Below are 52,546 nucleotides of genomic sequence, written 5' to 3' on the forward strand. Positions count from 1 at the left end.
GGCCGGTTCGCCGACGAACCGGCCCACCGCCGCATCAGGCCCGCCCGCCGAAACCCCTTGCCGTCAGCCGGGGCCGCGGGTCGGCGGTCATCGTGCGAGCGCTGATCAGGGCAGCATCGCCTCGATCAGATCGGCGGCACGCCGGGTGCCGCCCTCAGCCCGGACCTCCGCGCGCAGCCGGTCCGCGCGGGTCCGCACCGCCCCGTCGGCCACCAGCTCCAGCAGGTTGGTACGCAGCGTCGCCGCGCTCGCCTCCGCGGTGTCCACCCGCCGGGCCACGCCCAGCTCGACCAGCCGGTCGGCGTTGGCGAACTGGTCCACCGCCTGCGGCACGGCGATCATCGGGGTGCCGGTGTGCAGGCCCTCGCTGCTGCCGCCCATGCCGGCGTGGGTGACGAACGCGTCGGCCTGCTCCAGGATCGCCAGCTGCGGCACCCACGGGTGCACCTCGACGTTGCCCGGCACCGGGCCCAGCTCGGCGGGATCGACCTGCCTGCCGATCTGCAGCACCACGTGCCAGCCCGGCAGGTCCCCGAACGCCGCCAGGCACTGCCGGTAGAACTCCGGCCGGCGCGTGTACGCCGACCCGAGCGACACCAGCAGCACCTTGCCCGCCCCGGCGGGCCGCCGCCAGGCGCCCTGCTCGGCGCGGGGGCCGAAGCACGGCCCGACGAACGTCACCGCCTCCGGGTCGACCCGGTCGGCGTTCGGCTGCATGGCGCGGGGGATCAGCGCCAGCGCCCGCGGCGGTCGGCCCGCGAACAGCTCCGGGTCGGTGGTGCGTGCCCCGCACTCTTGCAGCCACCGGCCGAACCGGGCCCAGTACGCGTCCGCGCCGGGCAGCGCGCGCAGCTGCGCCCCGATCTCCTCGTCGTAGCCGTCCCAGGCGACGTACGTGGGGGACAGCTGCAGCAGCGGGCGCCCCTGCGCCTCGGCCAGGGCACGGGCGGCGTAACCGCCGATGTCGTACAGGTACAGGTCGGCCGGGTCGCGGTCGTAGACGTCGCGCAGCTGCGGCAGGGCCTGCATCGCGTCGTCGAGGAACACGCCCATCGCGGCGATCGGGTCGTCGGGCCAGTCGTGGTCGCTGACCGGCAGCGTGGAGGCGTACGGGACCAGCTCCGCTCCGGCCTCGGTGACCCGCTCGGCCACCGAGGCGTCGTTGGCGTACGTCACCCGGTGGCCGCGGGCGGCCAGCTCACGGATGATCTCGATGCTGGGCAGGATGTGGCTGACGGCCGGGATGCCGACCATCGCGATATGGCGCTTGCGCATGGGAGGTCTCTTTCAGGTCTTCGGCGGACGGGGACACGGCACGCCGGTGCGCCGCCCGGGGGGCGCGCACGCGTGCGTCGGAGCCGGGGACGGCGCCCCGGCCGTGTCAGCCGTAGATCTGCTCGAAGTACACACGGCGACGGTACCGCCCGCCCGCCGCGACCGCGAACCGTTTCGCGGTCGGTCCCGCGCGGGCGCCCTACGTCCCGCAGTTCTTCTCCAGCAGCCGCTGCGGCGTGCGCCCGGTGCGACCGTCGGCCGTGGTCAGCACCACCCACCAGGTGACCGGCCGGGTCGTCGGGAAGGTCACCGCGAGCCGGGCGGTCAGCCCGTCGGCCGACACCGCCATCGCCCGGCGGCGCTCGGTGACCAGCTGCTTGCGGTGCCGAAATGGGACGCCGGGCAGGCGACTCGTTCGATCGGCAGCGGCATTGGCGGCAGGGCGTATGGTGTCGCCGTGATCGAGACGGCGGTGGCGGGCGCGAACGCGCTGACGCGGCGATGGGTGGACACGATCGACGCCGAGGCCTCGGTGGCGGTGTCCGGCGCCGGGGTGTGGCCGCTGCTGGCCTACCTGGCCCCGGCCGCCGACGGCGCCGGCCGCGACGAGCTGACGGCGGCGGCCGGAGTGTCCGCCGACGAGGCGGCCGCGGGCGCTGCGGCACTGGTCGGGCTGCTGGGCTCCGCACCCGGACTGCACGCCGCGATAGGCGCGTGGGTGCACCCGCGGCTGGAGCTGAGGGCGCAGTGGCGCGACAGCCTGCCGGCCGGTGCCGTCGGGGTGCTCGAAGAGCAGGCGGTGCTCGACGCCTGGGTGCGCGAGCAGACCGGCGGGCTGCTCGACCGGATGCCGCTCGAGATCGATTCCGAGACGCTGCTGGTGCTGGCCTCCGCGCTGGTCGCGCGGACCCGGTGGGTCGAACCGTTCGACCACGGCATGCTCATCGTCCGGGACGGACCCTGGTCCGGGCGTCGCCTGGCGGGCCTGCACCGGAGCACCGCCGACCGTGACCAGCTCGCCGTGTACGAGACCCCGGTCGGACCGGTGACCCTGCTGACCGTGGAGGGCACCGACGGCATCGACGTCGACCTCGCCATCGGGCTGCCCGACGCCCCGGCCGCGGTGCCGTCGCGGCGTGGTTCCCAGTTCACGGAAGGCGAGACCGCGCCCGGGGTTAGCGTGGAATTCGACTGGTCGCACGACGACACCCCGGAGCTGATGGTCAGCCTGCCGCGGTTCACCGTGACGTCGTCTCACGACCTGCTCGCCCATCCCGACGTGTTCGGGCTGCGTACCGTGTCCGATCTGAGCCGTCAGCGGCTGCCCGGGGTGAGCGACTTCCCGCTGGGGGTCGGCGCGGCGGCGCAGGACCTGACCGCGTCGTTCACCGCCGAAGGGTTCGAGGCGGCGGTGGTGACCGCGTTGGCGCTGCGGGCCGGTGGCGCGCTGCGGTCGGTGCGTCGGCTACAGGTGGAGCTGGTGCTCGACCGGCCGTTCGGGTTCGTGGCCCGGCACCGCCCGTCGGGCCTGGCGCTCGTCGCGGGATGGGTCGCGCAGGGTGAACCGGTGTCGATGTCGAGAAGCGAGTAGCGGTTCAGGGTGAACGCTGCGCGCCAGCCCGGCGGGCCGGCTCACTGTCGCCAGCCCCAGGTCTGCATGGTGCTGTCCGCTGCCGCGTTCAGCAAGCGCCGCGCCCAGCCGTAGGTCATCGGCAGCCAGTTGAAGTCGTGGTCGCGCCCGACGACGTCGGACAGCTCCACCAGCTTGAGGATCTCGACCACGGCCGCGAGCGGTTTGGCGTGCCGCCATGCCTGCCACAGCACGTCCGGCGCCGTCGAGGCGGCCCACGCCCGGATGAACGCCGTGACACGGCCACGTGCCACGGGCTCCGTAAGGTCCAGCAGCCACGACGCGAGGTCGAACATCGGCTGTGACACCGTCGCGAAGCTCCAGTCGTGCACCAGCACGCCTTCGCCACGCAGCACCACGTTGCCCGGGTGGAAGTCGCGATGGACCAGCGTCTCGGGCAGGCCGACGGCGTCCAGCCGCTCACAGCACTCCGTCAGGAACGGCGCCAGGCTGCGCAGCCGCTCGCGCTCCTGCGGTGCGAGCGCCCGCCGGCGATTGCGGGGTGCCTTGCCCGCCTGCCAGATGTCGTCGCGCGCCAGCAGCTCGGGCACTATCGCGGCCAGCTGCGGGAGGCTGAGCCGGGGGCAGCCGACGGTCCGCAGCTCGGCGGTCCGGGTGACCATCGTCAGCTGCAGGTGGCAGAGCTGCTGCAGGGCGCGCGTCAGCGCCGTCTCCGGGAGCGACCAGCCGTCCACCCCGCCGAAGTCCTGGGCGATCCACCACCGGTCCTGCGGCGAGTGCGCGATGACCTGGGCGAAGTCGCCCACCCCCTGGGCGGCGAGGAAGCGCGTGACGACAGGCTCGTGCGCCAGGTGGGGCAGCACGGCCTTCAGGTAGACGGCGCCCGTGTCGGTTTCGGTCCGCAGGACGGACGACATGCTCCACAGCTTGATCTGCCGGGTGGGCGCCACCCGGGACCGCCCCAGCCGCCCCAGCGTCTCGTCGATGTACCGGTCGGCCCGCTCGAACCAGCCCGGCGTGAACCAGGGCAGGCGGGCGTCGCCCGAACGCATGGCCCACTCCGCCACGGCGGTGCTGTTCCGGCGGACCCCATCGAGCGCGTGCCAGCCGTACCCCGCAGGTGGCGCGGGGTCGGGTGACCGCAGCACGAGGACGGCGGTCGTGAAGTCGAGCGGCTCCAGGAGCCTGGCGACCACTCCGGTCGCTGCTCGAAAGGCGTCGGTCAACCGGTCGTCCATCGGCGGGTGCTCGCCGGGGAACTCCAGCCGGGGAAGCCGCGGAGCGCCGTGCCGCTCGTCGGCCAGGACGAGTCCGGTTGCGGTGTCGAGCACGACAAGCTCGACTTCCACGGAGTCGTCGACCAACTGCCTGCTCCAGATGCGCGTTGACGACCGTGGCCGGTGCCGGCGGCGGGTCCACGGACCCCGTCGCCGAGTCTAATGAGGTTACTGCCGGGGGCCAGCGCAGCGGGAGCGCGACCCGTACCGTGCCCGCTGTGAAGACGACGAACTGGCACTGGAGCGGTCTCGTGGGGGCCGCCGGCCTGATCCTGGGCGTTTACATGCTGTTCTACGCCGTGGAGGAGCACGACGCCGAGTACCTGACCATGGGTGGAGTCTTCGTGATCGGTGGTGCGCTGCTCCGGGTCGAGGCCGCGATCAGGCAGCGCGGCTCCGACTGATCCATCGGTTCTGCGCTGACCCTCCGCCGGAGGTGGGGCGGGGCCGGGGCGGCTCGGGCCGGCAGCAACAGCACGGGCCGTCGGGATGGGCAGGCACCCGTGACCAGGCTCGCCTCATCGTCCTGTCGGCCGCGCGCCGGTAGCCGAACGGCCCAACACCCGCCGAGCAGGGTTTGAAACCGGGCGGGATGGACATGCACTTGTCGCCGGTGCGGGACCTGGAGGGGTGGCGATGAGCGAAGAGCTGATGGTGCGGCTGGTGGTGACGGGCTTCGCGATATCGGTCGTCGTTCGCTGCTGGTTCGCGGCGCGACAGCCTGATCCGGACGTCGCCGCGCGGGCGGCCCGCGTTCGCAGCGCGGCCCGGCGCCGGCGCAGGTCCATGTCCCGGATGATCGCCCTGGGGCGGGCGCGCGCTGCGGCGTACCCGGCTGCGCGCCTGCGGCGTTTCCGGCCGGCGAGCCCGTCCATCGAGCACGTCGGCCGTCGCCTGGCGGCAGGTCTGTCGCGGCGGCAGGCGTTCGCGCCGCTGGGCCGGCGGCAGCCCGCGGTGGGCGGGTTCCCCCGGGGCTCGGCCGCGCGCCTGCGTCCGATCCTGTAACCGCGCTGCTCGTGAAGCGGACGCTGCTCGGCAGCGAACAGGCTCGCCGTCGGGATGTCCGGCGCCTGGACTGCGTCCACGGAAAGTGTGCTGCGGCCGGTGAACGTCATCGGGGTGCCGGGCGGAAGCCGGCCCGTTCCCGCGTACGCTGGCGGCGTCCCTGGCCGGTGAGGCGTATATCCGCAGATGAGAGGCGGGCCACAGCATGACGGCGGTATCGGACCGGCGGCCGGCGGCCGCGGATCCGGCGGTTGCCGGGCAGGCGGCGGAGGAGGATCTGCGGTCGTTGTTCGGGCAGTCCACCGCCGTCTACGCGTCGCTGGCGGGGCCGTCACATGTGGTGCACACGGCGAACCCGGCGTTCCTGGCCACCATCGGCGAGGAGCGAGCCCGGACCGGGGTGCCGATCGCGGAGATGATGCCCGAACTGGCCGATCAGGGCTTCCTCGCCCTGCTGGACCAGGTCTACCGCACCGGCGAGCCCTACACCGGCCGGGACGTGCGGATCGTGCTGAGCCCCGGCCCGCACGCCCGGGAGGCGTTCTTCGACTTCACGTACGAGCCGCGCCGGGACGCCGGCGGCGACGTGACCGGCATCCGGGTGATCGGTGTGGAGACCACCCAGGTCAAGCACGCCCAACGGCTGATGACCGAGCATCGCGCGCTGCTGGAGCAGATCGCCCGGCAGGCGCCCCTGACCGAGGTGCTCGACGGGATGGCCCGCTGCATCGAGAATCTGGCACCGCAGGAGGTGCTGGTCTCCGTCCTGCTCGCCGACCCCGACGGCCGGCACCTGCGCCACGGGGCCGCGCCCAGCCTGCCCGACTTCTACAACCAGGCCATCGACGGCATCGCCACCGGCGAAGGCGTCGGCTCCTGCGGCACCGCCGCCCATCGGCGGCAGCCGGTCATCGTCACCGACATCGCCACCGATCCGTTCTGGGCCGACTTCAGGCACCTGGCCGAGCAGGCCGGCCTGGCCGCCTGCTGGTCCACGCCGATCCTGGCCGTCGACGGCGGCCTGCTGGGCACCTTCGCCATGTACCACCGCACGCCGCGCATCCCGCAGGAGACCGACCTGGCCCTCGCCCGGGTCTTCGCCGGCACGGCGGCGCTGGCCATCGAATGCCACCACAGCGAGCAAGCGCGCCAGGCCGCCGAGGCGCGCGCCAGGGCGGCCCATGACGAGCTGGCCAGGGCGGTACGCGCCGAGCGGGAGCTGCGCGCCGAGGCCGAGCAGCGCGCCGCCGCCGCGGCGGAGCTCGCCGCCCGGATGCGCGCCGCCGCGGCCGCGCAGGCCGCCAAGCCGCATCCCGAACGGTGCCAGCTCGGCGGGTCCCCGGGGTGCACCGCACCGGCCGAGGTCAAGATCGCCGATTCGTGGGGCGACTCCGCCTGGGGGTGCCTGGCCCACGCCGAGGAGGCCATCATCAGCGTGCGGTCGGTGTTCATCGCGAGCGAGGAGCTCGGCGGCCTGGCCGCGTACCTCGACCGCTGACCGTCCGGAGGTGACGGTGAGATCGCTGTTTCCGGTCAGGAAGTGCAGCCGCACTCCACATACTGACCGGAAACAGCGATCTTGGGCGACGCCAGGCGGTGCCTGGCGGCGGCGCCGGGGCGGCGTCGGCCGTCAGGCGCCGTCGTGGCGCCAGCCGGCGGTGACCAGGGCACCGCTCGCGAACAGGTTGTTCACCTTGGTGATCTCCTGCGAGTTGGGGAAGGCGCTGGTGCAGGAGGTTCCGGCGCTGCTGCCGGACATCAGCTCGGAGCAGATGCCGGTCCGCCGGTCGGGCAGGCCGAGGATGTGGCCGAGCTCGTGCGCCGCGATGCGGGTGGGGTTGTGGCCCTGCGCGGTGGCCTGGCGGCCCATGTACACGGTGCCGTTGCCCAGGGAGTTGACGTAGGCGCGCGGCCAGTTGTTGTCGGCGTAGACGCGGATGTTGACCGGGCGGCCGGTGGTCCACCGCTCCAGGCGCACGTTGCTGACCCGGGCGTTCCAGTTGGCCGCGCCCTGGTGTACGACGTTGATGAACTCGGCGGCCTGGCTCGCGTCGTAGTAGAGCACCCGGACGGCGGCGGGCGCGGGGGCCGCGGTGGCGGCGCCGGTGCCGAGCAGCTGGCTGGACAGGGTCATCGCGATCGCGGCAAGGGTGGCCACGGCGATGCGCGTGAGGTGAGATCTCATGCACACACAATGGCGTACACGATGAAGTATTTCAATCTATACATGTAGGTGATGAGTCGCCCGGTTCACGGCCCGGCGAGCTGGTCGCGGCGACGGGTGAGGTACGCCGTCTCGGCGGTGTTGCCCGCCAACTCGATGGCCCGGTCGTACGCCGCCCGCGAGTCCTCGCCGCGGCCCAGCCGGCGCAGCAGGTCGGCGCGGGTGGCGTGGAAGGCGTGGTAGCCCTGCAGCGGCAGGCCGTCGATCTCCGCCAGCGCGACCTGCGGGCCGTCCAGCTCGGCGACCGCGATGGCCCGGTTGAGCCGCACGATCGGCGAGGGGTCGACGCGGAGCAGCTGGTCGTACAGCGCGACGACCTGTGACCAGTCGGTGTCGCGCAGGTCGGGGGCGTCGGTGTGGACGGCGTTGATCGCCGCGAGGATCTGGTAGCGGCCCGGTGCCTGGCCCGACGCGAGCCGGGCGCGGACCAGCGCGTGCCCCTCGGCGATCAGGTCGCGGTCCCAGGCGCCGCGGTCCTGCTCGCCGAGGGCGACCAGCTCACCGCCGGCCGATACCCGAGCGGCCCGGCGGGCCTCGGTCAGCAGCATCAGCGCCAGGAGTCCGGCGGCCTCGCCGTCGGCCGGCATCAGGTCGCGGACCAGCCGGGTCAGCCGGATCGCCTCGGCGGTGAGGTCGGCGCGCACCGCCTCCTTGCCGGGGTCCGAGGCCAGGTAGCCCTCGTTGAAGATCAGATAGAGGACGGCGAGGACTCCGGTGACCCGGGCCGGCAGGTCCTCGCGCAGCGGCACGCCGTAGGGGATCCTCGCCGCCTTGATCTTCGCCTTGGCGCGGGTGATCCGCCGGCTCATGGCGGCCTCCTCGACCAGGAACGCGTGGGCGATCTCGGGCACGGTGAGCCCGCCGACCATCCGCAGGGTCAGCGCGACCCGCGCCTCTATGGCCAGCGCGGGGTGGCAGCAGGTGAACACGAGGCGCAGCCGGTCGTCGTCGATGGCGCCGGGCGGCTCGGGGGCGGCGAACAGCATCAGTGCCTCCCGGTGTTTGTCCTCGCGCTTGACCTCGCGCCGGAGCCGGTCGACGGCCCTGCGGTAGGCGGTGGTGGTCAGCCAGGCGCCGGGGTTCGGTGGGACGCCGTCGACCGGCCAGCGCTCGACCGCGGCCGCGAACGCGTCGGCGGCCGTCTCCTCGGCGACGTCGAGGTCCCCGAGGCGCCTGGCCAGGGTTGCGACCAACCGGGCCCACTCCTGCCGGTGGACCCGGGTGATCGCCTCGCCGACCTCGCTCATTCGCCCAGGAACGGCCGCAGCTCGACCCGGCGGTTGCAGCTGCTCGATCCCTGGGCAGCCAGCCGGAGCGCCACGTCGAGGTGGGGCGCCTCGATGATCCAGAAGCCGACGATGTGCTCCTTGGACTCCAGGTAGGGCCCGTCGGTGAAGACCGGCTCCCCGCCTCGGCCGTCGACGACGGTGGCCGAGCCCGGCGCCGCGAGGCCGCCGGCGAACACCCAGTGGCCGTCGGCCTGGAGCCGCTCGTTGAAGGCGTCGATCGCGGCCATCTCCTCCGCGGTGGCCAGGCTGTCCGAGTCGTGGAGCACGGACATCAGGTACTGCGCCATCGGGATCATCTCCTGTCGTCGGGTGGCCGCCCCTTCGGGCCGCCGTTCACCCCTGCTACGAACGCGGCTGCCCCGATCCGACACGCTGCGCCGAGATTCTTCGCGGATTCTCGTGCGCCGTGCGCCGGGCGGGCACGTTCGGCCGTGCTCTAGGGTAATTATTCCGACACGCATGGTGGCGAACCTTGTGAACCCGGCGGCATGCCATCCGCGTCCAACGTGTGCGTACGAGGGCGATCGAGGCGCGAACGCAGGCTACGGACCTGTTCTTAACAGGGCGTGAAAGTGGCCGTGTGATCTCGTTCATCTCCAACGACCTTGCACGCATGTCCATTTATCAATACCCTTCCCGGGGGCTCAAGGCCGAGACATTCCGGGGGGAATTGTGAATTACTCCGCACTATTGATGATGCAGGCAAATAGGGCGGGAGTCGGCGCGCGGCGACCGCGCGTGCCAGCCGTCGCTGAGGCGGGGCGCTCGCCGACCCTCTAGCAACGCGACACCAACCGACAGAGCAGGGGCAGCCCTCGGCCGTCAGCCGGTGGGACTGCCGCCGCCGCCATGCCCGCAGACCGGCGCGCCCGCCGCGCCCGGTCGGTGTGGCCTGCCATGACATCGCCCGCAACATGCCGCCGCCTACCTGGGCGGCCGGCGGTCCGCTGCCGACCCGCGACAACCGCGGGCCGGGGCACCGCAAGGCATGGGGAGTGACCTGTCCACGAGAGACGTCATTCGGAGAGACGACATGAATCTGAGCGGTTGCACCGCCGCCGGTGATCGCGTGGCCGCCGAGCTGCTGCTGGCCGGTGCGGAACACGTGCCGGGCAGGCAGACCGCCTACGGCGACGAGCTGCCCTCGGCGCCTCAGGCCGCGCTGGCGGCCTACGGCACCGGCGGCCTGGCCGAGGCGGTGGCGTTCCTCGACGCCGCCCGCCACGACGGCCTGCCGAGCCGGGAACGGGTGCTGCTGGCCTGCCTGGCTTCGGTCTGGCACCGGGCGTGGGGCGACCTGGCGCACAGCGCGACCTGGCTGGGGCGCGCGCTGGCCGGGGTGGCCGAGGTGGACACGCCGATCCAGGCCGCCTGCCACCGGGCGATGGCGCTGCACGCCTGCCACGCCGGCGACGACACGCTCGGCGAGGAGCACGCCCGTCTGGCGCGGGAGCTGGCCCCGGAGGACCACACCGGGCTGCTGGAGGTGATGACCACCCTGCGCCGGGCCAGGCAGACGATCCGGCGCGAGCGGTTCGCCGAGGCGGCCGGGGAGGCCGAGCGGGCGGCCGCGCTGTGCCGGCGGGGCGGGTTCGCGGGGCTGGAGCCGTTCGCGCTGAGCGTCGCCGCGGAGGCCAAGGCGCGGGTGGGCCGCCTCGACGACGCCCTCATGGACGCCGTGCGGGCCGCGCGGCTGCGCGACACCGCGGACGTTTCCCACGACGAGGCGTACGCCCAGCTGGTGCTCGGCGCGGTCCATCGGCGGCGGCGGGACATGGTGCAGGCCCGGGCGGCTCTGGAGGCGGCCGCCAAGCAGCTGCCGGCCGGTCCGGCGGCGGTCGCGCTGGACGCGGCGATCCACGCCGAGCTGGCCCGGGTGATCGTCGCCGACGATCCGGCGCTGGCCAAGGAGCACGCACAGCGGGCGGTGACCGGGGCACCGGGGCACGGGCGGGCGGCGGCGCTGCTCAGCCGGGCGTGGGTCTCGCTGATCTGCGGCGACGCCGCAACCGCGCTGGCCGACGGGGAGGAGGCGCGGATCATCGCGGTGCGCGACGAGCAGCCCGCGACCGGTGCGGAGGCCCTGGAGCTGCTGGGTCTGGTCGCCGTCGACCCGAGGGTGGCGGCCGCGCTGTTCCAGAAGTCCCGGCAGGGCTACGGCGCGGTCGGCGACTGGCCGGGTGAGGCGCGGGTGCGGGCGGTGGCGGCCGCGGTGCGCGGCGCGACCGGCGGCAGGTCCGCCCGGTGGGAGGTGGAGACGCTGCGCCAGGGGGTGTCGCTGGCGCCGGGGGTCGCCGACGCGCTGACCGTCGTGGCGCGGCGTACGCCGCCGATCACGGTGCTGTGCCTGGGCGGGTTCCGGGTGCTGCGGGCCGGGTCGGGGATCGCGCCGAACGAGTGGCAGTCCAAGAAGGCCCGTGACCTGCTGAAGATCCTGGTGTCGGCGCGCGGGCGGCCGGTGCCGCGGGCACGGCTGATGGAGCTGCTGTGGCCGGGCCAGTCCCCGGCGGCCGGGGGCAGCCGGCTGTCGGTGCAGCTGTCCACGCTGCGGCGGGTGCTGGACCCGGACCGGCGGATCCGGCACGCGAACGTGATCGAGGCGGACCGTTCCGCCGTCGGGCTGAACCTCGATCTGGTCAATGTGGACGTGGAGCGGTTCCTGATCGCGGCGTCGGACGCGTGCGCGGCGCATCGGCACGGTGATCCGGCCGCCGCCGAGCTGCTGGCCGCGGCCGGGGCGATGTACGTGGGCGAGTTCATGCCCGACGACCCCTACGCGGACTGGACGCAGGAGCTGCGCGACGAGGCGCAGGCGGCGTACGTCAGCGTGCTGCGGGCGCGGGTGGTGCGGTCGAGCGATGTGGACGAGCAGGTGGCGTGCCTGCTGCGGATCCTGCGCTGCGACTCCTACGACGAGGAGGCGCACGTCGAGCTGGTCCGCGTGCTGCAGCGGGTGGGCAGGCACGGTGAGGCGCGCCGCCGCTACCGCAGCTACGCCCGCTGCATGCAGGAGATCGGGGTGGCGCCCGCCGCCCCGCACGAGCTGTCCGACCCGGTGCACGACCCGGTGAGCAGGGGCGGGCACCCGCGCTGATCCGGTAGACGACCGCAGGCCCCGGGGCCGTCGCGGGCAGGTGCAGCACGCACCCGCCCGCGGCGGCCCCGCCGCGTTTGCGGCGTCCGATCGCGACGTCGGAAACCGCGGCGCATCGGCTCGACGAGGCCCTCCCGCCCGTGTGTCGTGTGTCGGACCTCACCTTCCGCACCACCGCTGACCTGGGCCGCTCGCCTGCGCGGGCCGCCGCGCGAAGGGTCTTTGAAGCTCGCCCGAAGGAAACCGGAAAACCCCTCACGAGACTGGCCTTCACATCAGGGGAGGGACGACGGTGAGCATCACGGCAGATGAGCGGCAGCTCGGGCGGGACACGGCGAGCGTGTCGCCGTTCCCGGGCGAGCGCACCGTGCACGGGATCGTGGAGGACTGGGCCGACCGCACGCCGGACGCGCCGGCGCTGCGCTTCGGGCAGGCGGCGCTGACGTACCGGGAGCTGGACGAGCGGGCCAACCGCCTGGCGCACCACCTGCTGGCCCAGGGCGTGGAAGCCGAGGCCCGGGTCGGGCTGTGCACCCGGGACGAGAACTGGATCGTGGGGGCGCTGGCGGCGCTGAAGGCCGGTGCCTGCTTCGTGCCGCTGGACCCGTCGTACCCGGCCGAGCGGCTGGCGTACATGTGCCGCGACGCCGGGGTCGAGCTGGTGCTGCGGGCCGGCGGCCACGGCGCCGAGGTGCCGGGCCGGCACGTGGACCTCGACGCGCTGGACCTGGCCGGGCGGCCGGCCACCCGCCCGGCGGTGCGGGTCGGGCCGCAGTCGCTGGCGTACGTCATGTACACCTCGGGCTCGACCGGCGGGCCGAAGGGCGTCGCGGTCACCCACCGCAACATCGTGCGGCTGGCGTGCAGCGCCGACTCGATCGAGGTGCGCCCATCGGACACCGCCGTGCAGGCGGCCAACATCTCCTTCGACGCGGCGACGCTGGAGACCTGGGGCGCGCTGCTCAACGGCGCCCGCCTGGTCGGGCTGGGCAAGGACGAGGTGCTGGTCGCCGAGCGGCTGCGCGGCGCGCTGACCGCCCACGGCGTGGACGTGCTGTTCCTGCCGACGTCGCTGCTGCGCCAGGTGGCCGCCGAGGACCCGGCGGTGTTCCGCACCGTGCGCAACCTGTCCTTCGGCGGGGAGCAGGCCGACGCGCGTACGGTCGCGAGCCTGGCGGCGCACTGCCCCGACACCGAGCTGGTCAACCTCTACGGCCCGACCGAGATCACCGTGTACGCCACCGCGCACCGGTGCACCGCCGAGACCGGCGCGGACCGGATCGTGCCGATCGGCCGGCCGGCCGCCAACAGCGCCGTGTACCTGCTCGACGAGCAGCTGCGTCCCGTGCCGGACGGCACCGCGGGCGAGATGTTCCTCGGCGGGGCCGGGGTGGCCCGCGGCTACCTGGGCCGGGCCGCGCTGACGGCGCAGAAGTTCGTGCCGGACCCGTTCGCCGCCGAGCCGGGCGCGCGCCTGTACCGCACCGGGGACCTGGCCCGGCGCCGCACCGACGGCGCCCTGGAGTTCCTGGGCCGGGTGGACCGGCAGGTCAAGGTGCGCGGCCACCGGGTCGAACCGGCCGAGATCGAGGACGCCCTGCGGGCGCTGCCCGGCGTGGTCGAGGTCGCGGTGGTGGCCGACCGGGCCGCGCACGGCGACACCCGCCTGCTGGCGTACGTGGTGCTGGACGGCGTCGACACCGCCGCCGTGCGCGCCGGGCTGGCCGGGCGCCTGCCCGCCTACCTGGTGCCCGCGGTGTTCATGGACCTGCCCCGGCTGCCGCTGAACCCCAACGGCAAGGTCGACCTGGCCGCGCTGCCGCTGCCGCCCGCCGAGCACGCGGCGCCGGCGCCCGAGCTGACCGCCGCCGAGCGCACCGTGCTCGACATCTGGCAGGAGTCGCTGGGCCGGGCCGTCGACGGCGCCGACGCGAACTTCTTCGAGCTGGGCGGCAACTCGATCGACGCCGCCCGGGTGCGGTCGCGGCTGTCTGCCGCCTACGGCGTCGACGTCCCGCTGCAGACCCTGTTCGACCACCCGACGGTCGCCGCGCTCGCGGCGGCGGTGGCGGAGCTGACGGCGGCACCGGCCGTCGCGGTCGCGGCGGTGCCGGCCGCCGTGGGCGGCGGACGTGACGTGGCCGATCTGCTGGCCGAGTTCGAGCGCTGAGGAGACCCCCGATGACCGCGCCTGACCTGCTCGACCGCCTGCACGCGCTGCCCGCCGACCGTCGGCGTGCGTTCCTGCGCAGCCTGCGCGCCGCCGCCGACCAGTACGACCTGCACCCGCTCACCGCCGCGCAGCGGCGCATGTGGCTGCACGACCGGCTGTGGCCGGGCAGCCCGATGTGCCACGTGCACTTCCGGTTCACGCTGGCCGGGACGCTGGACGTGGCCGCGCTGGCCGCCGCGTTCGACCGGGTGCTGGCCCGGCACCAGGCGCTGCGCACCGTGTTCGTGGAGATCGACGGCGAGCCGTGGCAGTGGGTGCTGCCGCACGCCCCGGCGGGCAGCCGGCTGCGCGTCGCCGACACCTTCTCCGGCGGCCTGTTCGACCTGGCCGCCGCGCCGCCGGTGCGGGCGACGCTGGTCGCCGACGGCGCCGAGCGGTGGACGCTGCACCTGGAGCTGCACCACATCGTGTGCGACGGCTGGAGCATGGGTCTGCTGTTCGACGACCTGTCGCAGGCCTATGCCGGCGGGGAGCTTCCGGCGGCGCCGCGGCACGTCGACGTCGCCGTCGAGTCCGACGCCGACGAGCTGGTCGACTACTGGCGTGCCCACCTCGACGGCGCCCCGGCGACCGTCGACCTGCCCGCCGACCTGCCCCGGCCGCTGGTGCTGGACGAGTCCGGAGCCGAGCTGACGTTCGCCTGGCCGGCGGCGCTGGCCGAGCAGGTGTCGGCGCTGGCGGCGTCGATCGCGGGCACGCCGTACATGGTGCTGCTGGCGGCCTGGCAGGCGGTGCTGTCGCGCTACGGCGGCCCGGACTTCGTGGTGGCCACGCCCGTGTCGGGCCGCACCACCCTCGCGGCCGAGCAGGCCATGGGCCTGTTCGCGAACACCGTCGCGGTACGCGCGCACGTGCCGGGCGGCACCACGTTCCGGCAGCTGCTGCACCGGGTCCGGGAGACGAGCCTGGCGGCCCTGTCACACCAGCAGCTGCCGTTCGACACGCTGGTGGACCGGCTGCACGCCGCCCGGGATCCCGGCAGCACGCCGGTCGCGCAGGTGATGTTCGCGATGGAGAGCGGCTGGGCCGCCCGGCTGCGGCTGCCCGGCGTCGACGTGCACGGGGCCGAGCTGCCCACCGGCACCGCGATGTTCGACCTGACCCTGACCCTGACGCCCGGCCCGGACGGGATCGCGGGCAAGCTGGAATACCGCACCTCGCTGTTCACTCCCGACACCGCGGCCCGGATCGCCGGCCACGTCCGCGACCTGCTCACGGCCGCGCTGGCCGAGCCGGACCGGGCGGTCGCCGACCTGCCGCTGCTGGACGAGCGGGAGCGGCGGGCGATCGAGAGCTGGTCGGCGACCAGGCCGCCCGCGCCGTGGCGCCCCGTGCTCGACCGGATCGCCGCCATCGACCCCGGCCGGACCGCCGTGGCCTGCGGCGACCGCCGCGTCACGTACGGCGAGCTGCACGTCATGGCCGCGAAGGTGGCCGCGGCGGTGCACGGGACCGGCGGCGGCGCGGAGGCGCCGGTCGCGGTGTGGCTGCGGCCCGGCGCGGAGGCGGTCGCGGCGTTCCTGGGCGTGCTGGCCGCCGGAGCGATGTACGTCCCGATCGACCCCGACCTGCCCGCCGAGCGCATCCGCTACCTGCTGGCCGACTCCGGCGCGGGCCTCGTGCTCGCCGACGGCTCGACCGCGACGTCGGTGCCCGCCGGACCGACGGTGCTGCGGCTGGAAGACCTCGCCGCCGCGCCGCGCCCGCAGCTCAACGCCCACCCCGACGCGGCGCTCCCGCAGCTCACCGCCCACTCCGGCGCGGCGCGTCCGCAGGCCACCTGGCACTCGGAGGCGGCGTTCCCGCAGGTCGCCGTGCACCCCGACCAGGCCGCATACCTGATCTACACCTCCGGCTCCACCGGGCGGCCCAAGGGCGTGGTGAGCACGCACCGTGGGCTGAGCAACCTGGCCGACGCGATCGACGACCTGCTCGGCATCGGGCCGGACGACCGGGTGCTGCAGTTCCACGGCCCCGGCTTCGACGCCGCCGTGTCCGACATGCTCACCGCGCTGTGCGCCGGCGCCGAGCTGCACATCGTGGCCCGCCACGACCGGATGCCCGGCCCCGACCTGGCCCGCACCCTCGCCGAGCGGCGCATCACGATGCTCGACGTGCCGCCGATCGCGCTGCAGGCGATGGACCCGGCGCGGGTGCCCGAGCTGCGGGTGCTGACCGTCGGCGGCGAGAGCTGCCCGGTGGACGTCGCCGCGGCGTGGCAGCACGGGCGCGCCTTCTACAACACGTACGGCCCGACCGAGACGTCGGTGATGGTCACCGGCGGGCGGTACGTCAGCGGCCCGGTCGTCCCGATCGGACGGCCGATGACCGGCGCGAGCATCCACGTGCTCGACGTGCGGCTGCGGCCGGTCCCGATAGGCGTCGCGGGGGAGCTGTTCATCGGCGGGGCGGCCGTGGGCCGCGGCTACCTCGGCCGGCCCGCGCTGACGGCGGCGGCGTTCGTGCCGGACCCGTTCGCGGCCGAGCCGGGTGCGCGCCTGTACCGCACCGGTGACCTGGCGCGATGGCGGGCCGACGGCAGCCTGGACATCCTGGGCCGCCGCGACGGGCAGGTGAAGATCCGGGGCAACCGGGTCGAGCCCGGCGAGGTCGAGGCGCGGCTGCGCGACTGCGCGGGCGTGGCCCGGTGCGCCGTGGTCGTGCGTGAGGACCAGCCGGGCGACAAGCGGCTCGTCGGCTACGTCGTGGCCGAGCGGCCGGGCGGGGTCAGCGCCGACGCGCTACGCGACGCGCTGCTGCGCGACCTGCCCGACTTCATGGTCCCGGCCGCGTTCGTCGAGCTCGCCGACCTGCCGACGACCCCCAACGGCAAGCTCGACCAGCGGGCGCTGCCCGCACCGTCGGCGGCCCGGCCCCAGCTCGGCACGCCCTACCGGGCGCCGCGCGGCACGACCGAGCAGGCCGTCGCCGGGGTGTGGCAGGCCGTGCTGGGCCTGGACCGGGTCGGCGCCGACGACAACTTCTTCGACCTGGGCGGCAACTCGATGCTGCTGGTCCGGGTGCACGTCGGCCTGCGCGACGCGCTCGGCGTGCAGCTCGCCGCGGTCGACCTGTTCCGGTTCCCGACGGTGGCGCGACTGGCGCGGTTCCTCGACGAGGACACCTCGGGCCCGGTGGCGGCACGGCCGGACAGCGCGGCCGGCGGCCGCAGAGCACTGGCGGCCCGCACCCGGCGGGTGCGGGCGGAGATGGGGGAGCGATGAGCGAGGACAGCGGACTGGATCTCGCGGTCGTCGGCCTGGCCGGGCGGTTCCCCGGCGTGGGCGACGTGCCGGGCCTGTGGCGCGACGTGCTGACCGGCCGGCCGGTGTCCACCCGGTTCACGCCGGAGGAGCTGGCCGGGTCGGTGCCCGCCGCGGAGTACGAGCGCCCGGACTACGTGCCGGTGTTCGGGGTGCTGGACGGCGCCGACCGGTTCGACGCCGAGTTCTTCGGCTACTCGCCGCGCGACGCGCGGCTGATCGACCCGCAGCAGCGGCTGTTCCTGGAGTGCGCGTGGGAGGCGCTGGAGTCGGCCGGGCACGTCGCCGACGTCGACGACCTGTCCGTCGGCGTGTACGCGGCCACCGCGCTGAGCGGCTACCTGCTGCACCACCTGCTGCCCGCGGGCGAGGCGGCCGGGTCGGAGTACGAGATGTCGGTGGCCAACGACAAGGACGCCGTGGCCACCCGCGTCGCGTACCACCTCGGTCTGCGCGGCCCGGCCGTGGCCGTGCAGACGGCGTGCTCGTCGTCGCTGGTCGCGGTGCACCTGGCCGGGCAGGGGCTGCTGGCCGGGGAGTGCGACGTCGCGCTGGCCGGGGCGGCGTACCTGCGGCTGCCGCTGCGGGCGGGCTACCGCTACGAGCGCGGCGGCATCATGTCCCGCGACGGGGTGTGCCGGCCGTTCGACACGGCCGCGACCGGCACGGTCGGCGGCAGCGGGGTCGCGGTCGTCGCGCTGCGGCGGCTGGCTGACGCGCTGGCCGACGGCGACACCATCCACGCCGTGATCAAGGGCTCGGCGGTGAACAACGACGGCCGGGCCAAGGTCGGCTACACCGCGCCCAGCGTGGAGGGCCAGGCCGACGTGATCCGGACCGCGCTGCGGGCCGCCGACGTCGACCCGGCGACCATCGGCTACCTGGAGGCGCACGGCACCGGCACCGCGCTGGGCGACCAGGTCGAGCTCGCGGCCCTGCAGGAGGTGTTCGGCACCGGCCGGCGCGCGCTCGGCTCGGTCAAGGCCGTCACCGGGCACCTCGACGTCGCCGCGGGCGTCACCGGCCTGATCAAGGCGTGCCTGGCGGTACGCGACGGCGTGGTGCCGCCCAGCCCGTACTTCACCGATCCCCACCCCGCCCTCGCGGCGAGCGGGACGCTGTACGTCAACACCGAGCCCGAGCCGTGGCCGGTGACGGGCGTGCCGCGCCGGGCCGGGGTCAGCTCGTTCGGCATCGGCGGCACCAACGCCCACGTCGTCGTCGAGCAGCCGCCCGCCGTCGAGGCCGCGCCGCGGGCCCGCGCCGAGCACGTGCTGGTGCTGTCGGCGCGTACGCCGCAGGCGCTGGACACCGCCCGGCAGCGGCTGCGCGACCACCTGGCCGCCACGGACGCGGACCTGGGCGACGTGGCGTACACGCTGCGCCACACCCGGCGGCGGTTCGAGCACCGGCTGGCCGTGGCCTGCCGCGATGTCACGGAGGCCGTCGCCGCGCTGGACAGCCCGTCCACGCTGGACACCGCGTCCGGGGACCTGACCGACGGGACCGTGGCGTTCCTGTTCCCCGGGCAGGGCGCGCAGCACGCCGGGATGGGCGAGCAGCTCTACGGGACCGAGCCGGAGTTCGCCCGGCACCTGGACGAGTGCGCCGACGCCCTCGCGCCGCTGCTCGGGCTGGACCTGCGGCACGTGCTCTACCGCGACCGCGACGACGAGCTGCTGCGCCAGACCCGGATCACCCAGCCCGCGCTGTTCGCGGTGGAGTACGCGCTGGCCCGGCTTTGGATGCACCGCGGCGTGCGGCCCGCCGCGGCCGCCGGGCACAGCATCGGCGAGTACGTCGCGGCGTGCCTGGCCGGGGTGTTCACCCTGCCGGACGCGCTGGCGATCGTGGCCGAACGCGGGCGGCTGATGCAGTCGCTGCCCGCGGGCGCGATGCTGTCGGTGCCGCTGCCCGCCGGACGGCTGGCCGATCGGCTGCCGCGCGGCGTGGAGCTGGCCGCGGCCAACGCGCCGTCGCTGTCGGTGGTCTCCGGGCCGGCCGACGCGATCGACGCGTTCGCGGCGGCGCTGCGCGCCGAGGGCGTGGCGACCCGGCTGCTGCGCACCTCGCACGCGTTCCACTCGGCGATGATGGAGCCGGTGCTGGCCGAGTTCGCCGAGCACGTGGCGCGGTTCCCGGCGCAGGCGCCGCAGCTGCCGGTGCTGTCGAACGTGACCGGCGACTGGCTGTCCGACCACGACGCCGCCGACCCTAAATACTGGGCGCGGCAGCTGCGCGAGCCGGTGCGCTTCGACGACTGCGTACGCCGTCTGCTGGCCGGGCCGCACCTGCTGCTGGAGGTCGGCCCCGGTGCGGCGCTGACCACGCTGGTGCGCCAGCATCCCGGCGCGGAGCCGCGCAGCACCCCGTCGCTGCCCGGCCCGAAGGGACCGGGCGACGACCGGATCGCGCTGGCCGCCGCGGCGGGCCGGATGTGGCTGGCCGGGGTCGACGTCGACACCGACCTCGGCGGTGCGCCGCAGCGCCGCCGCCGGGTGCCGCTGCCGACCTACCCGTTCCGGCGCGACCGCCACTGGGTCGAGGCCGACGGCACGCCGGCCGCCGAAACGGCCCCGGCCGCCACGGCCGCTCCGGTGCCGCGGGGCACCCCGCAGCAGGTCGTCCACCAGATCTGGGCGGACCTGCTCGGCATCCCCGAGATCGGCCCGGATCAGGACTTCTTCAGCCTCGGCGGGCACTCGCTGCTGGGCACGAAGATCGTCGCGCGGATCCGGGAGGCGTTCGACGTCGACCTGCCCATCAGCGCCCTGTTCGAGACACCCACGATCGCCGGCCTCACCGCCGCGGTCACCGACCTGCTCGCCGACCGCCGGGAGCAGACCCCGGACGACCTGGCCGACCTGCTCGCCGAGATCGCGGCGATGTCGCCGGAGCAGGTCGCCCAGGAACTGGACCAGACACAACGGAAGGACCTGCCGTGACCGAGGAGCCGCGCTACCGGGTGGTCGTCAACCACGAGGAGCAGTACTCGATCTGGCCCGCCGACCGGGACGACGCTCCCGGCTGGCGCGACGCCGGATTCCAGGGCACCCAGCCGGAGTGCCTCGACCACATCGACCGCGTGTGGACCGACCTGCGTCCGCTCAGCGTCCGCTGACCCGGGGAGACCGACCGATGACTCAGGAAATGTCGGCGCAGCTGGCCGACCTCACCGTCGAGCAGCGTGAGCTGCTGCGCCAGCGGCTGGCGGCGCGCCAGGCACGCCCGCAGCGGCTGCCGCTGTCGTTCACCCAGGAGCAGCTGTGGTTCCTGGACCGGATGGACCCGGGCACGGCCGTGTACAACGTGCCGTTCGCGCTGGACATCACCGGGCCGCTGGACACCGGCGCGCTGCGGGCGGCGCTCAACGCCGTGGTGGCCCGCCAGCAGTCGCTGCGGCTGGTGTTCGCCGAGGACGAGCAGGGCCCGTACCAGCGGGTGCTGCCCGAGGTCGACGTGGCGCTGCCGCTGGTGGACCTGCGGGGGCTGCCCGCCGAGCAGCAGCAGGCGCGGGCCGGGCAGACCGCCGTGGACCACGGCCTGGTGCCGTTCGACCTGACGGCCGGGCCGCTGCTGGCCGCGTGCCTGCTGGCGCTGGCCGACGACCGGCACCGGCTGCTGGTCACCGTGCACCACATCGTCTACGACGCCTGGTCCGGTGACGTGTTCGCCACCGAGCTGGTCGAGTTCTACCGGCAGTTCGCCGACGGCACCCCGGCCGACCTGCCGCGCCTGCGGACCGACTTCGCCGGGTACGCCCGCGCGCAGCGGGAGCCCGGCGCGCTGGCCGCGCTCGACGGCCACCTTGCCTACTGGCGTGACCGGCTGGCCGGTGCGCCGGTCACCAGCACGCCGCGCCCGGACCGGCGCCGCCCGCTGGTGCAGACCCACCGCGGCGGCCGGCACGTGCTGGCGCTGCCCTCCGCGCTGTCGGGGTCGATGGCGGCGCTGGCCCAGCAGTCGGGGGTGGCGTTCAACGCCGTCGCGCTGGCCGGGTTCACCGCGGCGCTGTCGCAGACCACCGGCCAGGACGACCTGGTGGTCGGTACGCCGGGCGCCGGGCGCTCGCGCACCGAGCTGGAGCCGCTGATCGGCTCGTTCGCGAACATGCTGGTGCTCCGGCTGGACCTGTCCGGTGACCCGTCGGTGCGCGAGGCGGTGCGCCGGGCGCACCAGTGCACCGGTGAGGCCTACCGGCACCAGGACGCGCCGTACGCGCGCGTCGTGGAGGAGGTCGCGCCGCCCCGCGACCCGGGCATCAACCCGCTGTTCCAGGTGATGTTCACGGTCACCGACGCCGGTGCGGCCGAGCGCGCGGCGGCCGGGGTGCGGTTCACCCCGGTGCCGGTGGACAACCAGCTCACCGACTTCGACCTGTTCGTGACGCTGTCCCGGCGGGCCGGCGGTGACGAGCTGGTGCTCGACTACAACGCCGACCTGTACCTGCCCGGCACCGTGGCGCGGCTGGCGGAGCGGATCTCGGCGGTGCTGTCGGAGATGGTCCGCGCCGCCGACACGCCGCTGCGGCAGCTGCCGTCGATGGCCCGGCCCGAGGTCGTGCTCGGTGCGACGTTCACCGCCGACCTGCTGGCCGACCCGCTGCGGTTCTGGCTGGACTTCGCCCAGGCCCCGGCCACGGTGCGCACCGCGCCGTACGGGCAGCTCGTGCAGCACCTGCTCGCCCCCGGCGACGCGGCCGCGACGGTCGGGCTGCTGCGCTGGGAGGACTGGCTGCGCCGCGCGGCCGCCGACGCCGACCCGGCCGCGGTGCTGGACACGGCCATGCGCGACCTCGAAGCCGCCGTCGCCGGCCACCGCCGCCGCACCGCGGCCCCGCTGGCGCTGGTGCGCTGCCCCGCGTCCCCGGCCGCCGCCGAGCGTGGCTGGTCCGGGCTGTTCGCGCGCCTCGACGACCGGCTGGCCGCGCTGGCGCACACCGTGCCGGGCGTGACCGTCGACTGGGCCGAGGAGCACCCGTACGAGGTGCTGCACGACGCGGTCACCGACGGCCTCGCGCACATCCCGTACCCGCCGGCCTACTTCGCCGCGCTGGCCGCCATCGCGGTACGCCGCCTGCCGGCGCCGGACGCCGAGCCGGAGCGGGTCGCGTACGCCGCCGAGCAGCTGGCCGACCCGGCCGAGGTCGCCGAGCGGGTCGCCCCGCGCGCGACGGCGGTGGCGGGGGAGCAGCTGGTCGAGCCGGGCACCCCGACCGAGCAGCGGCTGGCCGAGATCTGGCGCGAGGTGCTGCGCGTCGAGCAGGTGGGCGCGAACTCCGACTTCTTCGCCCTCGGCGGGCACTCGCTGCTGGCCACGCAGCTGCTGTCGCGGCTGCGCCGGGAGTTCGGCCGCGAGGTGTCGCTGTACGCCCTGTTCACGAACCCGACCCTGGCCGGGCTGGCCGCGGTGGTCGACGCCGCCGAGGGGCAGGCGGCCGACGTGCTGCGGCCCGCGCCCGCCGACGCGGTGCCGGTGGCGTCGTCGATCCAGCAGCGGCTGTGGGCGACCAGCCAGCTCGACAGCGAGGACGCCCGGCACAACACGATGTTCGCCGCGACCCTGCGCGGTGCACTGGACGTCGACGCGCTGCGCCGGGCCGTGGGAGAGATCGTGCGCCGCCACGAGGTGCTGCGCACCACGTATCCCGAGCACCGGGGCCTGCCCCGGCCGGTGGTGCACGCGGAGCTGTCCGCCTGGTGCGAGCCGGTCGACATGTCGGCGGCCGCCGACCGGCGGCGGGCCGTGGCCGAGCACGTCGAGGCACACGCGGGGTTCGCGTACTCGCTCGCAGACGGGCCGCTGGTGCGGGTGCGGCTGCTGCGCGCGGCACCGGACGAGCACCACCTGCTGATCGGTATGCACCACATCATCTGCGACAGCACGTCGTGGGGCATCTTCCTCGACGAGCTGGGGGTGCTGTACGACGCCTACAGCGCGGGCCTGCCCTCGCCGCTGCCGGAGGTGGCGGTGCAGTTCGGCGACTTCGCCTACGAGCAGCAGCAGTGGCTGGCCGGCCCGCAGGTCGAGACGCACCTGGCGTACTGGCGGGACCGGTTGCGCGACGCGGCGGCGCCGGTGGAGCTGCCCGGTGACGCGCCGTCCGGCACGGACGGTGACGTCGCGGGCCGGGCGGGTCGGGTGTTCCCGGCCGAGGTCGGCGCCGCGGTGCGGGAGCTGGCCAGGGCGGAGGGCGTCACCCCGTACAGCGTGCTGCTGACCGTGTTCGCGGTGCTGCTGCAGCAGGAGTCGGGCCAGTCGGACCTGGTCATCGGCATGCCGACCAGCGGCCGGGACCGCGCCGAGCTGCAGCAGGTCATCGGCTGCTTCGCCGACCTGCTGCCGCTGCGCCTGGACGTGTCGGGCGGGCCGACGTTCCGGCGGCTGGTGCGGCGCCTGCACGCCACGGTCAAGGACGCCCAGGCGCACCAGCGCCTGCCCTTCCCGAAGATCATGGAGGCGTTGCGGCTGCCCCGCGACTCGTCGCGGCACTCGCTGCGGTGCGTGCTCAACTACGCCGACGCCGCCGAGGAGCCGCCGACGCTGCCGGGCCTGGCCGTCGAGCCGCTGCCCGCCGGCGCGGCGGGGGCCGACTTCGACGTGCTGTTCACCCTCGACTGGCTCGGTGACCTGCTGGAGGCGGACTTCACGTACTCCGCCGAGCTGTTCAGCGCGCAGCGCGCCGAGGAGGTCGTGGCCCGGTTCGGGCGGCTGCTGACCGAGCTGGTGTCCGCACCGGACACCGTGGTCGCCGCCGAGGCGGTCGCGCCCGAGCAGCACGCCGACGCCGTCGGGCTGGCGTCGTCGTTCCCGGTGCGGGAGCTGGAGCCGACCCTGCGGTTCTGGTCGCAGCTGCTCGGCGAGCCCGGCCTGGCGGTGCGTACCGCGCCGGCCGGGCAGGTGCGCCGGCCGCTGCTGGATGCGGACGGCCCGTTCCGGGGCACGGCCCTGGACGTGCTCCTGCTGCGCTGGGAGGACCTGCTGCCGGGCACGCTCGCGCTGCCCGCGGCAGTGGTGGCCTGGGAGCGGGCGCTGGCCGACCTGGCCGTGGCGGTCGCCGCCCACCAGGATCGGACCGGCGCCGAGCTGGTCGTCGGCGTGTGCCCGGCGTCGGCGGACTACGCCGGAGACCGGTGGGCGGGGGTGCTGGGCGGGCTGACCGACCGGCTGGCGGCGTTCGCCGCGACCCAGCCCGCCGTGCGGGTGATCGCGATGGACCGGTGGGCGCGCCGCTACGGCGTCACCGACCCGCACCCGGGCCGCGACGGCGCGGCGTACCACGAACTGTTCGAGACCGCGCTGGCCACGGCCGTTGCCCGGCTGGCGCGTCGCCGCCGGCACCTGCCGGTGACCGCCGTGGCCGCCGACCCGGCCGCGTTCGGGCCCGAGCTGGTCGCGGTGGTCCGGGATCAGCTCGGCCACGGCCGCGAGGTCGTGCTGAGCGCGCCACCGGCCCTGCCGGAGCTCGCGGCGCTGGTCACCGTCGGCGCCGTCCGGGTCGGCAGTCCGCCGCAGGGCGCGGTCACGCTCGACCCGGCCCGGCCGTCGGCGCACCTGTGGCAGCTCGACGTGCCCGCCTTGCACCCGGCCGAGCCGGTGCCGCTGGCCGCCGACCTGCTCACCGAGCTGGCCGAGGAGCTGTCCACGGCCGACGGCATCGCCGAGGCGGTACGCACCGGACGCCGGCGTTCGGCACGCGGCACGGTCGCGGCACCGCGCACCGACCGGGAGCGGACCCTGGCCGCGATCTGGGCCGAGGTCCTGCACACCGCCGAGGTCGGCATCCACGACGACTTCTACGAGCTGGGCGGCGACTCGCTGCTGGCCATCACCGTGGCGTTCCACGCCGCGGAGGCGGGCATCCAGCTGTCGGCGCGGCAGCTCACCGAGCGGCGCACCATCGCCGAGCTCGACCTGGACCGCGACACCGCTGCGGCCGCCGTGGCCGTGTGCACCGACGTCGCGGAGGGCGAGGGGCCGCTGACCCCGGCGCAGCTGTGGTGGTTCGAGGAGGTCGCCACCACGATGGAGCACCCGTCGTGGTTCAACCACCCCTACTACCTGGACGTGCTGCGTCCCGTGTCGGCCGGGCACCTGGGCCGCGCGGTGCGGCTGCTGGCCGAGCACCACGCCTCGCTGCGGCTGCGGTTCGTGCGCGGGGAGGACGGCACGCTGCGCCAGCACCACGCCGACGGCGCCGACGCGGTGCCGTTCACCAGCCACGACCTGGCCGGCGAGGAGCCCGCGGCGCAGGACGCGGCCATGCTGCGGCTGGCCGCCGACGCGCAGCGCACGCTCGACGTGACGGCCGGGCCGATGTGCCGGGTGCTGCACTTCGCGACCGGCCCGGACCGCCCGGACCGGGTGCTGATCATCGCGCATCACCTGGTGGTCGACGCGATCTCCCGGGACCTGCTGCTCGGTGACCTGCGCACCCTGTGTACGCAGCTGGAGGCGGGCGAGCAGCCGCGGCTGCCCGCCCGGACCAGCGCCTACGGCGTGTGGGCGCGGCGGCTGTCCGAGCACGACATGACCGGGCAGCTGCCGTACTGGCTGACCCAGACCGCCGACGAGGCCACCATGGTGCCGCCGGACCACCCGGACGGCGTCACGACCCTGGCCGCCGGGGCGATGCTCAGCTCGACGCTCACCGTCGCGCAGACCGACGGCCTGCACGAGGTGGTGCGGCGGCTGCGCGCCGGCGTCCGCGACCTGATCATGTGGGGGGTCACCGAGGCCGTCGCGGCCCGCGCCGGCGGCGACCGCTGCCTGCTGGCCACCACCGGCCACGGGCGCGAGGACCTGTTCGCCGACATCGACCTCAACCGCACCACCGGCTGGTTCCAGGTCATGTACCCGGTGCTGCTGGAACTGCCCGCCGGCGGCGCCGCCGCCGACCGGGCCGCGCACGTCGCCGCCCAGCTGTCCCGGGTGCCCGACAACGGCATCGGCTACGGCGTGCTGCGCTACGCCACCACCGACGATGCGGTACGCGCGCAGCTGGGCAAGCTCGTCCAGCCCCGGATCGCCGTCAACTACATGGGCAACTTCGGCTTCGACGAGGTGTCCCAGGCCGACGACCTGTTCGACGTCTGCGACGCCCCCTACGGCGACACCGACGACGGCGTCGGCCGGTGGCCCTACGACCTGGACGTCGGCGGCGTGATCGTCGGCGGCCGGCTCCGGCTCGACGTCGGCTACAGCACCACCGTCTACACCGCCGAGACCGCGCAGGCGTTCCTCGACGAGCTCTGCGCGCGGCTGGTCGGCCTCATCGACCCGGCCGACCCCCACCCGGCCTCGGCCACCCTCCAGGAAGGAACCGCACGATAATGCGACGCCCCGCCGGATTCGCGGCTTTCTCCGTGCTCTGGGCAGGACAGTTCCTGTCCGTGCTCGGCACCCGCATGACCAACTTCGCCGTCAGCGTCTGGGTATGGGACCAGACCGGCAGCACCACCCAGTTCACCCTCACCCTGTTCTTCGCGTTCGCCGCGACCGTGCTGTTCAGCCCGGTCGCCGGCGCGATCATCGACCGCTGGAACCGCCGCACCACCCTCATGCTCGCCGAGGTCGGCACCGCGCTGGCCACGGTGGTGCTGATGGCGCTGTTCCTCACCGACTCCGCCACCATGTGGCAGCTGTACCTGCTCAACTTCGTCACCGGCGCGTTCGTCGCGTTCCAGGTGCCGGTGTTCCAGGCCACGATCACGCTGATGATGGAGCGCGGCAACTACCCGCGGGCCAACGCCATGATGTTCGCGGTCCGCACCACCCCGGAGCTGTTCGCGCCGCTGCTGGCCGCGCTGCTGATGACCAGCATGAACATCGAGACGGTGCTCGCGCTGGACAGCCTGTCCTACCTCTTCGCGATCGGGTCGGTGCTGCTGATCGCGCTGCCGCCCACCCCGCCCCGCCCCGCCGAGGAGGCCCCGTCCACCTTCTGGGAGGACTGCCGGCTCGGGTTCCGCTACATCCTGCGCAGCAGGCCGCTGCTCAACCTCGAGATCTTCCTGATCGTCATCAACATCCTCGCCGCCGTCGGCTGGCTGCTGCTGCGCCCGATGGTGCTGGAGCGCACCGGCGACGACGCCGACTCGCTGGCGCTGGTGCTGGCCACCGGCGCGATCGGCGGCATCGGCGGCACGATCCTGGTCGCGCTGCTCAAGACCCCCCGCGACAAGATGCGCTACGTGCTGTGGGCGACCGTCGCCTTCAGCGTCATCGGCCGCATCGTGTACGGCGTCTCCGACGTGATCCTGGTCCTCGGCTTCGCGCTGATCGTCGTGCACATGTGCATCCCGGTCATCGACGGCTACGCCACCTCGGTCTGGCAGGAGAAGGTCGAGCCGCACGTGCAGGGCCGCGTCTTCGCCGCCCGCCAGTTCGTCGAGGAGCTGTCCGTGCCGATCGCGACGCTGATCGCCGGACCGCTGCTGGAGTACGTCATCGTCCCGTGGATGGCGCAGGGGCAGCCGGGCGCGAGCCTGTTCGGCGGCCTGGTCGGCACCGGGCAGGCCGGCGGCATCGGCCTGGTGTTCGTGGCGATCGGCGTGCTCGGCACCCTGCTGGCCGTGGTGTCGTTCGTGACGCCCAGCATCCGGCGCATCGAGACGATCCTGCCCGACGTGGCGCCCGAGCCCGCCGCCGACGAGCCCGACCCGGCCGCCGACGCCCCGGTCGCCGCCGCTGCCGCGGCCAAGCAGCCGGTGGAAGCGGCGGTGGGGTCGTGACCGCCGTCGTCGAACCCGCCCACCTGCATGACCTCGTCGCCGACGTGCTCGACCTGTCACCCGGGACCGTCACCGACGACGACGGCCCCGCCACCCTGCCCGACTGGACCAGCCTGCGCCACCTCCAGCTGATCGTGACGCTGGAGGAGGTCTACCAGGTGTCCTTCGCCTACGAGGAGGTCCGCGACGTGCCGTCGATCGGATTCCTGCGCACCCTCCTGCGCGGCAAGGGGGCCGCGGTATGAGCACCCTCACCCCGCACCAGCAGCGCACCGCCTGGAAGCAGGCCGTCCGCGCCGGCGACCCGGCCGTGCTGCGGATCAGCCTGCTGGCCAGCTACACCGTCGACCAGCTCGTGCCGTACCTCGGCCTGCCCCTGCACCAGGCCGGGCTGCCCGCCCGGTTCCACGTCGGACCGTTCGACCAGATCGTCCGGCAGTGCCTGGACGACGACGGCGAGACCGCGGCCGCCGCACCGGACGTGCTGGTCACCGCGCCCCGCTTCGAGGAGCTCGGCCCGGCCGGGCCGAGCTGGGTCCAGGACCTGACCGACCTCGCCGACGCGGCCCGCGCCGCCGCCGGCCGCTGGCAGGCGACGCTGGTGTTCGTCCTGCCCGCGCTGCCCGACGAGCGCGACCACGGCGTCGGCGACGCCGCCTCGCTCGTCGGGACCGCCGCCCTGGCCACCCAGGCCAGGGAGGCCGCGCGGGTGCTGCTGGCCGGGCAGCCCGGCGTGCTGGTCGCCGACGCCGAGGACGCGATCCGCGACGTCGGCGCCGCCCGCGCCCACCACCCGGCGATGTTCCAGCTCGCCAAGGTGCCCTACACCGAGGAGCTGTTCGCCCGCCTCGGCGGGCAGCTCGCCCGGCTGCTGGCCGGCCGGTACGGGGCCGGGGTGCGCGCGGTCGTGCTCGACGCCGACAGCCTGTCCGGCGCCCCCGCCGCCGCGCTGCGCGCACCGCTGCGCGCGCTGCGCCGCTCCGGCACCCGGATCGGCCTGTGCGCCACCGACCCGGCGGTCTGGTCCGGGCTGGCCGCCCACTGCCCCGAGCTGGTCACCCACGCCGAGGCGACCGTGCTCGACCCGGGCCCGGCCGCCGCGCGGCTGGCCGAGGTCGCCGCGGCCCTCGACGTCCCGGCCGGCTCGGCGGTCCTGGTCACCACCGACCCCGACCTGCTGCCCGGCCGGGCGGTGCTGCTCGGGTCGCAGCCGGAGACGTGGCCGGCGGCCCTGGCCGCCGCGGGTCTGTTCGACCGGCCCGCACCGCTGAGCGCGGGCCCGTCCCCGGCCGGGGCGGCACCCGTCGCCGCCGTCCCGGCACCGTCGCAGGTGTCGCTGGACGACTTCGTGGCGAGCCTCGACGTCGTCGTCGACGTCACGCCGGCAGCCGGCCGGCTGGACAAGGTCGCCGAGGTCGTCGCCCGGGCGAAGGACTTCACCCTCGGCAACGACCAGGACGCCGCCGCGATCGCCGCATACGACGGCGAGGTGCTCGCGGTGTCGGTCCGCGACCGGTTCGGCGACTACGGTCTCAGCGGCGCGGTCGGGCTGCGCCGCGCCGACGGCGTGTGCACCGTGGACCTGTTCTCGCTGTCCTGCCCGGTGCTGGGCCGGCAGGTCGAGGACGCGGTGCTGCGCGACATCACGGCCCGCGCCGACGGCGCCGACGTGGTGTTCCGCTACCGCGAGACCGAGCACAACGGCGCCGCGCTGACGTTCCTGCGGGCGCTGCCGCAGACCCCGGCCGGGCAGGCCGGCGCGGTGCACGCGCTGACCTGGTCCGAGCCCGCGCCGGCCCGTGCCCCGCGCCGGGCCGGGGTGCCGTTCGGCATCGTCGCCATCGGACAGGCCCTGCCCGAACCGTCCGACGTGGCCGAATTCGCCCCGGCCTACACCGACGAGCTGGACCGGATCCGCGGCTGGGGATACCGCACGTTCCACCGCGCGCCCGACGGCGTCGGGCTGACCGACCTGGCCGTCGACGCGGGCCGGCAGGCGCTGGCCGAGGCGGGCGTCGCCACCGAGGACGTCGACCTGGTCGTGCTGGCCATCGCCGACCTCGCCGAGTACCTCTACTGGGATCCCGCGGCGGCCGTCCAGGCCCGCCTGGGCGCCCAACGCGCCGAGGCGGTGCTGGTCAACCAGGCCTGCGGCGGCGGCGTGGCGGCGTTCGACCTGGTCGCGGGCAAGCTCGCCCTGCACCCCGGCTACCGGACCGCGCTGCTGATCGGCGCGAACCGGGTGGCCGAGCCGTACTGGAACCGCATGGCGATGAACACCAGCATCTACTCCGACGGCGCGGCGGCGGCGGTGCTGCGCCGCGACCACGGCGGCTACCGGTGGCTGGCCACCGAGACGATCACCGACGGGACGTACGCCGACTTCATGCGCATGGACGTCGGCGCCGCCGCGGCACCGTTCCTGGCCGGGCAGGGCGACCAGCCGCACGTCCGCAACCCGCAGGACCGGCTGGACGCGTTCTTCAACGGCGACGTGCGCGCCATGTACCGGTTCGTCTCGATGATCCGGGCCCGCAGCCGGGAGGTCGTCGACCGCGCCTGCGCCGCCGCGGGCGTCACCCGCCAGGACATCCGCCGCGTCATCCACTTCAACGACAACGGCCGCCAGCTGGCCGACCTCGCCAAGGACCTCGACATCGCCCTGCACCACACCAACGTCGAAGCCGCCCTGGACCACGGCCACATCGGCTGCGCCGACCAGCTCGTCACGCTGCGGCGGCTGCAGGCGGCCGGGGAGCTGAACCCCGGCGACGTGGTGGCACTGACCAGCACCAGCAGCGGCATGCACTGGATCTGCACGCTGCTGCAGGTGTGAGAGAGACGGAGAAGCACGACATGACCACCGAGACCGACGTCGTGGCTCGCGCCCGCGCCCTGCGCGACCCCGCCGCGCCCGCCGACCCGGACCTGCTCACCGACCTCGCGGCGCTGACCGCGCCCACCGCGCTGCGCGACGCCGGCCGCGCCCTGGCCGGCATCGCCCCGGCCCGGGCCGGCCGCGCCGGGCAGAGCCTGCGGCCCCTGCGGATCGCGGTCGCGGCCACGTTCACCGCGGAGAACGTCGCACCGATCCTGCGCGCCGAGCTGCTGCGTGCCGGCATCGCGCCCGAACTGCACGTGTGCGGCTTCGACCAGCTGCTGGTCGAGCTCAGCGACCCCGAGTCGGACCTGGCCGCGTTCGCCCCCGACGTCACCCTGTGCCTGCTGCACGACGAGGCGCTGCTGCCCCGCGACTGGGACCCCACCGACCTCACCACCCTCACCGACGCCACCACCCACCGGCTCGACATGCTCGAACAGGCCGTCGCGGGCTTCACCGGGCGCGCAGGCGGCGCTATCGTGCTGCACACCGTGCCGCTGGCCCGCAACCAGCAGCGCCGCGTGATCAGCTACGGCGGCCGGGCCGCACTCGGCCGCGCCTGGCGCGAGGTGAACCAGCGGCTGCTGGACCTGCCCGCCCGCCACCCGTCCGTGCACGTCCTCGACTTCGAGGCGCTGCTCGCCGACCACCCCGGACCGGTACGCGACGACCGCCTCTACCGCTTCGCCAGCATGGCCTGGACGATCGGCACCGAGGCCGCGTACGCCCGCGAGGCCGCCGCGTTCTGCCGCGTCACCGCCGGGCTGTCCGCCAAGCTCGTCGTCGTCGACCTGGACAACACCCTGTGGGGCGGCGTCCTCGGCGACGACGGCCCCGAGGGCATCCAGGTCGGCGGCGCCTACCCCGGCAACTGCTACACCGACCTGCAGCAGGGCCTGCTCGCCCTGCGCCGCCAGGGCGTCCTGCTGGCCGTGTGCAGCAAGAACGAGCAGGCCAACGTCGACAGCGTGCTCGCCGCCCACCCGGAGCTGACGCTGCGCGCGGACGACTTCGTGGCGACCGTCGCGAACTGGGGCCGCAAGGACCACAACATCCGCCAGCTCGTGCAGACCCTCAACCTCGGCCTGGACAGCGTCGTGTTCGTCGACGACAGCCCGTTCGAATGCGAGCTGGTCGCCCGGGAGATCCCCGAGGTCCGGGTCGTCCGGCTCAGCGGCGACCCGGCCGGCCACGCCGCCGCCGTGCTCGAACCGCAGTTCTTCGGCGCGCTGGCCACCACCGCCACCGACCGCGAGCGCACCGGCATGTACCGCGCCCGCGCCGAACGCGAGCAGTTCGCCGCGTCGTTCGTGTCCACCGGCGACTACCTGGCCGGGCTCGGCCTCACCGTCACTGTCACCCCCGCCGACGAGTACACGCTGCCCCGGATCGTCCAGCTCGCCGCGCGCACCAACCAGTTCAACCTCAACCCGCGCGCCCACGGCGAGAGCCGCACCCGGGAGATGGCCGGCTCGCCCGACCACCTGGTGCTCGGGGTGGAGGTGTCCGACCGGTTCGGCCGCGAGGGCCTGGTCGGGGCGGCCTGGGTGGCCAAGGGCGGCGACCACTGGCTCATCGAGAACTTCGTGCTCAGCTGCCGGGTGTTCTCCCGCGGCGTCGAGCAGGCCGTGCTCGCCCACCTCGCCGCGCTCGCCCGGACCTCGGGCGCGACGGTGCTGCTGGCCGACTACCGGCGTGGGGACCGCAACAAGGCCGCCGCGTCCCTGGTCGAGCCGTTCACCGTGGGCGCCGACACCGACGGGGTCACCCGGCACACGCTCGACCTCGGCGCGGCGGAGGTAGCCGCACCCGCATGGATCACCCTGGAGTGGAAGGAACCTGCCCATGTCTGACGTCACCGGCACCGTCGTCGGGCTCGTCGAACGGGTCACCGAGCTGCCCGACATCTCCGCGGAGTCGCGGTTCCACAACCTCGCGAACTGGACCAGCCTGTCCGCGCTGCGGCTGCTCACCGACATCGAGGACGAGTTCGGCGTGCAGCTCGACCTGCGCTCCTACCTCGCCGTCAACGACGTCGGGCAGCTGTCCGACCTCGTCAGCACCGCGCTGGGGGACCGATGATCCTGCGCATCGACCACGTCGGCATGGTGGCGGCGGACCTGAAGGCGGCCGCCACCGGCCTGCGGATGCTGACCATGAACCCCGACGAGCACGATATCGTCACGACGTACGACGTGGAGTGCCAGTTCTGGCGGCGGGAGGGCGACCCGACGGCGATCGAGATCGTCACCCCGGCCGGGCCGTCCAGCCAGGTCACCGGGCACCTGCGCCGCAGCGGCCCGGGCCTGCACCATGTCGCGTTCGAGGTCGACGACATCGTCGCCGAGCTGGCCGTCCTGCGTGCCCGGGGCGCGGTCCTGGTCGACGACGAGCCGCGCCCCGGCGGGCAGCCGGGACTGCAGATCGCGTTCGTGCACCTCGGGCCCGCGACCGGGCTGCTGGTCGAGCTGGTCCAGTACGCCGAGCCCCGGGTCCGTCCCGTGGCGGACGTGCCCCGGCAGCGGGCTGCCGCCGGGGGATGGGCGCTGGACGTGCGGTGAACGCCGGGCGCCGGCCGCGCCGGTGCCCGGCACGGTCCTCCACACCGCTGGAGTGACCATTTCGGAAGCTGCGACCTGTGCCGAACGACCGCCGAGAGGTCGTTCGGCACACTGTGCCCACGGGCCGGAACGTCCGGCCCGGCCGCCTCGACGACCCCGGGGGAACCGTTGACCGTACGAGAACTCGTCTCATCGCGATGGCTGCCGTTCCGCGGCAGCGGCCGCGGGGTGTCGGTGTTCTGCCTGCCGCATGCCGGCGGCGCCGCCCACGCCTACCGCGACTGGACCGGTGCCACGGCCCATCCCGGCGTGGACTTCGTGCCGGTGGAGCTGCCCGGTCACGGTCGCCGGATGGCCGAGGCGCCGGTCACCGACCTCGACCTGCTCACCGCACAGCTGGTCGAGGTGGTCGGCGGGTACACCGCCGAGACCGGCCGCCCGTACGCGCTGTTCGGCCACAGCATGGGCGGCCTGCTCGCGTACCACCTGGCGAGCCGCCTCGCGGCGTCCGCCCATCCCGGACCCGTCTGCCTCTTCGTCTCCGGCTGCCGCCCGCCGCACCGGCGGCCCGCCGTCGAGCTGCACGGTCTCGACGACGCCACGCTGGTGGCGACGCTGGTGCGCTTCGGCGGCCTGACGGCGGAGATCGCCGCGCACACCGAGCTGATGGCCTTGATACTTCCCGCGCTGCGGGCCGACCTGGCGCTGTTCGCCGGCTACCGGCCGTCCGGGCCCGCGCTCCCGGCGCCGATCGTCGCGCTGGCGGGGGCGCAGGATCCGCTGGCCGGACCGGAGGACCAGCGGGGCTGGCGGGGACACACCAGCCGCGGGCTGACCGAGCGCGTGTTCCCCGGCGGCCACTTCTACCTGCATGACAACCCGGGCGAGGTGATGCGGGAGATCGCCCGCCGCATCGTGCACCGCGGGCCGGTCGCGAGCGCCGGCCGGATGACCGGGGCGCATCGCAGTCTGTGAGATGCGGCCCGGCGCCCGCGCGTGTCGCGGATGACCGGGCCGCTTCTCAGCGGGCATCGGGGTCGGTCAGCTGGTGGGGCTGGGCGTGGCACCCAGCATCTGGCGCATCTGCGCGATCTGCGCCGTCTGGCTGGCCTGGATCTTCGCGGCGAGCTGCTTGACGGCCGGGTTCACGCCGCCGGCGATCTCGGCCTTGGCCATCGCGACCGCACCCTCGTGGTGGGCGATCATCATCTGCAGGAACATCCGGTCGAACTGCTCGCCGGTCATGTTCTGCATGCGGCCCATGTCGGGCATCGGTCCCATCGACGGCATCATGCCGCGGCCCATCGGCGGCGACACCGACGGCATCGCCATGCCGGGTCCCATCGACGGCACCGGCTTGCCCCACTGCCGCAACCAGGTGCTCATCTGCTCGATCTCGGGCGCCTGCTCCTGCCCGATCTCGACGGCGAGCTGCTTGACCTGGGCGTCGGCCGCCATCTGGGCGGCCATCCGGGCCATCATCAGCGCCTGCTGGTGGTGGACGATCATCTGCTGCAGGAACTGCACGTCGGTGTCGTTGAACTGCTGCGTCGGGCTCGGCTGCGCCACCGCGGGCACCGGCGCGCGCTGCGTGGTCTGCGTGCCGGCGCAGCCTGCCGTGCCGGCGGTCATCAGCACTGCGGTGAGCACCGCGATGCGAACGGTGTGACCCATGTCGGCCTCCCTGGGACGAGTCACCTCGACCACCCTAGATCCGAGAAGACATGATTGGTGGGGATACGCCCCAGGTGGAGGACCGTGCTCCGCGCGGGCGGATGCCCCGGGACGAACCGGGCACGCCGGTCACCCCTCGTCGATGACCTCGGCCAGGTCACGGCGGGGCGTGGGAAAGCCCGCCCGGCCGGTGCCGACCCGCAGCACCATCTGCGGCACGCCGGCACGGCCCAGGGCGAGTCGCAGGCCGTCCCGCTCGGTCCGGTTCTCGATCGGCTGGGACAGCATCGAGGCGGCCAGTCCGGCGTCGGTGATGGTGAGCAGCACCCGTTGCAGCGCGAGGCCGGCCTGGAGTTGCTGCGCCGGGGTGTCGGCGGCGGTGCCGAGCACGACGACCAGCGGGTCGGGATCGAAGTCGCCGCCGGGTGAGGGCTCGTGGCCGCCGTACGCGCGGCGTGGCAGCAGGTCGTCTGGCTGCGGGGCGGAGCCGGCTGCCGGTGCGGGCACCCCGTCGCGGTCGTCGCGGTCGGGCCGGGTCCAGGTGCGCAGCTCGGTCTGGTATGCGCTGTCGGCGGTCAGGGCGGCGTCGGCCGCGCGGACGATCTCGGAGACGACCTCGACGGACGCGGGCCCGTGGATGATCTCGGCCCAGGCGCCCTCGGCGTGCGCGGCGTCGATGATCTGAACATGCGCGTGGACGGGGACCGGAGCCGGGTAGAACGGCTCCCGGTTGCTGAAGCGGCGTTCGACGGCGGCGAACAGCGCCTCCTCGGCAGGGGTGGCCTGCCAGGCCGTGGTGGGGGTGAGCCGGGCGAGCAGCGTCGGGTCGTCCGGGTCGGGCAGCAACTGCACCCGTGCGGCCAGGCCCATGGCGGCCAGGGCCAGGCGGGCGTTGAGCGTCGCGGCGCCGCAGGCGATGCGCAGCGCCCAGCCGGTGGGGTCGGCGACCGGCAGGCGCCGGGCGGGGTCGGCGTGGACCTCGATCGCGCCGTCGTGGTTGCGAAAGCGCCAGGGTTGGCTGTTGTGCAGGGACGGGGCCCGGACGGCGGCGGCGACGACATCGCGGAACGCGGTGTCGGTCAGGGTCAGCGCGATGGTCATGACGGTCTCCTGAGATGTCCCGCGGTGGTCGGCGAGGGGCCTGTCCTGATCATCCACGGTGTACGGCCATGGGACTGCGGTTTCCGGCGCGTCGGCACGAGGCGGGAGCGCCGGTGCGGTGCGGGCCGGGCGGGCCGCGCCGGGGCGGCCCGCCCGGCCGTCGGGACTAGATCCGGAACACGATCCGGGCGGTCACCCGCGAGTCGAGGACCTCCTCGATGGCGTCGTTGATCTCGTCGATGTCGCGGATCTCGTACTGCACGGTGGTGCGTCCGGCGGCGTGCAGGGCGAACACCTCGGCCAGGTCGGCGCGGGTGCCGACGATGGATCCGATGATCGTCAGGCCGCCGAGGACGGTCTCGAACACCGGCAGCCGCATGATGTTGTCCTTGGGCAGCGACACCAGGACCAGCCGGCCGCCGCGGCGCAGGCAGGCGTGGGCCTGCTCGAGCACGGTGGGGCTGGCCGCGAGCACGACGGCGACGTCGGCGCCGCCGATGGCCTGGATCGCGGCGACGGGGTCGGTGTGCGCGGCGTCGATCGTGTGCGCGGCGCCGAGTTTGCGGGCCAGGGCGAGCTTCTCCTCGGTGACGTCGACGGCGATGGCGTCGCCGCCGAAGAGCTGCGCGTACTGCAGCGCGAGGTGGCCCAGGCCGCCGATGCCGAAGATCGCGACCCGCTCGGTGGGCCGGACGGCGGCGACCTTGATCGCCTTGTAGGTGGTGAGGCCGGCGCAGGTCAGCGGAGCGGCGTCGAACGGGCTGACGCCTTCGGGGACCGTCACGACGTGGCGGGCGTACGCGACGGCGAACTCGGCGTGGCCGCCGTCCATGCCGTAGCCGGTGTTGCGCTGCGACTCGCACAGCGTCTCGCGCCCGCTGACGCAGTACTCGCAGGTGCCGCAGCTGTAGCCGAGCCACGGCATGGCGACGCGGTCGCCGACGGCGACCTCGGTGACGCCGCGGCCGAGGCGTTCGACGATGCCGATGCCCTCGTGTCCGGGGATGAACGGCAGCGCGGGCTTGACCGGCCAGTCGCCGCGGGCGGCGTGGATGTCGGTGTGGCACAGGCCGCTGGCCTCGACCCGGACCAGGATCTGACCGGGGCCGGGCTGCGGGACGGGCACGTCGCCGACGGTCAGCGGGGCGGCGAAGTCGGTGACCACGCAGGCACGCATGACTGCTCCTCTCCTCATCACCTCTCGGTGGCTTCACCTTCGAGCCTCGTCCGTCGCCGCGTCGCGGTCACGAGACCCTGGACCCGTTCCGCGGGACCTTCGTCCCGCCCCGGGCTGCCCCCAGCGGACGGCGCCCGGCCAGGCCGTCCGCTGGGACGGCGAGACCGGGCATGGGTGCGGCAAGCGGGCGGCGCCGGTGGTCCGGCCGGGTGCGGGGCCGCGCCGGTGGCGGCCGGGTGCGCCGGTCGGGCTGCCTCAGCGCCGGGCGCCGCCGAGCAGCCGCACCGCGAGCACCGCGGCCTGGGTGCGGCGTTCCAGGCCGAGCTTGGCCAGGATGCTGGTGACGTAGTTCTTGATCGTCTTTTCGGACAGGAACATCTTCTCGGCGATCTCGTGATTGGTCAGGCCGTCGGCGATGTGGCCGAGGATGCGGCGTTCCTGCTCGGTGAGCGCGGCGAGCTCGGGCGGCTGGTGCACGCCGCGGCGGATGCGGTCGAGGACCTGCGCGGTGACGGCCGGGTCGAGCAGGGACTGGCCGGCGGCGACGCGGCGTACGGCGTCGAGCAGGTCGGTGCCGCGGATCTGCTTGAGGACGTACCCGGCGGCCCCGGCCATGATCGCGGCGAACAGCGCCTCGTCGTCCTCGTACGACGTCAGGATCAGGCCCTGGATGCGGGGGTCGACCGAGCGGACGTCGCGACACACGTCGATGCCGTTGCCGTCGGGCAGCCGGGCGTCGAGGATCGCGACGTCGGGGTGCAGCGCGGGGATGAGCCGGGCGGCCTCGCCGGCCGACCCGGATTGACCGACGACTTCGATGTCGCCGGGTTGCTGCAGCAGCTCGATGAGTCCGCGGCGGACCACCTCGTGGTCGTCGAGGACGAAGACTCGGATCATGGCGGGTTCCTGTCCCGGCCGGCTCGCGCTCCCGCGGGTCAGCGGCCGGTCTGGTCGATGGTGGCGGTGGCGTCGAACGGCAGCCGCGGGGTGTTTCCTGCCAGGGCGTGCTCGGGATCGGCGACACCGAGGCGCAGCACGAGGTAGGGGTGGCCGAGGTGCGACAGGATGCGGCGCATCATGGCCCGGGCGCCGTCGATCTCGACGACCTGGCTGAACGGCAGCACGGCCAGGCCCTGCAGGGTGGCGTGCAGCCACACCGCCGACAGGGCCTGCCCGGCGCGCAGCCACGCGGCGCGGTCGTCCTCGGCGCCGAACAGCACCACGTAGGTCGAGGCCTTGTCATGGCCGCCGCCGACGGCGAGGGTGCCGCGGGTGCCGAAGTCGCGCTCGCCGACGTCGGTCTCGGGCCGGCGGTCGGGGATGACCTCGGGCGGCAGTCCCGTGCCCGCGGGCCGGCCGGGGCCGGCCCACCGGTGCGTCTCCGCCTGGACGGCTGGTTCGGCCGCGGCGGCGTCCTCGGCGTGCGACACCGCGACGGCCAGATCGGTGACCTGGTCGGGGGTCAGCCGGTGCAGGTGCACGCCGACCGCGCCGGCGATCCGGCGCAGCTCGTCGACCTGGTCCGCGGTGACCGGGACGTCGACGTTCGGCCGGCGGTCGGTGTGGCGCAGCCGCAGGGCCTGCACCAGCCGCACCGCGTGGGCGGTCACCGGCGTGTCGCCGGTGATGGTGACGGTCGCCAGGTGCTCCGGCCGGGCCGGGTCGGGCAGTGGACGCACGGCGGTGTCGTGCCCCTCGGCGTGCAGGGCGACCTGCGCGTGGTGCAGCGCCGCCCCGCAGCTGACCAGCAGCATCCGCTCGTCCGGGTCGGTGCCGGGCAGCGCCCGGGTGGTGTCGGCGTACAGGTCGAGCCGGTCGGGGTGGATCCGCCAGTGCCAGGGCTGCGTGTTGTGGATCGAGGGAGCGCGGCCGGCGGCCTCGGCGGCCTGGGCGAAGGCCGCGGCGGGGGAGCGGTGCCGCTGGGCGGTGGGCGTGGCCATGGTGTGCCTCCAGAAGTCGTCTCGCCCAGTTCACGCTGCCTGCGTCGGGCGGGCCAGGAGCGAAGGTTCCTTCCGGCCGGGACTTTCGACCCTGCCGGGGAGCTGCCGCCGAGGGGATGAGCGTCGGCTTCACGCCGCCGGCGCGGCCCCGGTGGGTGGGGCCGCGCCGGCGGGGACTGTCGTCAGCGCAGGAACCCGTGGCGGCGGACCAGCGCGGTGCGTGCCCACCGCCGGCCCAGGCCCAGCGTGTCACCGGCGTTGGTCAGCGCCAGGGCGGCGAGCACGCCGGCGTAGACGAGGTGGTCGTCGAGGAAGGGGTTGTTCGCCGGGGGCAGGACGGCGGTCCACATGAGCACCAGCAGCAGCCCGCCTGCCACGGCGGCGGCGCGGACGCCGACGCCGGTGATCAGCGCGACGCCGATGCCGGCCAGGCCGATCATGAACAGCCAGTTCGTCCACCCCGCGCCGGCGATGCCCTGGTAGAACTCGGCGAACGGGCCTTCGGTGCCGAACTTGAGGAAGCCCTGGGTGGGCTTGCCGCCGTTGATCCAGGCGGCCTTGGTCGTGGTCTCGTGGCCGAGGCCGAACAGCTTGTCCAGGAACGCCCAGAGGAAGATCCAGCCCAGGGCCAGGCGCAGCCCGGCCATGACGTAGCGGGTGGCGCGGGCCGCACCGGTCTCGGCGGCCGCCGTGACCGGCGTGACCGGCGTGACCGGGTTGGCGGGGACGGCGGGGTGGCGGCCGTTGACGGTGGGGGCGGGGGCCAGCAGCGCGGGCATCTGACTGTCCTTTCTCTTCGGTTGACACCCTCATTCGATCGCGCATCCGCTCCGCTCCCCAGTGCCGGCGGGCCTGTCCCGGCGGGACCAACGTCACGTGCCCCGGGTGACCGTCGGCATGGGAGCGAGCACATCGGCCAACGGCCGGCGCGCTGTCGTGCCGGTGGCCACGGCGTAGCCGGCGCGTAGCAGGATCTGCGGAGGTGCGCCGCGGTGCAGGCCCAGGCGCAGCTGTTCGCGGATCGCGGGCACGTCGACCGGCTGCGACATCAGCGACGTCGCCAGGCCGCACGCGGTGGCGGTGAGCAGGACCCGCTGCAGCGCCTGGCCGGCCTGCAGATCGTCGTGCGGCGCGTGGCCGTAGGCGCCGAGCACCGCGACGAACGGGTCGCTCTCGTAGTCGCGGCCTGGCGCGCGGGGCGCCCCGCCGAAGTCGCGGCGGGTGAGCAGGTCCTGCGGTTCCGGGGTGGGGCCGCCGGCGTCGCGCGGGACCCCGTCCGGGCTCGGCCGCTCGCGAATCCAGGAGGCGAGTTCGGCGCCGTAGCCCGGCGTGGCCCGCAGCAGCCGGTCGGCGGTGTCGACGAGCTCGGCGACCATGTGCTGCGCGACGGGTCCCAGGATCAGATCGAGCCAGCAGCCCTCGGCGCGGGCGGCCGCGACGAGCCTGGCCCGCACATCCATGGGTACGGCGGTGTCCATGAACGGCCCGCGGTTGCTGTGCCTGCGCCCGATCGCGGTGAACAGCTCCTGGTCGCCGGGTGTGGCTGGATGCGGGGCCGTCAGGCGGATCTCGGCCAGGTGCAGCGGGTCGGCCGCGTCCGGTTGCAGCGTCGTCTCGGCGGACCAGCCCAGGTGGGCCAGGGCGACGCGGGCGTTGAAGATCGCCGCCCCGCAGGACAGGCGCAGGGCCCGCCCGTCGGGGTCGGCGATCGGCAGCCGGCGGTCCGGGTCGGCGTACACCCCGATGGTGTCCGCCCCGAGGCGGAACCGCCACGGTTGGGTGTTGTGCACCGACGGTGCCCGCACGGCGGCGCTCACCGCGGTGTGCAGGGCCGTCTGCCGGGCTGAGGGCGTCATCATGTCCTCCACTGTCTCCGGCTGCGGGAACAGCAGGTCAGGGCCGTAGGTCCCGAACCTGTGGGACCTGCCTCAGGCCCCACAGGACGGCTCGACCGGACGGGTGGTGTGCGCCGGCCCGCCGGTGCGCGCAGCGGACTGCCTCGGGCCGGCCGGTTCAGCGGCGCGTCGGGGCCCAGTCGCGGATCTCGGGCAGGTCCTGGCCGGTCTGGCGGATGTAGGCGGCGTGCTCGGTGCGCTTGTCGACCATGGCCTGGCGCAGCGCGGCGGCCTTGCGGGCCAGTCCGGGCACCCGGTCGATGACGTCGATGACGAGGTGGAACCGGTCCATGTCGTTGCGGACCAGCATGTCGAAGGGCGTGGTGGTGGTGCCCTCCTCCTTGTAGCCGCGCACGTGCAGGTGCTCGTGGCCGTGGCGGCGGTAGGTCAGCCGGTGGATCAGCCACGGGTAGCCGTGGTAGGCGAAGACGACCGGCCGGTCGGCGGTGAAGATGGCGTCGTACTCGGCGTCGGGCAGGCCGTGCGGGTGCTCGGTCTGCGGCTGCAGGCGCATCAGGTCCACGACGTTGACGACCCGGACCCGCAGCTCGGGCAGGTGCTCGCGGAGCAGGTCGGCGGCGGCCAGGACCTCCATGGTGGGCACGTCGCCGGCCGCGGCGAGGACGACGTCGGGGTCGCCGCCGTCGTCGGCGGCCCAGGGCCAGATGCCCAGGCCGCGGGTGCAGTGCGCGACGGCCTCGTCGATGTCGAGGAACGTCGGCGCGGGCTGCTTGCCGGCCACGATCACGTTGATGTAGTCGCGGCTGCGCAGGCAGTGGTCGGCGACCGACAGCAGGGCGTTGGCGTCCGGCGGCAGGTACACCCGGATCACGTCGGCCTTCTTGTTGACGACGTGGTCGATGAAACCGGGGTCCTGGTGGGAGAACCCGTTGTGGTCCTGCCGCCACACGTGCGAGGTGAGCAGGTAGTTCAGCGACGGGATCGGCTTGCGCCAGTCCAGCTCGCGGGTCACCTTCAGCCACTTGGCGTGCTGGTTGACCATCGAGTCGACGATGTGCACGAACGCCTCGTAGCAGGAGAACAGGCCGTGCCGGCCGGTGAGCAGGTAGCCCTCCAGCCAACCCTGGCAGGTGTGCTCGGACAGGATCTCCATGACCCGCCCGTGCGGGTCCAGGTGCAGGTCGGTGTCGACGGTGCGGGCGTGCCACGCCTTGCCGGTCACCTCCAGGACGGCCCCCAGCCGGTTGGATTCGGTCTCGTCAGGCCCGACGATCCGGAAGTTGCGGTAGGCGGCGTTGGCGGCCATCACGTCGCGGACCCAGGAGCCCAGCACCCGGGTCGGTTCGGCGAGCGGGCCGGGCTTGACGCCGTACGCTCGGAAGTCGGGCAGTTCCAGGTCGCGGACCAGCCGGCCGCCGTTGGTGTGCGGGTTGGCGCCCATGCGCAGCTGCCCGGCGGGCAGCCAGCCGACGACCTCCGGCCGGGGCGCGCCGGTGGCGTCGAACAGTTCGGCCGGTCGGTAGGAGCGCATCCAGTCGGTGAGCATGGCCAGGTGGTCGGTGTCGTCGCGGGCTGCTGACAGCGGCACCTGGTGCGCGCGCCAGGTGCCCTCGACCGGCAGGCCGTCGACCTGCTTCGGGCCGGTCCAGCCCTTCGGGGTGCGTAGCACGATCATGGGCCAGCGCGGCCTGTTGACCTCGCCCAGCCGGGCGGCGGCCTGGATGTCGGCGATCTCGTCGCAGACCGTGTCGAGGGTCGCGGCGAGCAGCTCGTGCACGGTGGCGGGGTCGTCGCCTTCGACCAGGTAGGGCTTGTGCCCGTAGCCGGTCAGCAGCGCGGTCAGTTCCTCGTCGGACAGCCGGGCCAGCACCGTCGGGTTGGCGATCTTGTAGCCGTTGAGGTGCAGGATCGGCAGCACCGCGCCGTCGCCGGCCGGGTCGAGGAACTTGTTGGAGTGCCACGACGCGGCCAGCGGGCCGGTCTCGGCCTCGCCGTCGCCGATGACGCACGCCACGAGCAGGTCGGGGTTGTCGAGGGCGGCGCCGTAGGCGTGGGAGAGGCTGTAGCCCAGCTCGCCGCCCTCGTGGATGGACCCGGGGGTCTCCGGCGCGACGTGGCTGGGGATGCCGCCGGGGAACGAGAACTGCCTGAACAGCCGGCCCATGCCGCGCTCGTCAAGGCTGACGTGCGGGTAGACCTCGCTGTAGGTGCCCTCCAGCCAGGTGTTGGCGACCAGCCCCGGGCCGCCGTGGCCGGGGCCGGTGATGAAGATCGTCTCCTGGGCGCGGGCCGCGATGATGCGGTTCAGGTGCGTGTAGAGCAGGTTCAGGCCGGGTGTGGTGCCCCAGTGGCCGAGCAGGCGCGGCTTGACGTGCTCGGGCAGCAGGGGCTCGGTCAGCAGCGGGTTGGCCATCAGGTAGATCTGGCCGACAGACAGGTAGTTGGCGGCTCGCCAGTGCGCGTCGATGCGTGCGAGCTCCTGCGCGCCCAGCGGGGCGCCCTGCGCGATATGCATGTTCATCAGCGTGGCCGCCGTGACCGGTGAGGTGTAGGGCCTGCCAGCCCGCCGGGTTCGGGACCTTCGGCCCGTCCCGCGGCGCGGACCCGGGCCGACCCGCGGATATGACTGGCGCGCGGGCGAGGGAAGGGACCTTCGGCCCGCCCGCGATGGCCCGGTGGCCCGGTCGCGGCGGGGCGATCTGCTCTGGGCCGCCGTCCGGCAGGGGCGAGAGCCTGGACACATGACCCTCACCGAAACAGCCGCCACGGACGCGCGGCAGCGGCCGCCGGGCCTCACCTCAGCCGAGGCCGCGGCACGGCTGGCGCAGGACGGCCCCAACGCCGTCGCCCGCCCGCATCCGCCGCGGCTGCTGCGGCGGGTGCTGGCGCAGCTGGCCGATCCGCTCGTGTCGCTGCTGCTGGCGGCCGGTGCGGTGACCGGCCTGCTGGGCGACTGGGCCGACACGGCGATCATCGCCGTGGTCGTGTGCCTCAACACCGCCATCGGCGTCGCCCAGCAGGTCCGCGCGGACAAGGCCGTCGCGGCCCTGGACACCCTCACCGCACCGACCGCCCGGGTCACCCGCGACGGCGCGGAGCTGGTCGTGCCCGCCGCCGACCTGGTGTACGCGGATGTGGTGCGGGTCGAGGCCGGCGACATCGTCCCCGCCGACCTGCTGCTGCACGACGCCCACCGGTGCCAGGCCGACGAGGCGGCCCTGACGGGGGAGTCCGTGCCCGTGGCCCGTGCCGCCGGCGACGAGCTGTCCGCCGGGACGGTGCTGGTCACCGGCCGCGCAACGGGGACGGTGGTCCGGACCGGGTCACGCAGCGCCCTGGGCCGCATCGCCGAGCTCGTCGCGACCACCCACGCCGGGCCCACCCCGCTGCAGCGGCGGCTGACCCGCCTCAGCCGCGTCCTGGGCGCCGTCGCGGTGGCGCTGTGCCTGGTCGTGTTCGCGGTCGGGCTGGCGTCCGGCCGGCCGCTGCTGTTCATGGCGCTGACCGCGGTCAGCCTGGTCGTCGCCGCGGTCCCCGAGTCGCTGCCCGCGGTGGTCACCCTGTCGCTGGCGCTGGGCGCCCGCCGGATGGCCCGCCGCCGCGCCATTCCCCGCAACCTGCACGCGGTGGAGACGATGGGATCGGTGACCGTCGTCGCGTCCGACAAGACCGGCACCATGACCGAGGGCCGGATGACCGTACGCCGAGCCGTCACCGCCGCCGGCGCGGTCTCGGTCACCGGCACCGGCTACGAACCCGCCGGCCGCGTCGACGGCGGGCCACTGTCGCAGCCCCTGCTCGAGCTGGCCCGAGCCGGGCTGCTGTGCTCCGACGCCGTCGTCCTCGCCCCGGCCGCCGACCGGCCGGCCTGGACCGCGGTCGGCGACCCGCTCGAAGCCGCGCTGGTCACCTTCGCGGCCCGGTGCGGCCTGGACCCGGCGGCGACCCGCGCCGCCACGCCCCGCTGGGCCGAGCACCCGTTCGACCAGGCCACCCGACAGATGACCACCGTCCATCGAGACGGCGACGCGTTCCTGACCATCTGCAAGGGCGCACCCGAGAGCGTGCTGGCCGCCCCGGTGGCCGACCCGGCCGACCCCCGGGTGGCCGCTGCCCGGCAGGCCGCCGCGGAACTGGCCGCCGCCGGGCTTCGCGTGCTGGCGATCGCGGCGGCGACGACGCCCGAGCCCGTCAACCCCATCGCGCCCACCGGTCTGCGGCCCCTCGGCGTGATCGGCATCGAGGACCCGCTGCGGCCCTCCGCCGCGGCGACCGCCGCCGAGTTCGCCCAGGCGGGCATCCGGCTCATGCTGATCACCGGAGACCACCCCGGCACCGCCGCGCACATCGCCGCCCAGGTCGGCATCTGGCGGCCCGGCGACCCGATCGCCACCGGGGACCGGCCCGAGCACGCCCACCAGGTGCACGTGTTCGCCCGCACCCAGCCCGAGCAGAAGCTCGACATCATCGCCGAACTGCAGCACCACGGCCACGTCGTGGCGATGACCGGCGACGGCGTCAACGACGCCCCCGCGCTCAGCCGCGCCGACATCGGCGTGGCGATGGGCGGCGGCACCGAGGTCGCCCGGCAGGCCGCCGACCTGGTGCTGCTCGACGACAACCTCGCCACCGTCGGCCATGCCGTCGCCGAAGGCCGCCGGGTGTACGACAACATCCGCCGCTTCCTGCGCTACGGACTGGCCGGCGGCGCCGCCGAACTCGCCGTCATGCTCATCGGCCCGCTGCTCGGCCTGGGCGTGCCGCTGCTGCCCGGCCAGATCCTGTGGATCAACCTGCTCACCCACGGCCTGCCCGGCGTCGCGCTGGGCGCCGAGCCCGCCGAACCCGACGTGCTGCGCCGCCCACCGCGCCGGCCCGACGAGCAGATCCTCGGCGGCGGCCTGCTGCAGGGCATCCTGGCGCTCGGCGCGCTGCTGACCGCCGTCACCCTTGGCGTCGGCCTCTACGCGGCGGCCGCCGGCTGGCCCTGGCAGAGCATGGTCTTCGTCGTGCTCGGCCTGGCCCAGCTCGGCATCGCCCTGGCCTCGCGGGCCACCCGTCCGCGGGGCACCCGCTGGGCCAACCCCGGCCTGCTCGCCGCCGTCGCCCTGTCCGCCCTGGCCCAGATCGCCGCGGTCGCCGTCCCGGCGCTGCGCGCACTGCTGGGCACCGCCCCGCTCACCACCACCCAGCTCGCCGTCTGCGCCGCGGCCGCCCTGCTGCCCGGAGCGGTCGCCGCCGGCTGGCGGTCGGCCCGCCGGCACCACCACAACCGTCGATAGCGCGTACCACCGACAGGAGTCAGCCATGGACAGCCGCCCCTCCCACACCCACCCCGACGTGGTCGTCGGCGTCGACGGATCAGCCGCCGCCCTGACCGCCGTCCGGCTCGCCGCGCGGGAGGCCGCCCGCCGCGGTCGGCACCTGCGGATCGTGCACGCGTTCATCTGGCCGCTGATGCACGTCAACGTCGGTGCGTCCGAGGCCGTGCCCGAGGGCGGCCTGCGCCACGACGCCGAACGCGTCCTCGCCGAAGCCGCCGAGACCGCGACCGCCGCCGAGCCCGACCTCACCGTCGCGATCGAACTGCGCACCGGAGCACCCGCGCCGGTGCTGCTGGCCGCGGCGCGCGACGCCGACCTGCTGGTGCTCGGCGACCGCGGGCTCGGCGGCTTCACCGGGCTGCTGCTGGGCTCCGTCGCGGTGCAGGCCGCCGCCCACAGCACCACGCCGGTCCTCATCTCCCGCGGCGAGGAGCACACCGGCGGCCCGATCGTCGCGGGAGTCGACGACTCCGCGGCGGGCAGGGCGGCGGTCGAGGCCGCCTTCGTCGCCGCCGAGCAGCGCCACGCCGCGCTGCTGGCCGTACGCACCTGGACGGCCCCGCCCACGGCCACGATCTACACCCCGCCGGTGCCGCCGGACTTCGGACCGGTCGAGGATGCCGAAAGGCTCGTCCTCGCCGACGCCGTGGCCGCGGGCCTGGACCGGCATCCCAAGGTCGACGTGCGCGAACAACTGGTGTGCGGGCGGCCGGGCCGGACCCTGGTGCAGCTCAGCGAGCTCGCCCAGCTGGTCGTCGTCGGCGCGCGCGGGCGCGGCGGATTCACGGGACTGCTGCTCGGCTCGGTCAGCCAGCAGGTCCTGCACCACGCCGCCTGCCCCGTCCTGGTGGTGCCGGACCCGCGACCTGATCGCGCCTCGTGACCGGCGGCGACCACCCGCGGACCGTCGCGGCGGCGGCCTGCCGCTGCCGCCGCCCCGCGAACCAGGCGTGGCCGCACCCCGGCCCGGGCCATAGCATCATGGCTGTGGAACCACAGTGGGCATCGCTCGGGCTGTCGCCCCTGTCGCGCGTGCAGCTCGACGAGCTCCTGCAGGAGCTGCTCGACCGCGTGTCGCAGGTCATGGCCAGCCGCGAGCGGCTGCGCGGCCTGCTCGACGCCGTCGTCGGCATCGGCACCGGCCTGGACCTGCGCTCCACCCTGGAACGGATCGTCGTGGCCGCGTGCCGCCTGGCCGACGCCCGCTACGGCGCCCTCGGGGTCCTCGGCCCCGACGACCGCCTGGTGGAGTTCATCACCCACGGCATCTCCCCGGAGCAGCACGCCGCCATCGGCGACCTGCCCACCGGCCACGGCGTGCTCGGGCTGCTGATCAGCCACCCGGAGCCGGTGCGGGTGCCCGACATCTCCACCCACCCGCGCTCGGTCGGCTTCCCGGCCAACCACCCGCCGATGCACAGCTTCCTCGGGGTGCCGATCCGCATCCGCGACCAGGTGTTCGGCAACCTCTACCTGGCGGAGAAGAGCAGCGCGGCCGAGTTCACCGACGACGACGAGGAGATCACGATCGCGCTGGCCGCGGCGGCGGGCGCCGCGATCGAGAACGCCCGCCTGTACGAGGTGGCGCAACGCCGGCAGCGGTGGCTGGCCGCCACCGCGGAGATCATCAATTCGCTCGGTGAGGACACCTCGACCGCCGAGGCGCTGGAGCTGGTGGCCCGCCGCACCCGCGAGGTCGCCGAGGCCGACCTCGTCGCGGTGCTGCTGCACGACCAGGACGACGCCAGCCTGACCGTGGCGGTCGTCGACGCGGCCGAGCCCGTGCCGGGGCTGGCCGGAGCGGTCCTGCCCGTGGGACAGACCGGGTTCGCCCCGGTGCTGGTCAACCAGCAGGTGGTGTCCCTGGACCAGCTCGGCAAGGCCGCACCCTGGCCGGTCGCGGTGCCCGACATCCGCGGCATCGCGGCGCCCTTCGCCGCCGGGCAGGGCGTGCTGCTGGTCGCGTACACCGGCGCGGCCCGCGCCGACGACGAGCTGCTGCTGACCGCGTTCGCCGGGCAGGCCGGGCTGGCGCTGCTGCGCGCCCAGGCCCGGGAGGACCGCGAGCAGCTGCTGGTGCTCTCCGACCGGGAACGCATCGCGCGCGACCTGCACGACGTCGTCATCCAGCGGCTGTTCGCCACCGGCCTGCAACTGCAGACCGTCGCATCGATGGCCGCGACCCGGCCGGAGCTGGCGACCCGGATCGGTGCGGCCGTCGACGACCTGGACAGCACCATCCGCGACATCCGCGGGGCGATCTTCGAGCTGCGCAGCCCCGCGGGGCAGTCACTGCGTGCCGAGCTGCGCACCCTCGTCGACGGCGCCGCGGAGTCGCTGGGGTTCCGGCCCGAGCTGGTCCTGGACGGGCCGCTGGACAGCGCCGTGCCCGACGAGCTGCGCGCCGACCTGCTCGCGGTGGTCCGCGAAGCGCTGTCCAACGTGGTCCGGCACGCCCACGCCGGCCGGGTCCAGGTCGCGGTCACGGTCGACGGGGGCCGGCTCAGCGCCGTCGTCTCCGACAACGGCATCGGCGGTGCCACGCCACGCGGCGGGCTGCGCAACCTCGCCGAGCGCGCCGCCCGGCACGGCGGGCAGCTCACCGTCGAGGCCGGCGCTCCCGCCGGCACGATGCTGCGCTGGAGCGTGCCGACCGCCTAGCGCGGCGGCTGCCCGGTCAGCTTCACCGCGAACACCGCGGCCTGCGTACGCCGTTCCAGGCCCAGCTTGGCCAGCAGGCTCGACACGTAGTTCTTGACGGTCTTCTCGGCCAGGAACATCTCCGCCGCGATCTGCCGGTTGGTCAGCCCGTCGGCGACATGGGCCAGGATCTTGCGTTCCTGCTCGGTCAGGGACTTGAGCTGGTCGGGCTCGTGCTGGGGGTTGCGGATGCGTTCCAGGACCCGCTGGGTGATCGCCGGGTCGAGCAGCGACTGCCCGGCCGCGACCCGGCGGATGCCGTCGACGAGATCAGTGCCCTTGATCTGCTTGAGGACGTAACCGGCGGCACCGGCCATGATCGCCGCGAACAGCGCCTCGTCGTCCTCGTACGAGGTGAGGATCAGGCCCTTGATCGCGGGGTCGACCGAACGCACGTCACGGCACACGTCGATGCCGCTGCCGTCGGGCAGCCGCCCGTCCAGCACCGCGACGTCGGGCCGCAGCGCCGGGATGCGCCTGGTCGCCTCGGCCGCCGAGCCCGACTCTCCTACCACCTCGATGTCACCGGCGGCTTCGAGCAGGTCGCGTAGGCCACGACGCACCACTTCGTGGTCGTCGAGCAGAAAGACACGGATCACACCTGCATTCTCCGCCTCACCCGCCGCCGCGGGAAAGGGACCAAAGACCCCTCCGCCGACAGGACCCCCGGCCCTGCGCCACCGGGCCCGCCGGCACTGACCCGCGCGGCACCGCCGACGGACAGTGAGGTCATGACAGCAGACGAGACCATCAGCGCCCGGGCGCTGTACGACGCGGCCCGCACCGCGCTCGCCGCGCCGTCGATCTTCAACACCCAGCCGTGGCGCTGGCACGCCGCGCCGGACCGGCTGCGACTTCACGCCGACCGGCAGCGCCAGCTGCTCACCGCCGACCCCCAGGGCCGGCTGCTGACCGTCAGCTGCGGGGCGGCACTGCACCACGCCCGCATCGCCCTGGCCGCCGCAGGACACCAGGCCGACGTACGCGAGCTGCCCGACCCGGCCGACCCGGACCTGCTCGCCGACCTCCGCATCGCGGGCGTCCACGAGCCGTCCCTGGCCGAGCTGCAGGCCTGCGCCGCGATCAGGCGCCGGCACACCGACCGGCGGCCGTTCACCACGCAACCGGTCGCCGAGGCCACCTGCCGGGCGCTGGTGGTCGCCGGCGAGCTCGAGCACGCCCACGTGCACCTGGTCGGGGTCGAACAGGTCGGGGTCCTCGCGCTCGCGGCGGTCCGCGCCGGAGCGCTGCAGCTGTCCGACCCCGACTACCGCGCCGAGCTCGCCGACTGGACACACCGGCCGCCGTGGAGCGGCGAGGGCGTGCCGACGGCGACCACCGTGCGGGCGGTCCCGCGGCGGGTGCCGATCCGCGACTACGCGCCGTTCGGCGGCGAGACGATGCGACCCGGCCGCGACACCGACGCCGGAGCTCGCTACCTCATCCTGTTCACCGACGAGGACACCCCGGCCGCCTGGCTGCACGCCGGGCAGGCGCTGTCCGCGGTGCTGCTTACCGCGACCGGCCACGGCCTGGGCAGCGCACCCATCAGCGACGTCACCGAGGTGCCCGGAACCCGCGACGAGCTGCGCCGCCTGCTGCCGGGCCTCGGCCGGCCGCAGGTCTGCGTCCGCGTCGGCTACGCCCAGCCCGGCCTGCCGGCGCCGGCCACCCGGCGGCCGTACGAAGAGTCCATCAACACCGCACCCTGAGCTCCCCACCCGCCGGGTGGCGGGTGGGGAGCGGCTCGCAGGATCAGGGTGTGGTCAGGTCGAACCGGGACACCGTCACCGACCCGCCCAGCGACTGGGTGGCGTAGTTGAAGATGCCGTACCGGTAGCCCATGAAGAACTGCCAGGCGTTGTTGAGGGTGAAGGCGGAGCCCAGCGAGGTGAAGTTGGTGCCGTCGGTGCTGTACGAGAACCGGGCCTGGCGCCCGCTGCCGGGTCTGATGTCGGCGTTGACGCGTAGCCAGATCCGCCCGCCGGAGATCCCGGCCGAGGCGTTCTCGGTGCCGGTGCCGGTGGTGTTCCAGCTGCTGTCCATGGTCAGCCCGTTGGTCATGACGACGCGGGTCGTGCCGTTGTCGCGTTTGACGCCGATCCAGGCCGACGAGTCGCGCAGCATGGCCAGGCCGGCGCGGTCGCCGTCACGCATGGTCGAGTAGTCCAGCGCGATGGTGGCCGTGGAGGTCGGCCCCTGGATGCGGTGGGTGAGCGTGTTGCGGGCGTTGTAGAGGTCGTTGGTCACGGTGGCCGTCTGCAGCCGCAGCCCGTTGTTGACGGAGTACCGGCTGGTGTCGGGGTTGTGGTTCCACTCCCACTGCGGGCCGAGGGCGGTGCCGGCGAAGGTGTCGGTGCCGATCATCGGTTTGACGGTGCGGGTAGGCAGGTTGGGCTTCGGGTAGTTGGCGCCCCACGCGCCGTTGACCAGCTGGATCTGCGGCCAGCCGTCGGCGGTCCAGGTGACCGGGGCCAGGACGGGGATGCGCCCGCCGGGGTAGGAGTCGACGAACGCCATGTAGTACCAGGCGCCGTTCTGGGTCTGGACGAGGCCGCCCTGGTGCGGGACGCCGCCGCCGGCGACGGGGCCGGGCAGGTTGAGCAGCAGCTGCTGCATCGTGTACGGGCCCCAGGGGCTGGACGACTTGAGGATGTACTGCCCGTTGGCGGGCCGGGTGAGGAAGATGTAGTAGCTGCCGTTGCGCTTGTAGAACCGGGCGCCCTCCAGGGTGCCCACCGACGACGGGGTGGTGAACACCTGCTGCGCGCGGACCTGGCTGAGCCCGTCCGCCGACAGCTGGGCGACGCTGATGGTGCCGTTGCCGTAGGCGACGTACATGGTGTCGTTGTCGTCGACGAGCAGCCCGGCGTCGTAGTAGCAGTTGTTGATCGTGGACCGCTTGCTCCAGGGCCCTTCCACGGTCGAGGCCGTGTACACGTAGGTCCGGTTGAACTCCATGCAGCCCATCCAGTAGAAGGTGCTGTTGGAGGGGCGGTAGTTCAGCGTCGACGCCCAGATGCCCTTGACGTAGGCGCGGCCGTTGCCGTTGAGGTTGTACGCGTTGGAATGGTCGAGGGTCGGCACCGAGTGCCCGGCGAACTCCCAGTTGACCAGGTCGTAGGAGCGCAGGATCGGCGCGCCGGGGGAGTAGTGCATGGTGGAGGCCGAGTAGTAGTAGGCGTCGCCGACCCGGATGATGTCGATGTCGGCGAAGTCCTGCCACAGCACCGGGTTGGTGAAGGTGCCGCCGGACGGCGGCGGGCTGGACGGCGGCGGGGTGGTGCCGACGGGCACGAGCTGCCACTGCTGGTTGTTGCCGCCCCAGTCGTCGTACTGGACGATGTT

Annotated in this window: 37 protein-coding genes; 21 read left to right on the plus strand and 16 right to left on the minus strand. The window is 74.4% G+C overall.

Annotated elements, in window-relative coordinates:
• Positions 1–105: 105 nt before the first annotated feature.
• Both AB0J67_RS14135 and AB0J67_RS14140 read right to left on the minus strand, forming a co-directional pair.
• Complete coding sequence (locus tag AB0J67_RS14135) at positions 106–1,275, minus strand: macrolide family glycosyltransferase (protein WP_363481318.1); 1,170 nt, start codon at positions 1,273–1,275, stop codon at positions 106–108.
• A gap of 199 nt (positions 1,276–1,474) precedes the next feature.
• Positions 1,475–1,624, minus strand: a complete 150-nt coding sequence (locus AB0J67_RS14140) for a hypothetical protein (protein WP_363481321.1) — start codon at positions 1,622–1,624, stop codon at positions 1,475–1,477.
• A gap of 108 nt (positions 1,625–1,732) precedes the next feature.
• On the opposite strand from AB0J67_RS14140, the gene AB0J67_RS14145 reads away from it, so the two are divergent.
• Positions 1,733–2,866: a serpin family protein gene (locus tag AB0J67_RS14145; RefSeq protein ID WP_363481324.1), complete on the plus strand. Its 1,134-nt coding sequence runs from the start codon at positions 1,733–1,735 to the stop codon at positions 2,864–2,866.
• A gap of 41 nt (positions 2,867–2,907) precedes the next feature.
• Here AB0J67_RS14145 and AB0J67_RS14150 read toward each other — a convergent pair whose 3' ends face one another.
• Positions 2,908–4,197 carry an aminoglycoside phosphotransferase family protein gene (locus tag AB0J67_RS14150; protein ID WP_363481327.1) on the minus strand — a complete coding sequence of 430 codons (1,290 nt, stop codon included), beginning with the start codon at positions 4,195–4,197 and terminating at the stop codon, positions 2,908–2,910.
• Positions 4,198–4,361: 164 nt separating this feature from the next.
• Here AB0J67_RS14150 and AB0J67_RS14155 point away from each other — a divergent pair, with 164 nt between their 5' ends.
• The 3 genes from AB0J67_RS14155 to AB0J67_RS14165 all read left to right on the plus strand — a co-directional run bounded on the left by AB0J67_RS14155 (position 4,362) and on the right by AB0J67_RS14165 (position 6,646).
• Complete coding sequence (locus tag AB0J67_RS14155; RefSeq protein ID WP_363481330.1) at positions 4,362–4,547, plus strand: hypothetical protein; 186 nt, start codon at positions 4,362–4,364, stop codon at positions 4,545–4,547.
• Between the two features lie 232 nt (positions 4,548–4,779).
• A complete protein-coding gene (locus AB0J67_RS14160; protein WP_363481333.1) occupies positions 4,780–5,148 on the plus strand; it encodes a hypothetical protein in 369 nt (122 codons plus the stop codon).
• A gap of 205 nt (positions 5,149–5,353) precedes the next feature.
• Positions 5,354–6,646: a GAF domain-containing protein gene (locus tag AB0J67_RS14165; protein ID WP_363481336.1), complete on the plus strand. Its 1,293-nt coding sequence runs from the start codon at positions 5,354–5,356 to the stop codon at positions 6,644–6,646.
• A 132-nt stretch (positions 6,647–6,778) separates the two neighbouring features.
• On the opposite strand, the gene AB0J67_RS14170 is transcribed toward AB0J67_RS14165, so the two are convergent.
• From AB0J67_RS14170 to AB0J67_RS14180, 3 genes are all read right to left on the minus strand, one after another.
• Positions 6,779–7,333, minus strand: coding sequence for a snapalysin family zinc-dependent metalloprotease (locus AB0J67_RS14170; protein WP_363481339.1), 555 nt, complete (start codon positions 7,331–7,333; stop codon positions 6,779–6,781).
• Positions 7,334–7,398: 65 nt separating this feature from the next.
• Positions 7,399–8,619 carry a DUF6596 domain-containing protein gene (locus AB0J67_RS14175; protein ID WP_363481342.1) on the minus strand — a complete coding sequence of 407 codons (1,221 nt, stop codon included), beginning with the start codon at positions 8,617–8,619 and terminating at the stop codon, positions 7,399–7,401.
• Positions 8,616–8,948 (minus strand): YciI family protein, encoded by a 333-nt coding sequence (locus tag AB0J67_RS14180; RefSeq protein ID WP_363481345.1) that lies wholly within the window; start codon positions 8,946–8,948, stop codon positions 8,616–8,618. The genes AB0J67_RS14175 and AB0J67_RS14180 overlap by 4 nt, the downstream gene beginning before the upstream one ends.
• A gap of 746 nt (positions 8,949–9,694) precedes the next feature.
• Between AB0J67_RS14180 and AB0J67_RS14185 the strand changes: the two genes are divergently transcribed.
• From AB0J67_RS14185 to AB0J67_RS14245, 13 genes are all read left to right on the plus strand, one after another.
• Positions 9,695–11,755, plus strand: coding sequence for a BTAD domain-containing putative transcriptional regulator (locus tag AB0J67_RS14185; RefSeq protein WP_363481348.1), 2,061 nt, complete (start codon positions 9,695–9,697; stop codon positions 11,753–11,755).
• Between the two features lie 292 nt (positions 11,756–12,047).
• On the plus strand, positions 12,048–13,925 hold the full coding sequence (locus AB0J67_RS14190) for a non-ribosomal peptide synthetase (protein WP_363481351.1): 1,878 nt from the start codon (positions 12,048–12,050) through the stop codon (positions 13,923–13,925).
• An 11-nt stretch (positions 13,926–13,936) separates the two neighbouring features.
• On the plus strand, positions 13,937–17,212 hold the full coding sequence (locus tag AB0J67_RS14195) for an amino acid adenylation domain-containing protein (RefSeq protein ID WP_363481354.1): 3,276 nt from the start codon (positions 13,937–13,939) through the stop codon (positions 17,210–17,212).
• Positions 17,209–20,196, plus strand: coding sequence for a type I polyketide synthase (locus AB0J67_RS14200; protein ID WP_363481357.1), 2,988 nt, complete (start codon positions 17,209–17,211; stop codon positions 20,194–20,196). The genes AB0J67_RS14195 and AB0J67_RS14200 overlap by 4 nt, the downstream gene beginning before the upstream one ends.
• On the plus strand, positions 20,193–20,372 hold the full coding sequence (locus AB0J67_RS14205) for an MbtH family protein (RefSeq protein ID WP_363481360.1): 180 nt from the start codon (positions 20,193–20,195) through the stop codon (positions 20,370–20,372). The genes AB0J67_RS14200 and AB0J67_RS14205 overlap by 4 nt, the downstream gene beginning before the upstream one ends.
• 17 nt (positions 20,373–20,389) lie before the next feature.
• The gene (locus tag AB0J67_RS14210) at positions 20,390–26,584 is read left to right on the plus strand and encodes a condensation domain-containing protein (protein ID WP_363481363.1); all 6,195 of its coding nucleotides are present in this window, start codon (positions 20,390–20,392) and stop codon (positions 26,582–26,584) included.
• Entirely contained in the window at positions 26,584–27,984 is a 1,401-nt protein-coding gene (locus tag AB0J67_RS14215; protein ID WP_363481366.1) for an MFS transporter, read from the plus strand. Before AB0J67_RS14210 ends, AB0J67_RS14215 begins: the two co-directional genes overlap by 1 nt.
• On the plus strand, positions 27,981–28,229 hold the full coding sequence (locus AB0J67_RS14220) for an acyl carrier protein (RefSeq protein WP_363481369.1): 249 nt from the start codon (positions 27,981–27,983) through the stop codon (positions 28,227–28,229). The genes AB0J67_RS14215 and AB0J67_RS14220 overlap by 4 nt, the downstream gene beginning before the upstream one ends.
• Entirely contained in the window at positions 28,226–30,820 is a 2,595-nt protein-coding gene (locus tag AB0J67_RS14225; RefSeq protein ID WP_363481372.1) for a 3-oxoacyl-[acyl-carrier-protein] synthase III C-terminal domain-containing protein, read from the plus strand. The genes AB0J67_RS14220 and AB0J67_RS14225 overlap by 4 nt, the downstream gene beginning before the upstream one ends.
• 20 nt (positions 30,821–30,840) lie before the next feature.
• Positions 30,841–32,718 carry an HAD-IIIC family phosphatase gene (locus tag AB0J67_RS14230; RefSeq protein ID WP_363481375.1) on the plus strand — a complete coding sequence of 626 codons (1,878 nt, stop codon included), beginning with the start codon at positions 30,841–30,843 and terminating at the stop codon, positions 32,716–32,718.
• The gene (locus tag AB0J67_RS14235) at positions 32,711–32,947 is read left to right on the plus strand and encodes an acyl carrier protein (RefSeq protein WP_363481378.1); all 237 of its coding nucleotides are present in this window, start codon (positions 32,711–32,713) and stop codon (positions 32,945–32,947) included. Before AB0J67_RS14230 ends, AB0J67_RS14235 begins: the two co-directional genes overlap by 8 nt.
• Positions 32,944–33,426: a VOC family protein gene (locus tag AB0J67_RS14240; RefSeq protein WP_363481381.1), complete on the plus strand. Its 483-nt coding sequence runs from the start codon at positions 32,944–32,946 to the stop codon at positions 33,424–33,426. Before AB0J67_RS14235 ends, AB0J67_RS14240 begins: the two co-directional genes overlap by 4 nt.
• A 168-nt stretch (positions 33,427–33,594) precedes the next feature.
• Complete coding sequence (locus AB0J67_RS14245; protein ID WP_363481384.1) at positions 33,595–34,401, plus strand: alpha/beta fold hydrolase; 807 nt, start codon at positions 33,595–33,597, stop codon at positions 34,399–34,401.
• A 66-nt stretch (positions 34,402–34,467) separates the two neighbouring features.
• Here the strand turns inward: AB0J67_RS14245 and AB0J67_RS14250 are convergent, their stop codons facing one another.
• From AB0J67_RS14250 to AB0J67_RS14285, 8 genes are all read right to left on the minus strand, one after another.
• Entirely contained in the window at positions 34,468–35,100 is a 633-nt protein-coding gene (locus AB0J67_RS14250) for a DUF305 domain-containing protein (protein WP_363481387.1), read from the minus strand.
• A gap of 129 nt (positions 35,101–35,229) precedes the next feature.
• Positions 35,230–36,201, minus strand: coding sequence for a nitroreductase (locus AB0J67_RS14255; protein ID WP_363481390.1), 972 nt, complete (start codon positions 36,199–36,201; stop codon positions 35,230–35,232).
• A 166-nt stretch (positions 36,202–36,367) separates the two neighbouring features.
• Positions 36,368–37,378 (minus strand): zinc-dependent alcohol dehydrogenase, encoded by a 1,011-nt coding sequence (locus AB0J67_RS14260; protein WP_363481393.1) that lies wholly within the window; start codon positions 37,376–37,378, stop codon positions 36,368–36,370.
• 255 nt (positions 37,379–37,633) lie between these two features.
• Entirely contained in the window at positions 37,634–38,275 is a 642-nt protein-coding gene (locus tag AB0J67_RS14265) for a response regulator transcription factor (RefSeq protein WP_363481396.1), read from the minus strand.
• A gap of 38 nt (positions 38,276–38,313) precedes the next feature.
• Positions 38,314–39,318 (minus strand): nitroreductase, encoded by a 1,005-nt coding sequence (locus AB0J67_RS14270; protein WP_363481399.1) that lies wholly within the window; start codon positions 39,316–39,318, stop codon positions 38,314–38,316.
• A gap of 182 nt (positions 39,319–39,500) precedes the next feature.
• Positions 39,501–40,097: a hypothetical protein gene (locus AB0J67_RS14275; RefSeq protein WP_363481402.1), complete on the minus strand. Its 597-nt coding sequence runs from the start codon at positions 40,095–40,097 to the stop codon at positions 39,501–39,503.
• A 93-nt stretch (positions 40,098–40,190) separates the two neighbouring features.
• On the minus strand, positions 40,191–41,177 hold the full coding sequence (locus AB0J67_RS14280) for a nitroreductase (protein WP_363481405.1): 987 nt from the start codon (positions 41,175–41,177) through the stop codon (positions 40,191–40,193).
• Between the two features lie 154 nt (positions 41,178–41,331).
• Entirely contained in the window at positions 41,332–43,695 is a 2,364-nt protein-coding gene (locus AB0J67_RS14285; protein WP_363481408.1) for a phosphoketolase family protein, read from the minus strand.
• A gap of 220 nt (positions 43,696–43,915) precedes the next feature.
• Between AB0J67_RS14285 and AB0J67_RS14290 the strand changes: the two genes are divergently transcribed.
• The 3 genes from AB0J67_RS14290 to AB0J67_RS14300 all read left to right on the plus strand — a co-directional run bounded on the left by AB0J67_RS14290 (position 43,916) and on the right by AB0J67_RS14300 (position 49,159).
• Positions 43,916–46,456 (plus strand): cation-translocating P-type ATPase, encoded by a 2,541-nt coding sequence (locus AB0J67_RS14290; RefSeq protein WP_363481411.1) that lies wholly within the window; start codon positions 43,916–43,918, stop codon positions 46,454–46,456.
• Between the two features lie 25 nt (positions 46,457–46,481).
• The gene (locus AB0J67_RS14295; RefSeq protein WP_363481414.1) at positions 46,482–47,381 is read left to right on the plus strand and encodes a universal stress protein; all 900 of its coding nucleotides are present in this window, start codon (positions 46,482–46,484) and stop codon (positions 47,379–47,381) included.
• Positions 47,382–47,479: 98 nt separating this feature from the next.
• Positions 47,480–49,159, plus strand: coding sequence for a GAF domain-containing protein (locus tag AB0J67_RS14300; RefSeq protein WP_363481417.1), 1,680 nt, complete (start codon positions 47,480–47,482; stop codon positions 49,157–49,159).
• Here AB0J67_RS14300 and AB0J67_RS14305 read toward each other — a convergent pair.
• Complete coding sequence (locus AB0J67_RS14305) at positions 49,156–49,797, minus strand: response regulator transcription factor (protein WP_363481420.1); 642 nt, start codon at positions 49,795–49,797, stop codon at positions 49,156–49,158. The genes AB0J67_RS14300 and AB0J67_RS14305 overlap by 4 nt on opposite strands.
• A gap of 132 nt (positions 49,798–49,929) precedes the next feature.
• On the opposite strand from AB0J67_RS14305, the gene AB0J67_RS14310 reads away from it, so the two are divergent.
• Positions 49,930–50,910, plus strand: a complete 981-nt coding sequence (locus tag AB0J67_RS14310; protein ID WP_363481423.1) for a nitroreductase family protein — start codon at positions 49,930–49,932, stop codon at positions 50,908–50,910.
• A 43-nt stretch (positions 50,911–50,953) separates the two neighbouring features.
• Here AB0J67_RS14310 and AB0J67_RS14315 read toward each other — a convergent pair.
• A partial coding sequence (locus AB0J67_RS14315) for a glycoside hydrolase 43 family protein (protein WP_363481426.1) occupies positions 50,954–52,546 on the minus strand: 1,593 nt, incomplete at its 5' end.

Origin of the sequence: Catellatospora sp. NPDC049609 (assembly GCF_040675365.1) — a bacterium.
Classification (GTDB): domain Bacteria; phylum Actinomycetota; class Actinomycetes; order Mycobacteriales; family Micromonosporaceae; genus Catellatospora.

Bases quoted from the DNA above. Each gene is read 5' to 3' on its own strand.
- AB0J67_RS14135 (WP_363481318.1), bottom strand. From the start codon at position 1,275: ATGCGCAAGCGCCATATCGCGATGGTCGGCATCCCGGCCGTCAGCCAC.
- AB0J67_RS14295 (WP_363481414.1), top strand. From the start codon at position 46,482: ATGGACAGCCGCCCCTCCCACACCCACCCCGACGTGGTCGTCGGCGTC.
- AB0J67_RS14235 (WP_363481378.1), top strand. From the start codon at position 32,711: ATGTCTGACGTCACCGGCACCGTCGTCGGGCTCGTCGAACGGGTCACC.
- AB0J67_RS14240 (WP_363481381.1), top strand. From the start codon at position 32,944: ATGATCCTGCGCATCGACCACGTCGGCATGGTGGCGGCGGACCTGAAG.
- AB0J67_RS14230 (WP_363481375.1), top strand. From the start codon at position 30,841: ATGACCACCGAGACCGACGTCGTGGCTCGCGCCCGCGCCCTGCGCGAC.
- AB0J67_RS14250 (WP_363481387.1), bottom strand. From the start codon at position 35,100: ATGGGTCACACCGTTCGCATCGCGGTGCTCACCGCAGTGCTGATGACC.
- AB0J67_RS14270 (WP_363481399.1), bottom strand. From the start codon at position 39,318: ATGGCCACGCCCACCGCCCAGCGGCACCGCTCCCCCGCCGCGGCCTTC.
- AB0J67_RS14185 (WP_363481348.1), top strand. From the start codon at position 9,695: ATGAATCTGAGCGGTTGCACCGCCGCCGGTGATCGCGTGGCCGCCGAG.
- AB0J67_RS14275 (WP_363481402.1), bottom strand. From the start codon at position 40,097: ATGCCCGCGCTGCTGGCCCCCGCCCCCACCGTCAACGGCCGCCACCCC.
- AB0J67_RS14170 (WP_363481339.1), bottom strand. From the start codon at position 7,333: ATGAGATCTCACCTCACGCGCATCGCCGTGGCCACCCTTGCCGCGATC.
- AB0J67_RS14285 (WP_363481408.1), bottom strand. From the start codon at position 43,695: ATGAACATGCATATCGCGCAGGGCGCCCCGCTGGGCGCGCAGGAGCTC.
- AB0J67_RS14160 (WP_363481333.1), top strand. From the start codon at position 4,780: ATGAGCGAAGAGCTGATGGTGCGGCTGGTGGTGACGGGCTTCGCGATA.
- AB0J67_RS14255 (WP_363481390.1), bottom strand. From the start codon at position 36,201: ATGACCATCGCGCTGACCCTGACCGACACCGCGTTCCGCGATGTCGTC.
- AB0J67_RS14175 (WP_363481342.1), bottom strand. From the start codon at position 8,619: ATGAGCGAGGTCGGCGAGGCGATCACCCGGGTCCACCGGCAGGAGTGG.
- AB0J67_RS14140 (WP_363481321.1), bottom strand. From the start codon at position 1,624: ATGGCGGTGTCGGCCGACGGGCTGACCGCCCGGCTCGCGGTGACCTTC.
- AB0J67_RS14300 (WP_363481417.1), top strand. From the start codon at position 47,480: ATGGCTGTGGAACCACAGTGGGCATCGCTCGGGCTGTCGCCCCTGTCG.
- AB0J67_RS14210 (WP_363481363.1), top strand. From the start codon at position 20,390: ATGACTCAGGAAATGTCGGCGCAGCTGGCCGACCTCACCGTCGAGCAG.
- AB0J67_RS14165 (WP_363481336.1), top strand. From the start codon at position 5,354: ATGACGGCGGTATCGGACCGGCGGCCGGCGGCCGCGGATCCGGCGGTT.
- AB0J67_RS14200 (WP_363481357.1), top strand. From the start codon at position 17,209: ATGAGCGAGGACAGCGGACTGGATCTCGCGGTCGTCGGCCTGGCCGGG.
- AB0J67_RS14310 (WP_363481423.1), top strand. From the start codon at position 49,930: ATGACAGCAGACGAGACCATCAGCGCCCGGGCGCTGTACGACGCGGCC.
- AB0J67_RS14280 (WP_363481405.1), bottom strand. From the start codon at position 41,177: ATGATGACGCCCTCAGCCCGGCAGACGGCCCTGCACACCGCGGTGAGC.
- AB0J67_RS14260 (WP_363481393.1), bottom strand. From the start codon at position 37,378: ATGCGTGCCTGCGTGGTCACCGACTTCGCCGCCCCGCTGACCGTCGGC.
- AB0J67_RS14195 (WP_363481354.1), top strand. From the start codon at position 13,937: ATGACCGCGCCTGACCTGCTCGACCGCCTGCACGCGCTGCCCGCCGAC.
- AB0J67_RS14180 (WP_363481345.1), bottom strand. From the start codon at position 8,948: ATGGCGCAGTACCTGATGTCCGTGCTCCACGACTCGGACAGCCTGGCC.
- AB0J67_RS14265 (WP_363481396.1), bottom strand. From the start codon at position 38,275: ATGATCCGAGTCTTCGTCCTCGACGACCACGAGGTGGTCCGCCGCGGA.
- AB0J67_RS14225 (WP_363481372.1), top strand. From the start codon at position 28,226: ATGAGCACCCTCACCCCGCACCAGCAGCGCACCGCCTGGAAGCAGGCC.
- AB0J67_RS14215 (WP_363481366.1), top strand. From the start codon at position 26,584: ATGCGACGCCCCGCCGGATTCGCGGCTTTCTCCGTGCTCTGGGCAGGA.
- AB0J67_RS14290 (WP_363481411.1), top strand. From the start codon at position 43,916: ATGACCCTCACCGAAACAGCCGCCACGGACGCGCGGCAGCGGCCGCCG.